The sequence below is a fragment of the Micromonospora sp. AP08 genome (assembly GCF_008085935.1).
Classification (GTDB): Bacteria; Actinomycetota; Actinomycetes; order Mycobacteriales; family Micromonosporaceae; genus Micromonospora; species Micromonospora chersina.
This window is the reverse complement of the sequence record NZ_VSEZ01000007.1, coordinates 170,917-227,797: the sequence shown is the minus strand read 5'-3', so window position 1 is coordinate 227,797 and position 56,881 is coordinate 170,917. Positions and strand designations below refer to the sequence as shown.

Here is a 56,881-nt window from a genome sequence, read left to right as displayed (position 1 = left end):
CCGCCGGCGACGAGGCCACCGGCCTGGCGCTGACCGGCGCCACCATGTGCCTGGTCAGCCCGGTGACCTGGGTGCACCACCTGGTCTGGCTGCTGCCCGGGCTGATCCTGCTGGTCGACAACGGCATGGCGGCGCCCGCCCGCAGCCGGCGGCGCCGCCTGCTGTTGGCCGCCGCGCTCGTCGGGTACGCCTTCCTGACCAGCCGGATCGTCTGGGCCTGGGAGAAGGACTTCACCGGGGTGGACGGCTTCCTGGGCAGCAACACCTACGTCTGGATCAGCCTGGCGCTGCTGCTCGCCCTGCCGGTCCGCCACGGGGCCACGCCGACCGGCGGCGGTCCCGCCGGGCGGGGCGGGCCGGCCGGCTCAGCCGTCGAGCCGGGCGGTGTAGCGCAGCTCGCGGAGCCGGACGGGGTCCCGCCCTCCGTGCAGCGGGACCGCGTAGGTGGACTCCTCCCCATCCGGTGACAACCCGGCCCGCTCGTAGAAGCGGCGGGCCCGGGCGTTGTCGGCGAGCACCCAGAGCCGGTACTCCGTCCACGCCCGCTCCGCCAGCCCGGTCCGGGCCGCCGCGTGCAGCGACCGTGCGAGCCCGGCGCCCCAGTGCGCCGGGTCCAGGTAGAGCGCCAGGACCTCGCCGTACCGCGGGTCCAGGTCGCCCCGGTCCTGGTTGTTCCGGTACGGCCCGAAGGTCGTGAACCCGACGACCACCCCGTCGACCTCGGCGACCAGCGTGGTGAACGGGTGCTCCGGGTCGGCCGTGCCGAGATCCCGGCGGCGCTGCGCCCAGGCGGCCGGGTTCAGCCGGTTCAGCACCTCGTCCGGCATGATCCCGGCGTACCCGGCCTGCCAGCCGCGGATGTGCACCCGGGCGATCGCCTCGGCGTCGTCCGGTTCCTCGCGGCGGATGGTCGGCACCCGTCCGTTCTATGCCGCGGCGGGCGATCGGTCCAGCCGCCGCACCCTGCGACGATTCCAGCTCGGCGCGTCTAGCGCCGCGCCGCGACCTGGAATCGTCGTGTCAGACCGGTGGATTAGGGTCCCCGACGATGGTCGCACCGGAATCGCTCTCCCTCGCGCAGGCCCGCCGGATCGCCCTGGCCGCCCAGGGCTTCGCCGACCCGGCGCCCACCGGCGTGCCCACCCGCCGGCACCTGCGCCGGGTGCTCGACCGGGTCGGGCTCATCCAGATGGACTCGGTCAACGTCCTGCAACGGGCGCACTACCTGCCGCTCTACAGCCGGCTCGGGCCCTACCCGACCACCCTGCTCGACACCGCCGCCTACCGGCGCCCCCGAGAGCTGTTCGAATACTGGGCGCACGAGGCGTCGCTGGTGCCGGTGGGGCTGCACCCGGCGCTGCGCTGGCGGATGGCCAAGGCACACGACGAGGCGTGGGGCGGGATGCGCCGGATCGCCCAGGAGCAGCCCGAGCTGGTCGCCTGGGTGCGCGACGAGGTGGCCGCGCGGGGCCCGCTCACCGCCGCCGAGATCGAGCACGACGCGCCGCGCGAGACCGGCAACTGGGGGTGGAACTGGTCCACCGTCAAGCGGGCGCTGGAGTTCCTCTTCTGGGCCGGCGAGGTGACCGCCGCCGACCGCACCACCTCGTTCGCGCGCCGCTACGACCTGCCCGAACGGGTGCTGCCGGCCGCCGTGCTCGACGCGCCCACCCCGAGCGACGCCGACGCCCACCGCACGCTCGTGGCCATCGCCGCCCGGTCGCTGGGCGTGGCCGCCGAGCCGGAGCTGCGCGACTACTTCCGGCTGCCGGTGGCCGGCGCCCGGCAGGCCATCGCCGAGCTGGTCGAGGCCGGTGAGCTGACCCCGGTCACCGTGTCGGGCTGGCGGCAGCCCGCCTACCTGCACGCCCAGGCCCGGCTGCCCCGCTGGGTCCGCGGCAACACCCTGGTCAGCCCGTTCGACCCGCTGGTGTGGGAGCGGGCCCGCGCGGAGCGGCTCTTCGACTTCACCTACCGCATCGAGATCTACGTGCCCGCGCCGCAGCGGGTCCACGGCTACTACGTGCTGCCCTTCCTCCAGGGCGAGCGGTTCACCGCCCGGGTCGACCTCAAGGCCGACCGGAAGGCCGGGGTGCTGCTGGTGCCGGCCGCCTGGGTCGAGCCCGGCGCCGACCCGGGGGAGACCGCCGTGGCGCTCGCCGCCGAGCTCTACCGGCTCGCCGGCTGGCTCGGCCTGGACGCCGTCGCCCCGCCCGCCGCCGGCGACCTGGCCGCCCCGCTGGCCGCCGCCCTGGTGGGCGTGGCGGGTGTACGGTGAGCGCGTGACGAGCGTTGACCGGCCGGCCGCCGCGCCCGACCCGCACCCGCCCGCCGATCTCCCCGGACCGGCCCCCGCCGGGTCGCCCACCACCGTCACCGGACCGCACGGGGAACACGCCGCCCTGGAGCACGCCGTGCACGCCGCCGGGCCGCACGCGGAGCACCCGCACGTCGCCGGGCCGCACGTCCACCACGGGCCCTATCCCGAGCACGGGGCCGGGGCCTGGCCCGCCGGGGTGGCCTACCCGCCGGTCGAGCCGGACCGGTTCACCCGCCTGGTGCTGCGGCTGCACGCCCGCGCCCCACGCTGGGCGGTGCCCCTCGCGGCGCTCGGCTGCGTCGGCCTGGGCATGGCGTACGCGCTGCTCAGCGACCCCACCCACAGCGACCCGGACGCCCGTCCGACCTGCCTGCTCAAGCTCACCACGGGGCTGGACTGCCCGGGCTGCGGCGGCACCCGCGCCCTCTGGTACGTGCTGCACGCCGACCTCCCGGCCGCCGCCCGCCACCACTTCCTCTTCGTCTTCTCGCTGCCGTTCCTGGCCTGGCTCTTCGTGAGCTGGGCGGGGAACCGGGCGTTCGGCTGGCGGCTGCCGGAGCTGCGGATCAGCCCCAAGGTGATCGGCGGCTTCCTGGCCCTCTGGCTCGCCTTCTCGGTGGCCCGCAACCTGCCCTGGGCCCCGTTCACCTCGCTCTACGTCTGACCGCTGACCGAGGGCTGACCTCCGCTGGTGTGCTGGTTCACGTCCGCGCGTCCGAGTTTCGCCGGGAGCCCAGGGGCCACTACAGTCCCAGGAATGCCGGAGATGGTGCAGCCCCAGGTCAAGCTGATCGCGTGGACCCAGTTCCAGGCCCCGGACGACGTGCCGTGGTCGACCGACGCGGAGGGCGGTCAGGCCCTCGCCGAGTTCGCCGGCCGGGCCTGCTACCAGAGCTGGAAGAAGCCGAACCCGGCCACCGCGACGAACGCCGGCTACCTGGCGCACATCCTGGACGTGGGGCACCTGTCCGTGCTGGAGCACGGCTCGGTGAGCTTCTACTTCAGCGGGGTGTCCCGGTCCTTCACCCACGAGCTGATCCGGCACCGGCACTTCTCCTACTCGCAGCTCTCCCAGCGCTACGTCCCGGAGCGGGACGCGGCCATGGTCGAGCCGGCCGTGATCGCCGAGGACCCGGAGCTGCACAAGAAGTTCATCGAGGCGAGCGAGGCGGCGGTTCGGGCGTACACCGAGCTGCTGGAGGGCCTGGAGGCCCGGTTCACCGACGAGCCCAACCCGACGCTGCGCCGCAAGCAGGCCCGGCAGGCGGCCCGCGCGGTGCTGCCCAACGCCACCGAGACCCGGATCGTGGTGACCGGCAACTACCGGGCGTGGCGGCACTTCATCAAGATGCGCGCCACCGAGCACGCCGACGTGGAGATCCGCGAGCTGGCCGTGGAGTGCCTGCGGCAGCTCCAGGGGGTCGCCCCGAACGTCTTCGCCGACTTCGTGATCTCCACGCTGCCGGACGGCACCGAGGTGGCGGCGTCTCCGCACGCCGAGTGAGTCGTCGCCCTTCGCCGCCGGGGCCCCGGTGGTCGTCCGCTAGGTTGTGAACATGACGCACGACCTCCCTGCCGCCACGAGCCGGGGCGCCTCGCGCCCGTTCGGACGACTCATCACGGCCATGGTGACCCCGTTCACCGCCGACGGGTCGCTCGACCTCGACGGGGCCGTCCGGCTGGCCAGCCACCTCGTCGACGAGCAGGGCAACGACGCGCTGGTGCTCAACGGCACCACGGGCGAGTCGCCGACCACCACCGACGCGGAGCAGGAGGCCCTGATCCGCGCCGTCGCGGAGGCGGTGGGCGACCGCGCCCGGATCGTCGCCGGGGTGGGCACCAACGACACGAGGCACACCATCGAGCTGGCCGCGCAGGCGGAGAAGGCCGGCGCGCACGGCCTGCTGGTGGTCACGCCGTACTACAACAAGCCGCCGCAGAGCGGGCTGCTGCGCCACTTCACCGCGGTCGCCGACGCCACCGGGCTGCCGATCATGCTGTACGACATCCCGCACCGGGCCGGCACCGCGATCGCCACCGACACCCTGGTGAAGCTGGCCGAGCACGGCCGGATCGTCGCGGTCAAGGACGCCAAGGGCGACCTCACCGCCACCTCCTGGGTGCTGGCCCGCAGCGACCTGGCGTTCTACAGCGGCGAGGACGCGCTGACCCTGCCCGCCCTCGCGGTCGGCGCGGTCGGCGTGGTCGGCACCTCCACGCACTTCACCGGCGTGCAGACCAAGCAGATGATCGAGGCGTACGAGGCGGGCGACACCGCCACGGCGCTCGCCCTGCACCGGCGGCTGCTGCCGCTGTTCACCGGCATCTTCCGGACCCAGGGCGTGATCCTGGTGAAGGCGGGCCTGGCGGCCAAGGGCCTGCCGGCCGGCCCCGTGCGACCCCCGCTGGTGGACGCCACCGGCGACGAACTGGCCCAGCTGCGCGCCGACTGCGCCGCGGCGGGCCTGCCCCTACCCGAATGATCGAACGACACGACGGACGCCGCGCGACGGCGTCGCAGAATGAGGTGACGCGTGACCGAGGCGCACATCGAGGGTGAGCTGCCCCCGCCGCTGCCGGAGGGCGGCCTGCGGATCATCCCGCTCGGCGGACTCGGCGCCATCGGCCGGAACATGACGGTCTTCGAGTACGACGGCAAGCTGCTGATCGTCGACTGCGGGGTGCTCTTCCCCGACGTCGAGCAGCCCGGCGTGGACCTGATCCTGCCCGACTTCGGGCCGATCCTGGACCGGCTGGGCGACGTGCAGGCCATCGTGCTCACCCACGGCCACGAGGACCACATCGGCGCGGTGCCGTACCTGCTCGCCCACAAGCCGGACATCCCGCTGGTCGGCTCGCAGTTCACCCTGGCGCTGGTCGAGGCGAAGCTGGCCGAACGGCGGATCCAGCCGTACACGCTGACCGTCGCCGAGGGGCGGCGCGAGCGGCTGGGCCCGTTCGAGTGCGAGTTCTTCGCGGTGAACCACTCGATCCCCGACGCGCTGGCGGTGGCCATCCGCACCGGCGCCGGCCTGGTGCTGCACACCGGCGACTTCAAGATGGACCAGCTCCCGCTGGACGGCCGGATCACCGACCTGGCCGGCTTCGCCCGGCTCGGCGCCGAGGGCGTGGACCTGCTGCTCTCCGACTCCACCAACGCGGAGATCCCCGGCTTCGTCACCCCGGAGCGGGAGATCGGGCCGGTGCTCGACTCGATCTTCGCGAAGGCACGTGGCCGGATCATCGTGGCCTCGTTCGCCTCGCACGTGCACCGGGTGCAGCAGGTCTTCGACTCGGCGGTCGAGCACGGCCGCAAGGTGGCGCTGATCGGCCGGTCGATGGTGCGCAACATGGGCATCGCCCGCGACCTGGGTCTGCTGAACATCCCGCCGGGCCTGGTGGTCGGGCTGGAGGAGGCCACCACGCTGCCGCCCGAGCAGATCGTGCTGATGTCGACCGGCTCGCAGGGCGAGCCGATGAGCGCCCTGGGCCGGATGGCCAGCGGCGACCACCGGCACATCACCATCGCCCCCGGCGACACGGTGGTGCTCGCCTCCTCGCTGGTGCCGGGCAACGAGACCTCGGTCTACCGGGTGATCAACCGGCTCGCCCGGGCCGGCGCCACGGTCATCCACAAGGACGTGGCGAAGGTGCACGTCTCCGGTCACGCCCCCGCCGGCGAGCTGCTCTACCTGCTCAACGTCACCCGCCCGAGCAACCTCATGCCGGTGCACGGCGAGTGGCGGCACCTGCGGGCGCACGCCCGGCTCGGCATCGAGTCCGGCGTCGCGCCGGACCGGGTGGTGCTCTGCGAGGACGGCGACGTGGTCGACCTGGTCGACGGCCGCGCCAGCCTGGTGGGCCACGTGAAGAGCCGCTACGTCTACGTCGACGGCCTCGCCGTCGGGGACGTCAGCGAGTCGCTGCTCACCGAGCGCCGGATCCTCGGCGACGGCGGCTTCATCGCCACCACCGTGGTGGTCGACTCGGTCACCGGCAAGGTGGTCGGCGGGCCGACCCTCTCGGCGAAGGGCTTCTCCGAGGACCCGGAGGCGTTCAACCCGGTCATCCCGCTGGTCACGGAGGCGCTGAACCGGGCCGCCGCGGACGGCATCACCGACCCGCACCAGCTCCAGCAGATCGTCCGGCGCACCGTCGGGCGCTGGGTCAACGACGCGTACCGCCGCCGGCCGATGATCGTGCCGACGGTCGTCGAGGTCTGACAGACGCCGACTCCGCACGCCGGTCCACCGTCCGCGGTGGGCCGGCGTCGTCGCTCTCCGGGTACGCCCGGACACACTCCGCCGATTCCGGCCGCTCGCCTTCAACCGATCGGCGTCCGTCTCCGTATACCGCTCCGGCAGGCGTACCCGCGCCGGCCGGGAGGAGCGTGGCGGATGGACCGCAGACGGATGACAGCCATCGGCGTACTGGTGGCGGCGGCGGGCGCGGCGGCGGCGGTGACCCTGCCGTCGTTCGCCGGCGAGAACCCGACGACCCGGCGGACCGCCCCGGCGGCGTCCGACGGCGTCGCGCCCGAGGTGCTGGACGCGCTGAGCCGCGACCTCTCGCTCACCCGGGACCAGGCGGCCCGGCGGCTGAAGACCGAGCGGTGGGCGTCGGGCGCGGTGGCGAAACTCCGCACCGAACTGGGCGCCGACTACGGCGGTAGCTGGCTCGGCGCCGACGGGAAGACGTTGAACGTGGCGGTGGCCGATCCCGCCCAGGCGGCCCGGGTGACCGCCGCGGGCGCGGTGCCGAAGCCGGTGGACCGCGGGGTCGCCGAGCTCGACGCCGTGAAGACCCGCCTCGACAAGGCCGGCGACGACGCCAGCCCGGACGTCGCCGGCTGGTACGTCGACGTGCAGACCAACTCGGTGGTGGTGGTCGCCCAGCCGGGCGCCGAGGCGGCCGGCCGCCGCTTCGCGGAGGCCAGCGGGGTGCCCGCCGGCGCGGTACGGGTGCGGACCGCCGACGAGGCGCCCCGCCCGCTGTTCGACGTGCGGGGCGGCGACGCGTACTTCATCAACAACGCCGGGCGCTGCTCGGTCGGCTTCTCGGTGGTCGGCGGCTTCGTCACGGCCGGGCACTGCGGCCGGCCGGGGGACCGGACCACCGGCGCGAACCGGGTCGCCCAGGGCACCTTCGCCGCGTCCTCGTTCCCCGGCGACGACTGGGCCGTCGTCGAGGTCAACGGCCAGTGGACGCCGCAGGGCGTGGTGAACGACTTCAACGGCGGCACGGTGCCGGTGAACGGCTCCACCGAGGCCCCGGTGGGCGCCTCGGTGTGCCGCTCCGGCTCGACCACCGGCACCCGCTGCGGGGTGATCCAGGCGAAGAACGCCACGGTGAACTATCCGGAGGGGACGGTCACCGGGCTGACCCGGACGAACGTCTGCGCCGAGCCGGGCGACTCGGGCGGCGCCTGGCTCTCCGGCGACCAGGCGCAGGGCGTGACGTCCGGCGGCTCCGGTGACTGCACGAGCGGCGGGGTGACCTTCTTCCAGCCGGTCAACGAGATCCTCCAGCGCAACAACCTGACCCTGGTCACGGCAGGTGACCAGCCGGCGTCGTCCGCGCCGCCGGCCGGCGGCGGGTCCACCGCGCCGGCGGCGAGCACCGCGCCGGCCACCCCGCCGGACGGTGACGCGGCCGACTGCACCGGGCAGGTCAGCCGGACCGGCCGGATCGCCGCCGGCCAGGCGCAGGTCCAGCCGGACGGCCGCTTCTTCCGGGTGTCCGGCGGCGCCCAGGAGGCGTGCGTGTCCGCGCCGGAGGGCGCCCGGGTGGTGCTGGAGCTGCAACGCTTCACCGGCGCCGGGTTCCGCAGCGTGGCCCGCGCCGACAGCACCGACGGGGTCGCCCGGCTGACCGCCGACACCCCGGCCGGCGCCTACCGCTACCGGGTGGTCGGGCTGGCCGGCGCCGGCGAGTACACCCTGGCGTTCTCCGCCCGCTGAGCCGCCGCCGGGTCGACCCCGGCGGCCCCGGACCGCGGCCCCCGTCCACCACCGCCCGGTGGCCGGGGGCCGCGCCACGTCCCGGTTCCGGGCTCACGGCAGCGCGGCGACCGCCTCGGCGTACGCGGCCCCGGTGCTGACCGCCGACGTGACCAGGACGACGAGCTGCGCCGGGGCCACCCCGTACGCCAGGTCGGTGGTGACGTCGGCGGCCAGCAGCAGCGTCCCGTCGCCCGGATCGTGCACGTACGCCGCCGGCAGCAGCCGGTCGTGGTTCCAGGCGTTGCAGAACGCGTACGCCTCGGCCCGCCGGGCGGCCGGCAGCCGGCGCAGCGCCACGGCCCGGGCGTGCAGCACCTCGCCCTGCTCGCCGAGCCGGCGGAACTGGACCACGGCCTCGCCCCAGCGCCCCACCACGGTGCCGTCCGGCTCCAGCAGGTACGCGTCGCCGCGCGCGTCGAGGGCGGCGGTGAGCAGCCGCAGGCTCAGCGGGGCGACCTCCTCCTCGCCCGGCGCCCCGGGCTCGGCCGGGTCGTCGCCGGGCGCCCCGGCGTCCTCGTCGGGCAGCGGCACCGGTTCGGCGAGCGGCCGCTCGGCCAGCCAGGAGGCGATCCGGCCGGACTGGTGGCCGGTGCCGTTGCGGGCGTCGAAGCTGCCGGCCAACGCGGTGGCGAGGGCCTGGAGCTGGCCGCCGAGCGTCGCCACGTCCACCTCGGCGGCCGGCCGGGGCCCGTGCCCGGGGCGGTGGATCCGTCGCCCGCCGAGACCGGCCTCGGCGGCCAGCCCGCAGAGCAGCGCGCCCGCCGCGGCGAACTCCATCGCGGACAGGTCGTCGGCCGGGTGGTCCAGCCGGGGCAGCTGCTCGGCCAGCACGTCCAACCCGTAAGCGAGGTGCCCGCCCAGCGCGCAGAACCGCAGGTGGGCGGCGAGCTGCGGGAAGGCCGCCCGTTCCCGGCGGTGCCGGCGGTACGCCCGCACGTGCGCCCGGGCGGCGCGCGCCGCCTCGCCGGTCCGCAGCCAGGGCAGCAACCCCGCGGCGAGGGCCCGCTCCGGCTGGTCGGTGCAGCCCGGCTCGCCGTCGAGCGCCGGCTCCAGCGCGGCCAGGGCGGCCGCCGGCTCGCCCCACCCGGCCAGCAGCTCCGCGCGGCGGGCCGGGGCGCAGCCGGCACAGCCGGCCACCGGGTCGGCCCCGTCACCGGCGGACCAGCGGTCGTACTCGCGGCGGGCGGTCGGCTCGTCGCCCAGGTGGTCGGCGAGCCGGCAGCGCAGCTCGGCCACCGGCCCGGCGTCCGGACCCAGCCGGTCGGCGAGATCGTCCAACAGGGAGCGGGCCTGGTCCAGGGCCACCCGGGGGGTGCCGAAGAGCGCCTCCACGGCCTGCCGCTGGTGCCGGCGCAGCCGTTCGGCCACGTCGGGGCCGTCGAGCAGCCCCGGTTGCCGGTCCACCGTGGCCAGGCAGCGGCGCACCGGCTCGACCGTCCGCCACCGCTCGCCCAGGTGCAGGTACGCCTCGACCAGCGCGAACCGCGCCGCCAGCCCGGTGCGTGGGTCGCCCGTGGCGTCGGCCCGGGCGGCGATGCGTTCCAGCTCGGCGCAGCGGGCCTCGCCGTCGGGCAGGTCCCGCGCGTCGGCGAGCGCGTCGGCCAGCCCCCGGTCCCGGAAGGTGGTCACCGGACCGCCCCGCCGGGCAGGTCCGCCACGGCGGCGGCGAGCTGGCAGCCGGTGGTGACGCCGCAGTCGACGAGCTGGTCGAGCTGGTGCGGGGTGACGCCGCGTTCCAGGTCGGTGGTCACCTCGCCGCAGACCTGGGCCAGCCCGTCGTCGGCGACGTGCACGAACGCCTTGGGCCAGAGCCGGTCGTGGTTCCAGGCGTTGCAGAAGGCGTGCAGGTCGGGCACGTGCTCGATGCCGAACCGGTGTGCCGTGACGGTGCGTACCTGGAGCAGCTCACCGGCGCCGCCCCGCCGGGAGAACCAGATGAGGCTCTTGTCCCAGCGGCCCACCAGGTCGCCGTCGTCGTCCCGGGCCACCGCGTACCCCCGGTTGGCCAGCACGGCGGCGATCAGCTCGCCGGTCAGCGGTCGCAGCGCCTGCGGGTGTCCGGCCAGGGGGCCGTCCGGACCGTCCTCGATCTCCGGCGACGCCATGGGGGCATCCCTTCTGAGGCGAATAACACAAACGGCGGCGGATTCGTGCCGCGACGCGCGGACACGACCCGGAAAAGCGGCGATCTGCCGGGTCCCGCCGTTACGGTGACTCTATGGCGGGCCGTACCTCTCAGGCGAGCCGGCGGCGCGGCGCGTCGCCGCGCGGAACCACGAACAGCCGTGCCCGCCAACCGGCCAGGAAGACCACCCGGGCGACCGCCCGCCGGCGGCCCGCGCCCGGGCCGAGCCCGGCGGCGTTCCTCGGCCGCGCGCTGGGCGCCCTGTGGATGGGGCTGGCGCACGCCGTCGGCTGGACGTTCCGGGCCGCCGGGCGGCAGGCCGCCACCACCCGCGAGCTGGACCCGGAGCACCGCCGCGACGGCGCCGGGCTGCTCCTGTTCGGCCTGGCCATCCTCAGTGGGGTGGGCATCTGGTCCGGCGGCGCCGGGCCGGTGGGCCGGCACCTCGCGGACACCGTGCGCCTCTTCGTCGGCGCGATCGCCATCGTGCTGCCGGTGCTGCTCATGGTGGGCGCCTGGCGGCTGATGCGGACACCGGCCGATCCCGCGCACCGCGGGCGGGGCCTGGTCGGCTGGGGTTCCATGCTGCTCGCCACGGCGGCCATGCTGCACATCGGACAGGACCCGGTCGACGAGGTCCAGCGTGACTACGCGGGCGGCCTGCTCGGCGCCGGCGTGGGCGACCTGCTCAAGTCCGCGGTCACCGCCTGGGTGGCCATGCCGCTGCTGATCCTGCTGCTGGTCTTCGGCCTGCTGGTGGTCACCGCGACCCCGATCAACAAGATCCCGGAGCGGCTCGGGCTGCGCGCCGCGCCGGTCCCGCCGTCGGAGACGGAGGAGGAGGCCGAGGCCGAGGCGCCGGCCAAGCCGGCCCGCAAGCGGGCGGCCAAGCGCCTCCCGCCGCCGATGGACCCGCTGGACGCGGACGACGACCTCGACGGCGTCGACCTCCAGGACACTCTCGTGCTGCCGCGCAAGAAGGTGCCGGCGAGCCGCAAGCCGGTCGAGCCGCCGGAGCACTCGCCGCTGCCCACCCGCGCCGAGCAGCTCGCGCTCACCGGGCTGGCCGGCGACTACACCCTGCCGCCGGCCAACATGCTGGGCAGCGGGGCCGCGCCGAAGACCCGCAGCAAGGCCAACGACGAGGTGATCGCCGCGCTGACCGGCGTCTTCGAGCAGTTCGACGTGGACGCCGCGGTCACCGGCTTCACCCGTGGCCCGACGGTCACCCGCTACGAGGTCGAGCTGGGGCCGGGCGTCAAGGTCGAGCGGATCACCCAGCTCTCCCGCAACATCGCGTACGCCGTGAAGTCGCCCGACGTGCGGATCCTCAGCCCGATCCCGGGCAAGAGCGCGGTCGGGGTGGAGATCCCGAACACCGACCCGGAGAACGTGGCGCTCGGCGACGTGCTGCGCTCGCGGGCCGCCACCAGCGACCACCACCCGATGGTGGTGGCGCTCGGCAAGGACATCGAGGGCGGCTACGTGGTGGCCAACCTGGCCAAGATGCCGCACATCCTGATCGCCGGCGCGACCGGCGCGGGCAAGTCGTCCTGCCTGAACTCGCTGCTGGTGTCCATCCTCACCCGGGCCACCCCGGACGAGGTGCGGCTGCTGCTCATCGACCCGAAGCGGGTCGAGATGACCGGCTACGAGGGCATCCCGCACCTGGTCACCCCGATCGTGACCAACCCGAAGAAGGCGGCCGACTCGCTGGAGTGGGTCGTCCGCGAGATGGACATGCGCTACGACGACCTCGCCGCCAACGGGGTCCGGCACATCGACGACTACAACCGCAAGGTGCGCAACGGCGAGATCAAGGCCCCGCCGGGCAGCGAGCGGGAGATCCGGCCGTACCCGTACCTGCTGGTGATCGTGGACGAGCTGGCCGACCTCATGATGGTCGCGCCGCGCGACGTGGAGGACTCGGTCGTCCGGATCACCCAGCTGGCCCGGGCCGCCGGCATCCACCTGGTGCTGGCCACCCAGCGTCCGTCGGTGGACGTGGTCACCGGCCTGATCAAGGCGAACGTGCCGTCCCGGCTCGCCTTCGCCACCTCCTCGCTGGCCGACTCCCGGGTCATCCTCGACCAGCCCGGCGCGGAGAAGCTGCTCGGCCGCGGCGACGGGCTGTTCCTGCCGATGGGCGCGTCGAAGCCGATCCGGATCCAGGGCGCCTGGGTGACCGAGCGCGAGATCCACGACGTGGTCAAGTTCTGCAAGGACCAGCGCGAGCCGGAGTTCCGGTCGGACGTGCTGACCGTCGCGCAGGACAGCAAGAAGAAGATCGACGAGGACATCGGCGACGACCTGGACCTGCTCGTGCAGGCGGTGGAGCTGGTGGTCACCTCGCAGTTCGGCTCGACCTCGATGCTCCAGCGCAAGCTGCGGGTCGGCTTCGCCAAGGCGGGCCGGCTCATGGACCTCATGGAGACGCGGGGCGTGGTCGGCCCGTCCGAGGGGTCCAAGGCCCGCGACGTGCTGGTCAAGCCGGACGAGCTGGAGGAGGTCCTGGCCGGCCTGCGCGGCGGCGAGGACTGACCCCCACCCGGACAGACGTCAGGGCCCGCCGGTGCTCCCGGCGGGCCCTGACGCGTACCAGGTCAGGAGTTGTAGATCGCGTAACCGATGATCATGCCGATGACCGCGCCGACCACGCTGGCGGCGGCGGCGTACCAGCCGAGCGGCTTGTCGCCGAGCACCGCGCCGACGATGCCGAGCACCAGGCCGACCAGGCCGAACAGCGGCGGCAGGAAGAAGATCGCGATGACCGCGAAGACGAACGCGAGAATCGTGCAGACGCGGGCGGCGCTGCTGCGCGGGCGGGCGGTGGCGTGGATGTCGGCCATGGTGTCCTCCGTAAATGGGTCTCCTCGGGTGGGGCGAGGGAGAGATACCCGGATCGGCCCGCCGTCCAAACCGGACGTCCGGGCAGGCCGGAGGTGGTCAGTGGAAGAGCTTGAGGCCGACCACGCCGGCGACCACGAGCAGGAGGCAGGCGATCCGGGGCAGGCTGGCCGACTCGCCCAGCGCCACCATGCCGACCACGGCGGTGCCGACCGCCCCGATGCCGACCCACACCGCGTAGCCGGTGCCGAGCGGGATGTCGCGCAGCGCGTACGCCAGGCCGGCCATGCTGGCCACCAGCGAGACGGCGAAGACGGCGGAGGGGAGCGGCCGGGTGAAGCCGGCGCTGCGGTCGAGGGCGATCGCCCAGGCGGTTTCCAGCAGTCCGGAGAGCACCAGCACGAGCCAGGCCATGGGTCACCTCTGACGGGACGGGCCCGGCCACCGGGCCGGGACGGGCGGTCACACGGGGCGTCTTGGCCTGACCGGGTACGCCCACCACTCGTCCGGGGCGGCGCGGGGCCGCCGAGGCCGACGCTAGCACCGCCGGGGCTGCCCGGCCGGCACGGTGACGAACCCCACCATCGCTGGAGTTCACGCGAACTTCAGGTTGCACCATGGTCGGCATGACCGTGCTCTTCTCCGACGAGGACGTCGCCGCCGCCCTGGACGCCCCGCTCACCGTCGCCGCCATGCGGGACGCGCTGCTGGCCGCGTACGAGGGGCGGCTCATCGCCCCGCCCCGGGCGTCCGCCCCGCTCGGCGGCGGCCGGATGGTGCTCACCGCCGGGCACCTCACCGGCGAGTGGTACGGCTTCCGGTCGTACGACACGTTCGGGCACCCGGAGAGCGGGCAGCTCGTGGTGCTGCACGACGCGGCCACCGGGGCGGTACGCGCCATCGCGGTCGGCGAGGAACTGGGCTCGCGGCGTACCGGGGGGCTGGGCGGGGTGGCCGTGGACGCGCTGGCCCGCCCCGACGCGGCCACCCTCGGCGTGGTCGGCTCCGGCCGCCAGGCGTGGACCCAGGTCTGGGCCGCCGCCGCGGTGCGCCCGCTGCGCGAGGTGACCGTGCACAGCCGCTCGGCGGCCCGCCGGGAGGCGTTCGCCGCCCGGGTCCGGGCCGAGCTGGGCGTGCCGGCCCGCGCCGTCGACTCGGCCGCCGCGGCGGTGCGCGACCGGGATCTCGTGGTGCTCGCCACCACCAGCACCACCCCGGTGCTGGCCGCGGCCGACCTCGCCCCGGGCACCCACGTCAACACCGTCGGCTTCAAGCAGGTCGACCGGCACGAGTTCGGCCCCGACCTGCTGGACGCCGCCGACCTGCTGGTCACCGACTCGCCCGCGCAGGCCGCCGCGTACGCCCCGCCGATGCTCGCCGCCGTCGAGCCGTACGCGGGCCGACTGCGCGACCTGGGCGCGGTGCTGGCCGGGGCGGTCCCGGGACGGACCGGCGCGGACCAGATCTCGGTCTTCTGCTCCACCGGCCTGGCCGGCACGGAGGTCTTCCTGCTCGACCGCCTGGCCCGGGTCGGCGCGGCCGCCCGCTGACCCGCGGCTCGGTGTGAGCCGGTCGATGCCGGCGGCCCGCCGTCGCGGGGTTCCCGCCCCGGCCCGGTACCCTCGGATGGTGTCTGCCACCTCCCCTTACGACGACTCCAGCTCGGCGCGTCTGACGCCGCGCCGCGACCTGGAGCCGTCGTCTTCTGCTGCTGCCGGCGCCGACGGCCGTCGCGTCGCCCTGCTGACCCTGGGCTGCGCCCGTAACGAGGTCGACTCGGAGGAGTTGGCAGCCCGGCTGCACGCCGACGGGTGGCAGGTGACCACCGACGGCGAGGGCGCCGACGTGGTGGTCGTGAACACCTGCGGTTTCGTGGAGAAGGCCAAGCAGGATTCGATCCAGACGCTGCTGGCCGCCGCCGACACCGGCGCCAAGGTGGTCGCCGCCGGTTGCATGGCCGAGCGGTACGGCCGCGAGCTGGCCGACAGCCTCCCCGAGGCGCAGGCGGTGCTCAGCTTCGACGACTACCCGGACATCGCGGCCCGGCTGGACGCCGTGGTGGCCGGCGAGGCGCTGGACGCGCACACCCCGCGCGACCGGCGCGAACTGCTGCCGCTCACCCCCGTCAAGCGGCGGGACGCGGCCGTGTCGCTGCCCGGCCACGGCACCCCGACGCGGGTCGCCGCCGAGGCCGACGAGCACACCCCGGCGCACCTGCGGCAGGTGCTGCGGCACCGGCTCGACACCGGGCCGGTGGCCTCGCTCAAGCTGGCCAGCGGCTGCGACCGGCGCTGCGCGTTCTGTGCCATCCCGGCGTTCCGTGGGGCGTTCGTCTCCCGTACGCCGGACGAGCTGCTCGCCGAGGCGGAGTGGCTGGCCAAGACCGGCGTCCGCGAGCTGGTGCTGGTCAGCGAGAACTCCACCTCCTACGGCAAGGACCTGGGCGACCCCCGCGCGCTGGAGAAGCTGCTGCCGCAGCTCGCCGCCATCGACGGCATCGTGCGGGTGCGCGCCAGCTACCTCCAGCCCGCCGAGACCCGGCCCGGCCTCGTCGAGGTGATCGCCACCACGCCGGGCGTGGCCGCGTACTTCGACCTGTCGTTCCAGCACTCCAGCGAGCCGGTGCTGAGGCGGATGCGCCGGTTCGGCTCCACCGACCGGTTCCTGGAGCTGCTCGCCTCCGCCCGCGCGCTGGCCCCGGAGGCGGGCGCGCGGAGCAACTTCATCGTGGGCTTCCCCGGCGAGACCCGGCAGGACGTGGCCGAGCTGACCCGGTTCCTCACCGAGGCGCGCCTCGACGCCATCGGCGTGTTCGACTACAGCGACGAGGACGGCACCGAGGCCGCCGGTCTGCCCGGCAAGGTCTCCGCCGCCACGATCAAGCGGCGCTACGACAAGCTCGCGGCGCTCGCCGACGAGCTGTGCTCGCAGCGGGCCGAGGAGCGGCTCGGCTCGACCGTCGAGGTGCTTGTCGACTCGGTCGCCGACGGCGTGGTCGAGGGGCGGGCCGCCCACCAGGCGCCCGAGGTCGACGGCTCGACCACCCTGGTCGCACCGGCCGGCGGCGGGGTCGACCTGGCCGCGCTGCGCCCCGGCGATCTGGTCCGGGCCACGGTCACCGCGACCGAGGGTGTCGACCTGGTCGCCGTACCGGATGAGATGATCTCGGCGGCGCCCGGCGCGGCACGGTGACGGCGGGTCCGGACAGAACGGGGAGGCCACGTGGGGCGGTGCCGGACATGACCGGGGCGGAGTCGACGGTGGCGGCCCCCGTGCCCCTGCTCAACGCGGCCAACGTGCTGACCGCGGTGCGGCTCGTCCTGGTCCCGGTGTTCGCGGTCACCGTCGTCGCCTCCGCGATGAGCCACGCCGGCTGGCGGATGGCGGCCTGCCTGATCTTCGTGGTCGCCTCGGCGACCGACCTGGTGGACGGCTGGATCGCCCGCCGGTTCGGGCTGGTCACCTCGCTCGGCAAGGTGGCCGACCCGATCGCCGACAAGGCCCTCACCGGCGCCGCCCTGGTGCTTCTCTCCTGGTACGACCGGCTGCCCTGGTGGGTGACCGTGGTGATCCTCGCGCGCGAACTGGGCATCACCGCCCTGCGCTTCTGGGTGATCCGGCACGGCGTGATCGCGGCCAGCCGCGGCGGCAAGATCAAGACGGCGCTCCAGATCCTGGCGATCACCTGGTACCTCTGGCCCATGCCCGACGCGCTGGCCCCGGTCGGCCCGTGGATCATGGGCGCGGCCGTGGTGGTCACGGTGGTCACCGGCTTCGACTACATCGCCCAGGCCCTCCGCCTGCGCCGCCCCACTCGCTGACCCGGCCGGGGCCGCGCCGGGGATACCCTCATGATCGGCGAATCCGTTCGCCGGATGAGTAGGCGGCGGCTGTGCGGGAAGAGAGGGCCGGCATGGAAACGGATGCGAATCACGAGCGGCCGGCCGGCAGTCCGGCGGCCTCGGTGGTGCACAGCCTGCACGAGCGCAAGGAGACCCTGGCCACCGTCGAGTCGCTGACCGGCGGGCTGCTCTCCGCCGCGATCGTGGAGATCGCCGGGGTGAGCGGGATCTTCCAGGGCGGCCTGGTGGTCTACGCCACCGAGTTGAAGTCGGAGCTGGCCGGCGTGCCGGAGGGCCTGCTGGCCGAGCGGGGGCCGGTCGACCCGGACGTGGCCGCCGCCCTCGCCGAGGGCGGGCGGCGGCGGTGCGGCGCCGACTGGGGTCTGGCCACGACCGGCGTGGCCGGGCCGGAACCCCAGGACGGCAAGCCGGTCGGCCTGGTCTACGTCGCCGCGTCCGGGCCCGACGGCACCGAGGTACGCGAGCTGCGCCTCGACGGTGGCCGGGACCACATCCGCGCGGCCGCGGTGATCGAGGCGCTGCGCCTGCTCGCCGAGCGGATCCACGCCGCGGTCGAGGCCGACGAGGCGGCATCCGCGGGCGAGGCCGACGAGGCGGAATCCGCAGCTGACGCCGACCGGGCGGGGGCCGGCCAGCGGTGAGCCGGGCGCCGACCCGCCCGGTTGCGGGAACACCGGCCCGGGGTCGTGGATCGGTCCGCGCGTCCGGTTCCGCAGGATTGGAGAGGCGGGGTGGGATGTCGGCGGGGCGACCAACGGGTACGGTTGCGGGAAGGCTCCGGCGGGCGACGTCGGCGCCGGGCCGGTCCGCCGCGCCCGGTGCGGCACGCGCGGCCGGAGATGGTGGTCCCGTACAGGGGGAGGTGCGATGGTCCTGCTACGCCGCGTGATCGGTGACGCACTGCGGGCGCGCCGGCAGGGGCAGCACCGCACCCTCCGCGAGGTCTCGTCCGCCGCCAACGTGAGCCTGGGTTACCTCTCCGAGATCGAGCGCGGCCAGAAGGAGCCCTCCAGCGAGCTGCTGGCCGCGATCTGCGACGCGCTCGGCGCCCGCCTCTCCGAGCTGCTCCGCGAGGTCAGCGACACGGTCGCGCTGGCGGAGCAGATGCCCGGGGTGCTGGTCCCGATGGCCGACGAGCCGGTCGAGTCGACGCCGGTCGCGCCGGCGGCCGTGCGCAAGGCGACCAACCGGGGGGTCCGCCAGGTCACCTCCGACGGCTCGGTGGCCGTCCAGGTCCGCCAGGACTCGCCGCTCAAGGCGACGCTGCGCAGCACCCGGGTCCGCCCCGCGGACCGGGACGTGGTCTGCGCCGCCTGATCCCGCCCGCCGCGTCGTGGCCGCCGGTGGCGACCGGATCGTACTGTTGATCAGGGTCGTACGGGTGCCGGTTCGGCGTCCGACTGGGACGATGGAGGCACACCGCGCGACTCGCCGGTCGACCCCGGTCGAGGCGACGCGACGCTACTGAGGGGACAACGCGGAGATGGCGAACCCGTTCGTCAAGGGCTGGAAATACCTGATGGCGCTCTTCGGCGCGAAGATCGACGAGCACGCCGACCCGAAGGTGCAGATCCAGCAGGCCATCGAGGAGGCCCAGCGGCAGCACCAGGCGCTGGTCCAGCAGGCGGCCGCGGTGATCGGCAACCAGCGCCAGCTGGAGATGAAGCTGTCCCGGCAGATGACCGAGGTCGAGCAGCTCCAGGGCAACGCCCGGCAGGCCCTGGTCCTGGCCGACCAGGCCCGGGGCCGCGGCGACGAGGCCGAGGCGGGGCGCTACGAGCAGTCCGCGCAGCTGCTCGCCAGCCAGCTGGTCTCTGCCGAGCAGGCCATGGAGGACCTCAAGACCCTGCACGACCAGGCGCTCGGCGCGGCCGCGCAGGCCCGCAAGGCGGTCGAGAACAACTCGATGATCCTCCAGCAGAAGCTGGCCGAGCGCACCAAGCTGCTCAGCCAGCTCGAACAGGCCAAGATGCAGGAGACCGTGGCCCGCTCGCTGGAGTCGATGTCGGCCCTCACCGCGCCCGGCACCACCCCGTCGCTCAACGAGGTCCGGGACCGGATCGAGCGCCGCTACGCCGACGCCATGGGCCGGGCCGAGCTGGCCGGCAACTCCGTCGAGGGCCGGATGCTGGAGATCCAGAAGGCGACCCTCGACTCGGCCGGATCGGCCAGACTGGAGCAGATTCGGTCGAGCATGGCCGGCGAGCAGCTCGGCGGCCGGCAGGAGCGCCCCGCCGTGGCGCAGCCGGCCGACCCGGCCGCCGCCGCCCGCCTGGACGAGATCCGGTCCACCATGAGCCGGGAGCGCGGCACCGGGGAGAGCACCACGAGCTAGGGGACGGGGGAGACCGATGGTGGACGAGCGGGCGCGGCACTTCCGCCGGCTGCGCAGGCTGCGCCGGTCCGCGCGGCGCTGGAGCGTCCTGGCCGGTGGGCTGGGCGGCGCCGCCGCCGTGCTGACCCCGTACGCCGGGCTGGGCCTGCCGGACGCGGCCTGGGCCGGCGCCGCGGGCAGCGCCATCGCCGTCGCCGCCTGGCGCTGGGTCGACCTGCGCGCCCTCGCCGCCGTGCCGGCCCCGCCGGCCCTCGACCCGGCGGAGGCCGCCGCCCGCTCCCGGGCCCGGCTGGTCGCCGCCGTCGAGCGGCTGCCCGTGGGCCCGGGCGTCCTCGCCGAGGTACGCCGGGTCCGCTCCCGCCTCGCGCTGCGCGGCACCACGGCGGCCGAGGCGTGGGCCCGGCTCGACCGGGCCGCGCTGACCCTGGCCGGGCTGGCCGGCCGGCTCACCGGGCTGGCCGAGCCGGCCGTCCGCGAGGCGGCCGAGGCCGACCGCTCCCTGCGTGACCTGGCCAACCGGGTGGCCGGCGTGGAACGCGCGCTGAAGCTCGCCCCGGCCGAGGCGCGCGGGTCGCTCGCCGAGGCGCACGCCACCCTGGTCGGCCAGCTCGAGAGCGGGGTGGCCGCGTACGAGCGGCTCGTGGTGGCCGCGGCCGGCTACGTGGCCGAGGACGCCCACCCGAGCACCCAGGACCCCTCGGCGGCCCGCCTGACGGAGGCCACCGACCTGCTGCACGGCGTGGCGGGCGCCCTGGCCGAACTCCGCACCACCCAGACCCCCCTCCGCACCCCCTGACCCTCCGCGGGCCCGGCGGTCAGTCGGGGGTCGTCACCTGGGTGGGGGTGGTCCAGGGGGACGTGCCCACCACGTTCGTGGAGCGGATGCGGTAGTGGTAGGTGGTGCCCCGGGTCAGGCCCGTGTTCGTGAAGCCCCTTCCGGTGACGCTGAAGGTGGCCACGTCGTGGGTGAAGCCGGCGTCGGTGGCGCGCTGCACCACGAAGCCGGCGCCCGCCCCGGTCGGCGTGCTGGCCGACCAGCTCAGGATCACCGTGGCGGTGTCCGGGGCGGGCGCGGTGGCGGTGGCGAGCACCCCGGTCGGCAGGCCGGGGCGGGGCGGGGTGGTCACGGTGGCCACCGTCGACCAGGGTGACGCCGCGCCCAGGTAGGTGGTGCGTACCCGGTAGTAGTAGGTGGTGTCCGGGGCGACCGCCGGATCCAGGTGGGCCTCGCCGACGGCGATGGCGGTGGTGCCCGGCCCGCTGGTGAACGTCGGGTTGGTGGCCCGCTGCACGTCCACTCCGGTGGCGAAGGAGCGGTTGGCCCAGCGCAACGCGACCCGCAGCGGCGCGGCCGGCGGCACCACGGCGGCCAGCTTCGCCGGCGCGCCCAGCTGCACCGAGGCGGGGACGCTGTTCGACCAGGCCGAGCAGCTCACCGCGTTCTCGGCCCGGATCCGGTAGTGGTAGGTGACGCCAGGGGTGACGGTCGCATCGGTGTACCGAGTGGCGGCGGCCGCCACGGTGATCTCGGTGAGCCCGGCGGTGAAGGCGGTGTCGGTGGCCCGTTGCAGGCGGTGGCTGGTGGCCGGCGGGCGGCTGCCGTTGCCGGTCCAGGCCAGCGCGATGGCGGGCAGCGCGGTGGCCGAGCCGGGCGCCGGGGTCGCGGTCAGCCCGGTCGGCGCCTTGGGCGCCACCCGCAGCACCAGCGGCCGGCTCATGCCCTGGTCGCGCAGCCCCGCCGAGCGGGTCTGCCAGCGGTACTCCCAGCCCAGGTTCACCAGTTGGTTGACCACCGCGGCGGGCCGCCCGTCGATGGGGCTGACCGGGCTGGCGTCCAGCCGGGCGCCGGCCGGGCGGGTCGGGTCGAGCAGCCGTACGCTGTCGCCGATCTTGAAGGGCAGGGTGGGCGGGACGGGGCGCAGGGCCACGATCGCGTCCTCCCGCGGGTTGACCCGGACGGTGTCCTTCCAGCCCAGCTCGCCCGCGTCCGGAGGGCGGACCGTGCCGTCCCAGCCGACCCGGTTGACCAGTTGCACGTCGCAGCCCTCGATGTGCACGGGGTGGGTGCGGGGCGCGTCGCCGACGATCCGCCACAGCTGGGTGCCGTCGGCCGGCGCGCCCACCGGCACGGTCGGATCGGTCGCGTACAGCACCTCGGTGGCCGGGTCGACCGGCCCGAGCGGCAGGGTGGCCGGGGTGCGCGGCCCGGCGTTCGGGTGGCCGACCCCGAGCCGCCCCACCGCCCGGCCGTGCCGGGGCTCGAAGACCTGCCCGACCGACTTCACGGCCAGCGGCAGGGTGACCGGTGCGACCGCGCCGGCCGGGGTGAAGGTGACCGAGGCGACGCGCGCCGGCACCAGCGTCTCGCCGGGGGTGCGGGTGCCGAAGGCCGCGTCGTAGGCCGGTTGCGGCACGATCGGCGGTCGCTGGCTCTCCGCGTACGCGCGGGGCAGCCGGGCGGCCAGCCGCTCCCGGTCGTACGGGGCGGCCGGGGTGCCGGTGACCCGGAACTGGAGCAGGGTCCGGGTGTTCGGCCCGTAGCCGGGACGGGAGGCGGGGAGGCCGCCGGTGGCGGTGCGGTCCGGGGCGTCGCTGTGGTGGTCGTAGCGGGGGTCGAACCGGGGCAGCGGCGCGGGGCAGTCGTTGTAGAGGATCAGCGTGCTGCCCGGCGGGACGGTCGCGAAGTCCACCACCACGTCGGCCCGCTCGCCGGGGGCGAGCAGCAGGGTGTGCCCGTCCACGTTGAGCACGGTCGGGTCCTGGCGGTCGTACCGGTAGCCGATCGGGCGGTTCGGCCGCACCACGGGGGCGGGCAGCAGGCCGCCCTCGTTGCCGATCTGGATCAGCTCGGGGCCGGCGGCGGCCGGGTCGGGCACCCCGCCCTCGCGCCCGTCGACCGGCCAGTACGCCGGCCGCCCGGCGGCCCGGGCCGCGTCGACCATCGGCACCTCGCCGGCGCGCGGGTCGCCCGGCGCGTCGCTCTCGGTCCACATGGGCCGGTCCGAGGCGGCCCGGTAGAGCTGGAGGTTGAGCGTGCGGTCGGCGCAGGCGTTGAGGATCCGGAACCGGTACGCCCGCGGCGCGACCTCCAGGTACGGGTAGGCGACCCCGTTGACCAGCGGCGTGTCCCCGTACGCCTCGGGCACGGCCGACGGGTGCGGCACGCCCGGGGCGAGGGGTGGCTCGTCCGGCTCGGCGACCGGATCGTGGTGCGGGTTCGGGACCGGGGCGACCCAGGGGCTGGCCCCGCCGTCCGGGTCGTGGGTCCACGGGCCATAGTCCCAGCGGCCGGTCGGGTTCCCGCCGGTGCTCCGGTACGGGTTCTGCCGGGGCTGGTAGACGTGCGGGTGCCAGAGACTGCCCTTGGCGCCCCAGCGGTCCCGGTCCCAGGTGGGATCCTGCGCGGCGAGCTGGGCGTCGTCCGGCACGAACGTCTTGTCCTCGATCACCAGGGGAAGCTGGTCGGCCGGCAGCACCCCCTCGTCGACCAGCCGTTCCTCGGCCGGGTCGGTGAGCAGGTAGAGCGCCAGCTGCCCGGAGTAGACGGTGAGCCGGGACAGACCGAGGGTGTTGTCGTGCAGCCACATGAGCCGGCCGCTCTGCTCGTTGGGGAAGTAGAGCGTGGTGGCGCCCGCGCCCGGCGGCGGCATGTCGGGCACGGGGGTCACCCCCACCCCCGTCGGGTACGGGGTGATCTCGCCGGCCGGGGTCACCCACTGCCAGGGGTTGCCGGCGCTGATCCACGCCGTCTGCGCCCCGGCCAGGTGCGGCACGGCGCGGTTCCCCGGGTACGGCGCCGGCCCGTCCAGCGGCCCGGTCCCGGCCCCGTCGACCGTCTCGTCGACGGGCAGGAAGAGCTCGCCGGCCCGGCCGGTGGGCAGTTGGTTGATGAACTTGATCCGGACCGGCCGGCCGCGCCGGGCGACGATCATCGGGCCGAGGTGCCAGGGCCGGTCCGGCGGGCTCACCGTGTTGTGGCCGGACGCGTCGGTGCCCAGGTTGAGCTGGCGGTAACCCCGCAGCCGGGTGGCCGGCAGGTCGCGGTGCAGGCGTTGCGCGTACTCCTGGAGGCCGATCTCGTAGTAGTCGCAGCCCGGCCAGGTGATCGTGTCGGGGACCGCGACCGGCAGGCGGGCGCCCAGCCCGGCGGTGGTCAGCGGGCCGGGCACCGGCAGCGGGTCGACGAACTTGCGGATGCCGGTGCCGGGCACCGGCCGGCCGTCCCGGTCGAGCGCGGGCAGCGGGCTCGCGGCGAAGTTCGGCACCGGGCCGAAGCAGCGCGGCACGGCGGCCGGGTCGAGGCTGGCCGGGGTCGGACCGGTCTCCTCCTCGGCGGCGCGGGCGGCGGGCACCGTCGGCGCGTGGTCCTCGGTGGTCCGGGCGAACCGGTCCGTCCATCCCGGCCGGAGTCTGCGGAACAGCACCATGGCTCTCCCCGGGGTCGGGGCGCGCCTGCCGTCACCCCGACGTGGCGGGCGTACGCGCTGCTGACGATCGGTGAGCACTCCACCGCAGCATGCGACGCCGAAGGTGCGGAGGGAACTACCCAATCGTCCCTATCTCGGGCGATCTTGGGTGGTTCGTGGAAGTTCCACGCGCCGTCCCGCTCAGTGGTCCGGCTGGCACGCCGGGCACCAGTAGGTCACCCGCTCGCCCAGCTCCTCCTTGCGGATCGCCGTGCCGCAGCGGCGGCACGGCTGCGCCCGGCGGCCGTAGACGTAGCTGGTCTGCCCCCGGTGCAGCGAGCCGGTCGTGCTCTGCGTCCAGCGGCCCCGGTTCGCGGCGAGCAGCCGCTGGGCGAGGCCGACCGTGCCGGCCAGGTCGGGCACCGCCCGCACCGGCGTCCACGGGGAGACCCCGCGCAGGAACAGCACCTCGCACTTGTAGAGGTTGCCCACCCCGGCCAGGTTGCGCTGGTCCAACAGCGCCTCGCCGATCGTCTCGTCCGGGTGGGCGGCCAGCCGGCGGACCGCCTCCTCCGGGTCCCAGTCGGGGCCGAGCAGGTCCGGGCCCAGGTGGCCGACCAGCGACTCCTCCTCGGCGGTCGGGATGAGGGCCAGCTCGTGCAGGTGGTAGCCGACCGCCACCGCGCCGGGGGAGCGGAGCACCACCCGGATCAGGTGCGCGGGCCGGGCCGCCCACCGCTCACCCGGGGCGTACGCCCGCCAGGCACCGTCCATCCGCAGGTGCGAGTGCAGCGTCCAGTCCCGCCCGCTCGCGGCCGCGGCCCGCGTGGCGTCGGCTCGCGTGGTGTCGGGCCGCGTGGCATCGGCTCGCGTGGCATCGGCCTGCGTGGCGTCGGCTCGCGTGGTGTCGGCTCGCGTGACGTCGGCCCCCGCGGTGGCACCTGCCGGGGCGGCGGCGGCGTCGGGCGGTGCGGTGAGGCGGAGCAGCAGGTGCTTGCCCCGGCTGGCCGATTCGCGCACGGTCCAGCCGGTCAGGTCGGTCGCGGCGAGCTGCGGCACGCGGAAGTCGGAGCCGGTGAGCCGGGCGCCGGCCAGGGCGCGCTGGAGGACGCGGGCGGTGTTCCACACGGTGTCGCCTTCGGGCACCCCTCCATCCTCCCTCGCCCGGCGGTCCCCCGCCGCGATCGCTCAGTCGCCCGTCACCGTCACCACCTCGCCGGGCCGCACGCCGAGCAGGTCGACCGCGCGCCCGGTGTTGACCGCCAGGGCCACCAGCCCGGCCGAGTCCACGTACGCGACCAGCCCACCGGCCGGAGCGTCGCCGAACGTGCGTCCGTGCACCGCCGCCCGGCCGGCCACCCGTACCCGCTCCGGCAGCCCGGACAGCAGCTCACCGGGGGCGGCGAGCTGGACGTTGCCGAAGTGGTCGACGGTCAGCACCTCGGCGGTGAAGCCCCTGTCGTCGGCGCGTACCAGCGGCGCGGGCAGCCGGACCAGCGTGGCCGGGTCCACGGCCGGGCCGGCCTCGGCCAGCGGCGCGCCGAGCGCCAACCGCGCGGCGACCGGGGCGAACACGTCCCGCCCGTGGAAGGTGCGGGAGACCGCCGGGGCGAGCCAGGCCGGGTTGGTCAGCTCGACCGCCCCGGTGATCCCACCGAGGGCCTCGGCGGCGTCCAGCAGCAGCCCGTTGTCCGGGCCGACCAGCAGCCCGCCCGGGGTGGCCAGCGCGACACCCCGCCGTGCCGTGCCGACGCCCGGGTCGACCACCGCCACATGCACGCCCACCGGCAGGTACGGCACGGTCTGCGCGAGCACCGCCGCGCCCCGGCGTACGTCGGCCGGCGGCACCAGGTGGGTCACGTCGATCACCCGGGCGGCCGGGGCGAGCCGGGCCAGCACCCCGTGGCAGGCCGCCACGAAACCGTCGGTCAGGCCGTAGTCGGTGGTCAGCGAGATCCAGGGACCGCCGGCGGGGCCGGTCATGCCGGGGCTCCCGGCGCGGTCAGCCGCCGTTCCAGGCGCAGTTCGTCGTGCAGCGGGATGTCGTCCTCGCCCAGGTGCGGGATGCTCGGCTTGACCGCCCGCGCCCGGTCCACCGCGCCAGGGTCCACCGCCACGATCCGCAGTCCCCGGCGCTGATAGAAGCGGAGCGCCCGGAGGTTGTCGTTGGTGGTGACCAGCCAGAGCCGGTCCGCCCCGGCGGCCGTGCCGACCGCCTCGGCGGCGGTCAGCAGGGCGCTGCCGGCGCCGTTGCCCGGGACCGCCGCGGCCAGGCTGACCACCTCCAGCCCGCCGTCGGCGAGCCGGTGCACCAGCGCCCCGGCGAACCCGCCCGCCCCGTCGACCGCCACGAGGGTGGGCAGTTCACGCAGGTCGTAGCGGGTGTCGTGGACCACCACGTACGGGCCGCCCCACTCCCGCCGGTGCAGCGCCGCGACGTCGGCGTGGTCGCTCGCCTCGGCGGGTCGTACCTGGATCGAGGCCATCCGTCCCCCTCGTCGTCCGCGCAGCACACCCTAACGACCACGGCACCCCCGCTCCGCACACTTCCCCCGCCCCGGTGGCGATCCGGCCCCCCGCCGACCTCGACGAGACCGACCCGCCGCCGCTCCTCTCCCGCCACTCAGGAAGCTCGTCCGGATCCCGGGACAGCCACAAGATCTTGGTAGGAAACGGCCCCTATAGGGGCCCTTTCCGTCCAAGATCTCCGCCGCGGGCCGCGGGCCGCGGGCGGGGGCGCGGCGCAAGCTAGCGGGGCGCGAGTGTGGGCGGGACGCGTGCAAGCGAGCGTGGGCGTCACGCAGGCCGGGTGAGGCGCTGCGTGGGGTGCGGGGTTGGATCCCGCCAGCGTGGGCGTGGGGAGCGACCCCGTGGGCATGGGCGGCTGCGTTAGGCGTGCGTTGCGAGATGCGGGCGGGGTGGGGTCAGCCGCGGAGGCGTAGGCCGCGGGGGGTGGCGCGGAAGCCGGCGGCGGTCAGCGCGTCCCGCAGCGGCGAGGAGTGCACGGCCTCGCCGTCGGCGCGTTCCACCGAGATCGCGCCCAGCGCCCCGGAGTGCACCGCGTCGGCGAGCGCCTTGCCGGCCGCGGCAAGGGCGTCGGTGTCGTCGGTGAACGAGAGGATGGTCCGCCCGCCCCGCTCGACGTAGAGCACCAGGTCGCCGCCGACCAGCACGACCAGCGCGCCGGCCTTGCGCCCGGCCCGGTGCCCGGTGGCCGGTGCCGCCCCGTCGCCGGAGTCGACCACCCGGTCGGGCCAGGGCAGCGCCGCGCCGTAGGGGTTGGCCGGGTCGGTGGCGGCGAGCACGACGGTCGGCCCGCCCCGGCCCCGGCTGTCGTCGGCGGGGTCGGCGAGGGCGCGGATCCGGTCCACGGCACCGGGCACGGCGAACTGGGCGGCGCCCAGCCCTTCGACGAAGTAGCCGCGCCGGGCGGCGCCGCGTTCCTCCAGCGCGGAGAGCACCGGGTAGACCGCCGCGAAGCCGCCGGTCACCTGCTCGGCCATCACGGCGCCCCGGGTGACCACGCCGTGCCGTTCGAGCAGCAGGTCGGCGAGGGCGGCGGCCCGCTTGGTGGGGTCGAGGTCGCGGTCGGGCAGCCGGGACCAGCGGCCGGCCACGGTGGGCGGGCCGCCGCGGCTGGGCAGCGCCGCCCGGCCGGGGCGGCGGTAGCGGGTGCGCGGGGCGGTCGGCCGGGACCGGTGCGCGCCGCCGCCACCGAGCGCCGCCCGCAGCGGGGCGAGGGTGTCGTTGGTGAGGTGACCGGCCCAGACCAGATCCCACACCGCCGCCGTCAGGGCGGTGTCGTCGGTGGAGCCGACCCGGTCGGAGAGCGACCGGAAGAAGAGCGCCTGCCCGTCGGCGAGCGCGTCGAGCACCGCCTCGTGCAGCGGGGTGAGGGCCAGCGCCTCGTCCGGCGGGGGCAGCAGCAGCGGCGCGACGTCCGCGTACGCGAGGGTGACCCAGCCGTCGCCCCCGGAGATCGCGCCGGACCCGGCCCAGACCACCTCCCCGCTGGCGCAGAGTTCGTCGAGCTGGGCGGGGGAGTAGTCGGCGACGCGGGCGGGCAGCACGAGGCGTTCCAGCGCGGACGCCGGCACGGCGGCGCCCTGCAACTGCTCGACGGTGGCGGCGACCGCCTCGATGCCCCGGGCCGACGAGCCGACCTGCTGCCAGCGGGGGAGGAACGCGGCGAGCGCGCGGGGCGGCACCGGCTCGATCTCCCGGCGCAGCGCGGCGAGGGACCGGCGGCGCAGCAGCCGCAGCACCTCGGCGTCGCACCACTGGGTGCCGACGCTGTCGGGGGCGAACTCACCGGAGACCACCCGCCCCGTCGCGGCGAGCCGGCGCAGCGCCTGCTCGACGACGAACACCCCGAGCCCGAACCGGGCGGCGCAGGTGGCCGCCGCGAACGGACCGTGGGTGCGGGCGTAGCGGGCGACCAGGTCACCGAGCGGGTCGGCCACCGGTGCCAGGTACGCCTCGGCGATCCCGACGGGCAGCGCCACGCCGAGCGCGTCGCGCAGCCGGGCGGCGTCCTCGACGACCACCCAGCGGTCCTCACCGGCTACGCGGACCCGCAGCACCCGCCGGGCCGCCTCCAGCTCGCCCAGCCACCCGGCCGGTACGCCCCGCTCGGCCAGCTCCGCCTCGCTCAGGTCGCCGACCACCCGGAGCAGCTCGACCACGTCCTCGGCGTCGCGGGGCCGGCGCTGCTCGGTGCGCCAGCGCAGCTGCCGTTCGGTCTCGGCCAGCACCGCGGGGTCGAGCAGTTCCCGCAGGTCGACCCGGCCGAGCAGTTCGCCGAGGAGCCCGGAGTCGAGGGCCAGGGCGGCGGCCCGCCGCTCGGCCAGCGGCGCGTCGCCCTCGTAGAGGAATGCGCCCACGTAGCCGAAAAGCAGCGAGCGGGCGAACGGCGACGGGCGCTCGGACTCCACCTCGACCAGGCGGACCTTGCGGGCGCCCAGGTCGCGCATCAGCCCGGCCAGCGCGGGCTGGTCGAAGACGTCCTGGAGGCACTCCCGGGCGGCCTCCAGGGTGACCGGGAAGTCGGCGTACTCGCGGGCCACGTCGAGGAGCTGCGCGGCGCGCTGGCGCTGCTGCCAGAGCGGCTGCCGGCGGCGCGGGTCGCGGCGGGGCAGCAGCAGGGACCGGGCCGCGCACTCGCGGAACCGCGAGGCGAACAGCGCCGAGGTGCCGACGGACTCCTCGACCAGCTGGGCGATCTCCTCGGGGTCGAAGACCACCACGTCGGCGCCGGGCGGCTCCTCGGCGGTGTCGGGCAGCCGGACCACGATGCCGTCGTCGGACGGCATCACCTGGGCGTCGACCCCGTAGCGCTCGGCGAGCCGGCGGCCGATCGCGAGGGCCCACGGGCCGTTGACCCGGGCGCCGAGCACCGAGTGCACGGCGAGCCGCCAGTCGCCCAGCTCGTCGCGGAACCGCTCGACCACGACGGTGCGGTCGTCGGGCAGCGACCGGGTGGCCTCCTTCTGCTCGCGCAGGTAGGTCATGAGGTTGCCGGCGGCCCAGTCGTCCAACCCGCCGGCGCGCAGCGCGGCGACGGCGTCGGCGTCGGACTGGCGTAGCAGTGCCCGGACCCGGGCGCCGATGGCGCGGCCCAGCTCGACGGGGCGGCCGAGCTGGTCGCCCTTCCAGAACGGCATCCGGGCGGCCTGGCCGGGGGCGGGGGAGACGAGCACGCGGTCGGGGGTGATCTCCTCGATCCGCCAGGACGACGAGCCGAGCAGGAACACGTCGCCGACCCGGGACTCGTAGACCATCTCCTCGTCCAGCTCGCCGACCCGGGCGGCCCGCTCGGCGCCGGCCAGGAAGACCCCGAACAGGCCCCGGTCGGGGATGGTGCCGCCGCTGGTCACGGCGAGCCGCTGCGCGCCGGGCCGGCCGGTGAGCACGTCGGCGGCCCGGTCCCAGACCAGCCGGGGCCGCAGCTCGGCGAAGGCGGTCGACGGGTAGCGCCCGGAGAGCATGTCGAGCACCGCGTGCAGCGCCGAGTCGGGCAGCTCGGCGAAGGGCGCGGCACGGCGGACCAGCACGGCGAGGTCGCCGAGCCGCCACGGCTCCAGGGCCACCATGGCCACGATCTGCTGGGCCAGCACGTCGAGCGGGTTGCGCGGGTAGTGCAGCTCCTCGATCGCGCCCGCGCCCATCCGCTCGGCGACCACGGTGCAGGAGAGCAGGTCGCCGCGGTGCTTCGGGAACACCACGCCCCGGGAGACGGCGCCGACCTGGTGCCCGGCCCGGCCCACCCGTTGCAGGCCGGCGGCGACGCTCGGCGGGGCCTCGATCTGCACGACCAGGTCGACCGCGCCCATGTCGATGCCCAGCTCCAGGCTGGAGGTGGCGACCACGGCCGGGAGCTGCCCGGACTTGAGCGCCTCCTCGATGTGCTTGCGCTCCTCACGGGAGACGCTGCCGTGGTGGGCCCGGGCGATCACCGGTGGCGCGCCGGCCGCCGCCCCGGACTGCGCCATCACCTCGGCCGGCTGCCGGGGCGCCCGCAACGGCCCGCCACCCGCCGGGCCGCCGTCGCCGGCCGGCGGGCCGTCCATCCCCGCCAGCAGCTCGGATACGCCCACCGGCTCGCCGCCCCGGGCCATGCGACCGCCGTCCGGGGTGGTTGCCTCCAGTTCCTCGGCGGCCAGTTCGTTGAGCCGGGCGCAGAGCCGCTCGGCGCTGCGCCGGGAGTTGGTGAAGACGATGGTCGACCGGTGCGACCGGATCAGCGAGAAGACCCGCTCCTCGACGGCCGGCCAGATCGACGCCCGGCGCGGGCCGATCCCGCCCAGCGCGTCCTCCGGCGGCTCCTGCTCGTCGAGGCGGGTCATGTCCTCCACCGGCACCTGGACGCTGACCTCGATGGTCTTGCTGGTGGGCGGCTGCACCACGTCGACCGGGCGGGCCCCGCCGAGGAAGCGGGCGCAGACGTCGATCGGCCGGACGGTGGCGGAGAGCCCGATCCGCTGCGCGGGCGTCTCCAGCAGCGCGTCGAGGCGTTCCAGGGAGAGCGCCAGGTGGGCCCCGCGCTTCGTGCCGGCGACCGCGTGCACCTCGTCGACGATCACCGTGCGGACGCCGCGCAGCGAGTCGCGGGCCGCGGAGGTGAGCAGCAGGAACAGCGACTCGGGCGTGGTGATGAGGATGTCCGGCGGGGTCCGGGCGAAGGCCCGCCGCTCGTCGGCCGGGGTGTCGCCGGTGCGCATGCCGACGGTGATGTCGGGTGGGGTGAGGCCGAGCCGGGTGGCGGCCTGCCGGATGCCGGTGAGCGGGGCGCGCAGGTTGCGTTCGACGTCGACGGCGAGCGCCTTGAGCGGGCTGACGTAGAGGACCCGGCAGCGCTGCCGGGCGTCGGCCGGTGGTGGCTCCTTGGCCAGCCGGTCGAGCGACCAGAGGAACGCCGCGAGGGTCTTGCCGGAGCCGGTCGGTGCGACGACGAGGGCGTTGCGCCCGGCGGCGACCGACCGCCAGGCGCCCTCCTGGGCGGGTGTGGGCGCGGCGAAGGCCGCGGTGAACCACTCCCGGGTCGCCGCGCCGAAATCCGCCAGGACCGCCGCGCCCCGGGTCACCTCGTCCGCCACGCCCTCCATCCTGCCTCGCCGGTGTGACAACCAGTCCCCGCCGGACGCTGATCTGTCCGGGACGGGGGCTTAAGCGACGGATGCGCCCTTGAACGCGTTAAGTCTCACTTAACTGCTTGCTTCTGCCGCGCAACATAAAGTAACTTCACCCGCAACGCAGCATGGGGTGGAGGGCTTGGATGACCGTGCAGGGGCGAGGCGCCGGGTCCGGGACCGACGTGCTCATCCGCAAGGTCGACAGTCATCTCGCCACCCTCCGCACCGGTCTGCACGGCCCCGAGTTGGAGCTGGCCGAGGACCTGGCCCGCTGCCTGCGTGAGCTGGTCGTCGCCACCGCCCACTCCAGCGCCGCCGACCGGGGGCTGGTCCGGGCGGCGGTGCACTACTTCGTCCTGCGCCGCGAGAGCCGCGGCAAGCTGCTGCCGGTGCGCTCCCTCGCCGCCGCCCAGCGCGTCGTCAACAAGGCGGTCCGTCAGCTCGACCGCCCGGACCTGCTGGTCGAGACGCCTCGCCGCGACCGCTCCGCCCCCGACCCCGCCCTGCGTTGAGCGGGAAGGCCCGGGCGCCGGGCGGGTTTCCCGAAAACCGCCCGGTTGGGCGGAGATGTGGCGTGTGATCGGTCCTGGCCGCAGCGCGCCCGGGCGCGCTGTCACCTCGACCGGGAGTGCGCGTGCTCGTCCTGCTGATCCTGCACCTGGTGGCGGCCCTGTCCGCGCCGCTGCTGGTCCGCCGGTGGGGTCCCCGCGCCTGCCTGCTGCTCGCCCTCGCCCCGGCCGCCACCTTCGGCTGGGCGGTGGCGCACACCGGCGCGGTCCGCGACGGCGGCGCGGTCGTCGAGACGTACCCGTGGATCGCGGAGCTCCACCTCGACGTGGCGCTGCGGGTCACCACCCTGTCCTGGCTGATGCTGCTCCTGGTCGGCGGCGTCGGCGCGCTGGTGCTGGTCTACTCGGCCCGCTACTTCCACGCCGGCTCGGCGGGCCTGGCCCGCTTCGCGGCCGTCATGGTCGCCTTCGCCGGGGCGATGCTCGGCCTGGTCGTCTCCGACGACCTGCTGCTGCTCTACGTCTTCTGGGAGCTGACCACGGTCTTCTCCTACCTGCTGATCGGGCACAGCACCGAGCGGCGGTCCAGCCGGTGGGCGGCCGCCCAGGCGCTGACCGTCACCACCCTGGGCGGGCTGGCCATGCTGGTCGGCTTCCTGCTGCTCGGCCACCACGTCGGCAGCTACCGCTGGTCGGTCGTCACGGCCGCGCCGCTGCCCGGCGGCGGCTACCTGGCGGTCGCGGTCCTGCTCGTGCTCACCGGCGCCCTCGCCAAGTCCGCGGTCTTCCCGTTCAACTCCTGGCTGCCGGTGGCGATGGCGGCGCCCACCCCGGTCAGCGCCTACCTGCACGCGGCCGCCATGGTCAAGGCCGGGGTGTTCCTGGTCGGGCTGCTCGGGCCGGCGCTCGCGCCGGCCGGACCGTGGCGGCCGGTCACCGTGGTCGCCGGGCTGGTCACCCTGGTCGCCGGGGGCTGGGCGGCGCTGCGGCAGACCGACCTCAAACTGCTGCTGGCGTACGGGACGGTCAGCCAGCTCGGTCTGCTCACCGTGGTGCTCGGCGCGGGCACCCCGAAGGCCGCCCTCGCCGGCGTCGCCATGCTGCTTGCGCACGCCCTGTTCAAGGCGGCGCTGTTCCTCGTCGTCGGCATCCTCGACCACAGCGCCGGCAGCCGGGACCTGCGCGACCTGTCCGGGGTGGGCCGGACCGCGCCGGTGCTCACCACGGTCGCCGCGCTGGCCGCCGCCTCGATGGCCGGCCTGCCGCCGCTGTTCGGCTTCGTGGCGAAGGAGGCGGTGCTCGGCGCGTTCACCGGGCGGCCGGTGGTGCTCGCCGTGCTGGTGGTGGGGAGCGCGCTGACCGCCGCGTACAGCATCCGGTTCCTCTGGGGGGCGTTCGGCTCGCGGCCGGGCGTCCCGGTGACCGACGTGGAGCGGCCGCCCGCCGCGATGCTCGTACCCCCGGCCGTGCTCGCCGTCGCCGGGCTGGCTGCCGGACCGGCCGCCGGCTGGCTGGGCAGCCTGCTCCGCCCGTACGCCGAGCTGTTCGGCCCGGTCGAGGAGAAACTGGCGCTCTGGCACGGGCCGACGGCGGCGCTCGGCCTCTCCGCCGTGGTGCTCGCCGGCGGGGTGGTGCTGCACCTGGCCCGCGGCCCGCTCGCCCCCGCGTTGACGCGGCTGCGCTCGCCGGTCGGGGGCAACGAGGGGTACGAGTGGGTCACCCACCGGTTCGACCGGTTCGCCATCGAGGTCACCGGCGCCACCCAGCGTGGCGCCCTTCCGCAGTACCTCGGCACCGTGCTCGTCGTCCTCGTGCTGGTGCCGGGCGGCGCGATGCTGGCCACCCGGCCGTGGCGGGCCGAGATCGCGGTCTGGGACAGCCCGACGCAGCTGGTGGTCTGCGTGGTGATCGGGGTGGCCGCGCTGCTCGCCGTGGGCGCCCGGCGCCGGCTCACCGCCATGCTGCTGGTCGGCGTCACCGGCTACGGCACCGCCATGATGTTCGTCCTCTACGGCGCGCCCGACCTGGCCCTCACCCAGTTCCTGGTGGAGACCGCCACCATCGCGGTCTTCGTGCTGGTGCTGCGCCGGCTGCCGGAGCGCTTCTCGGCCCGCCCGCTGCGCCGCAGCCGCTGGGTGCGCCGCGGCATCGGGGTGGCCGCCGGCCTCGTCATGGCGGGCCTGGCGCTGGCCGCGGCGGGCGCCCGGCGTACGCCGTCGATCTCGGCGGCCTTCCCCGACCTGGCCGTGGCGCACGGCTACGGCCGCAACGTGGTCAACGTGACCCTGGTCGACATCCGGGCCTGGGACACCATGGGGGAGATCTCGGTGCTGGTGGTGACCGCGACCGGCGTGGCCAGCCTGATCTTCGAGCGGTCCCGCACCGGGCCCCGGCCGCGCCGACCCGGCCCGGTCCGGTCGCGCCGGGACCGGCGGACGGTCTGGCTGCGGGGCGGGACGATGCTGGCCGAGGGCCGCCGCTCGATCGTCTTCGAGGTCGTCACCCGGCTGATCTTCCACACGGTGCTGCTCTTCTCGCTGTTCCTGCTGTTCTCCGGGCACAACGCACCGGGCGGCGGCTTCTCCGGCGGGCTGGTGGCCAGCCTCGCGCTGACCCTCCGCTACCTGGCCGGCGGCCGGTACGAGCTGGCCGAGGCGGCGCCGGTCGGGGCGGGCACGGTGCTCGGCGCGGGCCTGGCCGTCTCGGTCGGCGGTGGCGTGCTCGGGCTGCTCCTCACCGGCCGGGTGCTGGAGAGCGTGAAGGTCGACCTCTGGCTGCCGCTGGTCGGCCACTTCTACCTGGTCACGTCGCTCTTCTTCGACATCGGCGTCTACCTGATCGTGGTCGGGCTGATGCTGGACATCCTGCGCAGCCTCGGCGCCGAGGTGGACCGGCACGTCGAGGCGGCCGGCGAACCCGCCCGCGGGCTCGCCGTGCAGCGCGAGGGCGAGGCGCCGCGGTGACCCGGGGCGCGGCCGGGCCGACCCTGGTGCTGGTGGCCGCCGTCGGCGTGCTCGTGGCCACCGGGGTCATCCTGCTGCTGCAGCGGAGCCTGACCCGCATCCTGCTCGGCGTCATCCTGCTCGGCAACGGCGTGAACCTGCTGATCCTGCTCGCCGGCCGGTCCGGGGCCGCGCCACTCGTGGGCACCGCGCCGACCGCGGCGATGAGCGACGCGCTGCCGCAGGCCATGGTGCTCACCGCCGTGGTGATCACGTTCGGGCTGACCGCGTTCCTCCTCGCGGTCGCCTACCGGAGCTGGTACCTGACCGGCGACGACGAGGTGCAGGACGACCTGGAGGACCGCCAGATCGTCCGGCTCGCCGAGCGCAACGAGGTGTCCACGGCGGACCTCGGCGGCGAGGGGCCGGACAACGACCCGGAACAGGTGGACCCGGAGCCGGCGCTGCGCCGGCTCCGCCGGCGCGGTGAGGAGCCGTGAGCGCGAGGAGTGAGCCGGGTTTGCGAGCCCCGCAGTCGCGAACGAAGGCCAGCACGTGAGCGCGAGGAGTGAGCCGGGTTTGCGAGCCCCGCAGTCGCGAACGAAGGCCAGCGCATGAGTGCCCTGGTGCCGCTGCCGGTGGTGGTGCCGCTGCTCGGCGCGGCGCTCACCCTGATCCTGACCGGCCGGCCCGGGTTGCAGCGGCTGGTCAGCGTGGTCGGGCTGACCACCACCGTGGTGGTGGCGGTGGCGCTGCTGGTGCAGGCGTACCGGCACGGGCCCGTGGTGGTCCGGGTGGGCGGTTGGCCGGCGCCCGTCGGCATCGTGCTGGTCGCCGACCAGTTGGCCGCGCTCATGCTGGTGGTCTCGTCGGCGGTCACCCTCTGCGTGCTGCTCTACTCGATCGGCCAGGGGCGCGGGGAGATCGGCGAGACGGCGCCCGTGAGCATCTACCACCCCACCTACCTGGTGCTCACGGCCGGCGTGACCAACGCCTTCCTGGCCGGGGACCTGTTCAACCTCTTCGTCGGCTTCGAGATCCTGCTGGCCGCGAGCTTCGTGCTGATCACCCTGGGCGGCACCGAGACGCGGATCCGCACCGGCTCGACGTACGTGGTGGTCAGCATCCTGTCGTCGATGATCTTCCTGGCCGCGGTGGGGCTGGTGTACGCGGCCACCGGCACCCTGAACATGGCGCAGCTCGCCGGCCGGCTGGACGCCCTGTCGCCCGGCGTACGCCTGGCGCTCCAGCTCACGCTGCTGCTGGCCTTCGCCGTCAAGGCGGCGGTCTTCCCGGTCTCCGCGTGGCTGCCGGACAGCTACCCGACCGCGCCCGCCCCGGTCACCGCGGTCTTCGCCGGCCTGCTCACCAAGGTCGGCGTGTACGCGATCATCCGCACCGAGACCCTGCTCTTCCCCGGCGGCCAGGTCTCCGGCCTGCTCATGGTGGTGGCCGGGTTGACCATGGTGGTCGGCATCCTCGGCGCGGCGGCCCAGTCCGACATGAAGCGGCTCTTCTCCTTCACCCTGGTCAGCCACATCGGCTACATGATCTTCGGGGTGGCGCTGAGCAGCGTGGCCGGCCTGGCCGGGGCGATCTTCTACGTGGTGCACCACATCACCATCCAGACCACCCTGTTCCTGGTCGCCGGCCTCGTGGAGGAGCGCGCCGGCAGCACCGACCTGCGCCGGCTCGGCGGGCTGGCCCGGATCGCCCCGCTGCTCGCCGTGCTCTTCTTCGTGCCGGCCATGAACCTGGCCGGCATCCCCCCGTTCTCCGGCTTCCTGGGCAAGCTCGGCCTGCTCCAGGCCGGCGTGGCGGCCGGCGGGACGCTGCCCGCCGTGCTGGTCGGTGCGGGCGCCCTGACCAGCCTGCTCACCCTCTACGCCGCCTCCCGGGTGTGGAACATCGCGTTCTGGCGGGCGCCCCGCCTGGCCACCGCCGGCCCGGCCGTCCGGCTGCCCAGGCTGATGGTCGGGGCCACCGCCGCCCTGGTGGTGCTCGGCCTGGCGCTCACCCTGGCCGCCGGGCCGCTGTTCCGGGTCACCGTGGACGCGGCCACCGACCTGCGCCAGCGCACCCCGTACGTCCGGGCGGTCCTGCCGGTGGACGTGCCGTGACCGACGACCTGCCGGCGGGCCGGGCGGCCGGCGGCGGCGAGCCGGCGGACGGCCCGCCGCCGCCCGGCCCGGCGCCCGACGCCCCCGCGCCCGACGCCCTCGCGCCCGCCGTGGGCCGGGGCGGACGGCGGCGCGACCAGGCCATCGCGCTCGGCTGGCTGGTCGCCATCTGGCTGCTGCTCTGGGGCGACCTGACCTGGGGCAACCTGTTCGCCGGCCTCGTGGTCGGCGCGGCCGTGCTGCTCTTCTTCCCGCTCCCGCCGGTCACCTTCGGCGGGCGGCTGCGCCCGGGCCCGCTGCTGGTCCTCGCGGTCACCTTCGCCGGTGAGCTGGTCAGTGCCAGCCTGCACGTCGCCGCCGTCGCGCTGCGCCCCGGCTACCGCCCGCGCGGGGCCATCATCGCGGTGCCGCTGCGGGTCCGCACCGACCTCAACCTGGCGCTCACCGCCGAGGTGATCTCGCTGGTGCCGGGGACGCTGATCCTCGAGGTGGACCGCGACCACGGGGTGCTCTACGTGCACGTCCTCGACGTCCGCGGGCCGGAGGACCTGACCGGCAGCCGGGAGCGGATCCTCGCCGTCGAACGGCGCATCGTCCGCGCCGTCGGGTCCCCCGCGGAGGTACGCCAGCTCGAACTCGAACCCGTCGATCGGAGGAACCATCCGTGACCGCGCTCCTCGCCGTCGCGCTGACCGTGCTGCTCTCGGTCACCGCGCTGCTCGCCCTGGCCCGGATCTACCGCGGCCCCTCCCTGCTCGACCGGGTCGTCGCCGCCGACCTGCTGCTCGCCACCATGCTGGGCGCGGTGGGCGCGGAGGCGGCGGTCAACCGCCACGCCACCACACTGCCCGTGCTGGTGGTGCTCTCCCTGCTCGGCTTCGTGGGCTCGGTGTCCCTGGTCCGCTTCGCCGTCCGGGAGGAAGCGTGACCGCCCGGCGCCCCCCGAGGAAGGGGTGCACCCCATGATCGGGACGGTCGCGGACTGGCTCGGTGGCCTCTGCCTGCTGGCCGGGGCGCTGCTCAGCCTGGTCGCCGGAATCGGCGTGCTGCGCTTCCCGGACGTGCTGGACCGGATGCACGCCGCCACCAAGCCGCAGGTGCTCGGTGTGCTGCTGCTCCTCGTCGGCCTGGCGCTGCGCCTGCGTACGCCGTCGGACCTGGGCATGATCGCGCTGGTGGCGGTCTTCCAGCTCGCCACCGCGCCGGTCGCCGCGCAGATGATCGGGAGGGCCGCCTACCGTTCGGGGCGGATCGACCGGGACCTGCTGGACGCCGACGAGCTGGCCGGCCGCTGAACCGGACAGCGGGGAGCCTTCCGGCACCCTCAGCGAACGTCCAGCCGCCGCCGATAAAATGGCCACATGATCGACTCCTCTGCCCAGGAGGGCAGCAGTAGCCAGCCGGGTCATGCCCGGCAACCTCTGGACCCGACGGCCCCGGGAGCCCTGAACCTCCCGTGTTGATCCTCGTCGGACTCGTCCTCATCATCGTGCTCACCGCCGCCACCGGTTACTTCGTGGCCCAGGAGTTCGGTTACGTCGCCGTGGACCGGGGCAAGCTCAAGCAGCTCGCCGACGGCGGCGACCGTGCCGCCGCCCGGGCCCTGGAGGTGACCGGCCGGCTCTCGTTCATGCTCTCCGGCGCCCAACTCGGCATCACCGTGACCGCCCTGCTGGTCGGTTACGCCGCCGAGCCGTACCTGGGCGCCGGGCTGGCCGACCTGCTCGGCGTCGCCGGGGTCTCCAGCGGGGTGGCGCTGCCGCTGTCGGTGGTGCTCGCCCTGATCATCGCCACCATCGTGCAGATGGTCCTCGGCGAGCTGGCCCCGAAGAACCTGGCCATCGCCCGCGCCGAGCCGCTCGCCCGGGCGCTCGCCGGGTCCACCCTCATGTACCTGCGGATCGCCGGACCGGTGATCACCCTCTTCGACCGGGCCGCCGTGCGGCTGCTCCGCCGGGTCGGCATCGAGCCGATCGAGGAGCTGCCCAGCGGCGCCACCCCGGAGGACCTCGAACAGATCATCGCCGAGTCCCGGGAGGAGGGGCACCTCGACGCCGAGATGTCCGACCTGCTCGACCGGGGGCTCGACTTCCGGGAGCTGACCGCCGGGGAGGCCATGGTCCCCCGCGTCGACGTGCACACCGTACGGGCCGACGAGCCGGTCAGCCGGGTCGTCGAGCTGCTCGACACGGGCCACTCCCGGTTCCCGGTGCGCGGCGCCGAGGGCGTCGACGACCTCGTCGGCGTGATCGGCATCGCCGACGTCCTCGGGGTGCCGCCGGCCGAGCGCGCGACCACGCCGGTGTCGGCGGTGGCCGTACCCCCGTTGCTGGTGCCGGAGACGCTGCCGCTGCCGACGGTGCTGGACCGGCTCCGGGTCGGGCACCGGCAGCTCGCCTGCGTGGTCGACGAGTACGGCGGCTTCGCCGGCGTGATCACGCTGGAGGACATCGCCGAGGAGCTGGTCGGCCCGATCCGCGACGAGGACGACCCGCCGGAGCGGGCCCCGGCCCGGCAGGACGACGGGTCCTGGGTGGTGCCGGCCCGCTGGCGGATCGACGAGGTCGCCGACAGCACCGGCATCGCCCTGCCCGAGGCGCCCGAGTACGACACCCTCTCCGGCCTGGTCATGCGGGAGCTGGGCCGGGTGCCCGAGGTCGGCGACCGCCTGGAGATCGCCCTCGCCGTCGACGGCGAAGAGCCGGACGCCGAGCCGCGCGCCCTCGTCGAGGTGCTGGCCGTGGACCGGCACGTGGCCGACTCCGTCCGGCTCCGCACCACCGCCGGCGCCCACGGGGAGGAGGCGGCATGAGCCCGGGGTTCGCGCTCTTCTTCTCCGTGGTGCTCCTGGCGCTCAACGGCTTCTTCGTGGCGGCCGAGTTCGCGCTGGTCGCCGCGAAGCGGTACCGCCTGGAACAGACGGCCGCCGGTGGCGGCCGGGCGGCCCGCGCGGCGCTGGACGGCGTCCGCGAGCTGAGCCTCATGCTGGCCGGCGCGCAGCTCGGCATCACCCTGTGCACCCTGGGCCTCGGCGCGCTGGCCGAGCCGGCCATCGAGCACCTGCTCAGCCCGCTGCTGCACGCCGTCGGGCTGCCGGACGCGGTCAGTCACCTGGTCGGGCTGCTGTTCGCCCTGGCCCTGGTGACGTTCCTGCACCTGGTGGTCGGCGAGATGGCCCCGAAGTCGTGGGCGATCACCGACGCGGAGCGCTCGGCCATGCTGCTGGCGCTGCCGTTCCGGGCCTTCGCCCGGGTCGCCCGCCCGGTGCTGTCCGCGCTCAACGCCCTGGCCAACGCCGTGCTGCGGCTGTTCGGCGTCCGCCAGCAGGACCAGCTCGCCCAGGTGCACGGCCCGGACGAGCTGCGGATCCTGCTGGAGCAGTCCCGCGAGCACGGTCTGCTCGGCGCCGAGCAGCACCAGATGCTGACCAGCATGCTGGAGTTGCAGGGCACCAGCGTGGCGCAGGTGATGGAGCCGTTCGAACGGATCGTCACGGTACGCCGGGACGACACCGCCGAGCGGATCGAGCACGTCTCCCGGGACAGCGGCCGGTCCCGGCTGGCCGTGGTCGACGCGAGCGGCGAGGTCTGCGGCCTCGTCCACGTCCGTGAGGCGGTCCGCGCGGTCACCACCGGCCGGCCGGCCACCGCGGAGGAGCTGATGACGCCGGCGTTCACCCTGCCGGGCGAGGCGTCGGTCACCGAGGCGGTGGCCGCCATGCGGGGCCGCCAGGCCCAGTTGGCGCTGGTCAGCAACGGCGGTGGGCCGACCCGGCCGATCGGCTTCGTCGCGCTGGAGGACCTCCTCGAGGAGGTCATCGGCGAGTTCGACGACGAGACCGACCCGGTGCCCCGCGGCCGCCGCATGCGCTGACGCGCTCCGGGTGCGTCTGTTGCCGCCCGAGCGACAACGGACGCACCCGGATCCGGCCCCCGCAGAGGCGGCGAATGGGGGAGCGGGCAGCGGGAATGCCGGCGGCATGCGGTTGACCGGGGTGTCGTCGGAGTCCGTGTGGACCGGGCTGTCGGTGAGCACCACGCTGCCCAACCCGAGCACCCGCCCCGGCCTGCGGCTCCCCGGCCGGGTCACCCTGGCCGCCGGTGGCAACCCCGTCGCCGTCCGGCACATCCGGCTCGGGCTGGTCGCCCAGGTCGAGCCGGAGGATCCGGAGTCGCCCCGCCGGCTGGTCCAGTACCACCAGGTGCCGATCGCCGGCCGGTTCGTGGTGCCGGCGGACCGGCGGCGGGCGGTGGATTTCGCGATCCCGCTGCCGTGGGAGACCCCGGTGACCATCTTCGGCGGGGTGCCGCTGATGAGCCTGCGCACCGGGCTGCGTACCGAGGTGTCGGTCGACCCGGACCTGGACCAGGGCGCCATGGTGCCGGTCTTCGTGCATCCGATTCCCACCCAGCAGCACGTCCTCGCCGCGCTGGAGACCCTCGGCTTCGTCATGCGGCAGGCCGGGCTCCAGCAGGGGCGGCTGCCCGGGGTGGAGCAGGCGCTCCCGTTCCACCAGCGCCTGGGCTACTGGGTGGCCCCGCTCTACGCCGGCCCGATCACCGAGCTGGAGGTGATCTTCGTGACCAACTCGGCGGGGCTGGAGGTGCTGCTCTGGATGGACCGCCGGCTGTCCCTGGCCGGGATCACCCATCAGAGCATCAGCCGGTTCCGGGCCTGGCACGCGGGGGCCGACCGGCGGGACTGGGTGGCCGTCGTGGACGGCTGGCTGCGGCACGCCATCGACCGGCACGCGGCCGCCGCCGCCCATGCCGACTGGTCCGCCAGGCTCAGCGAGTCCGCGCACGTGAGCCGCCCGCCCGACGAGCCGGTCGCCCCCGGCTACGGCCTCGGCGGCACGGCCGGCGGCGCGGGCGTCGGCGGCGGTGGAGGCGACGGCACCTGAGCGGGCCGCCGCGGGTCAGACCGAGGCGGTGGCGAGCTTCAGGCTGAAGCCGAGGAAGAGCACCGCGATGGCCGTGGTGCCGGTCGCCGCGAGCCGCCGCCGGCGGTGGAACTGGGCGGCCAGGAAGGTGCCCGTCAGGATCAGCGCGGTCAGGTAGAGCGCGCTGGTCACCTGGGCGATCAGCCCGAGCAGCAGGAAGGACAGCGCCGGCCAGGCGTAGCCGGGGTCGACGAACTGGATGAAGAAGGAGATGAAGAAGAGGATCGCCTTCGGGTTGAGCAGGCTGATCACCAGCGCCCGCCGGAACGGGCTGCGCACCGCACCCGGCTCCGCCGCGTCGATCAGACGCGGCGTCGCCGGGTCGTTGCGGTCGCGCCAGCGCCGCCACGCGCCGCGCAGCATGGCCAGGCCCAACCACCCGAGGTACGCGGCGCCGGCGTACTTGATCACGAGGAAGAGCGCCGGGTACGCCTTGAGCAGCGACGCCACCCCGGCGGCGGAGAGGACCATCAGCACCGAGTCGCCGACGAACACGCCTCCGGCGGCCCGGTAGCCGGCCGCCACGCCACGGCGCGCCGCCGTGGACAGCACGAAGAGCGAGTTCGGCCCGGGCAGCAGCACGATGGCCACGGTGCCCAGCACGTACGTCCAGATGTCGGTGATCCCCAGCACGCCCGTCATCATGACGCCGCGGGCACCGCCGAGCGAAGCCGTTCCCGCAGCGTGACCTGTGCGTTTGGCCACTCCGAGGCGAGCATCGAGTAGAGGGCGGACTCCCGCCAGGTGCCGTCGGCGCGCCGCCGGTTGGACCGCAGCGTCCCCTCGCGGACCGCGCCGAGCCGCTCGATGGCCCGCTGCGAGCGCTCGTTGAGCGAGCTGGTCTGCCAGGTGACCCGGATGGCGTCCAGCTCCTCGAAGGCGCGGGTGAGCAGCAGCAGCTTCGCCTCGGTGTTGATCCCGGTGCGCCACCAGGGGCGGCCGATCTGGGTGCCGCCGATCTCCACGGTGCGCAGCTCGGCGTCGGGGTGGTAGTACGAGGTGGTGCCGACGACCGCGCCGGTCACCGCGCAGCGCTGCACCCAGGGCATCCGCTCCCCGCGCCGGTGGGCGTCCAACGCGGCGCGGATCAGGGCGGCCGTCTCCTCGACGCGGCCCGGGCGCGGGCTGCCGACGTACCGCCAGACCTCCTCGTCGTCGAGGGCGGCGTACAGCTCCTCGGCGTGGGACTCGTCGAGCGGCTCCAGCACGACGTGGTCGCCGCGCAGCACCACCGGCTCCAGCCAGGGCGACGGGGCCGCCCGCAGGTACGCCGGCACCGGCGCGGTCACCCCGGCGTCCGGTTCGGGAAGTCCCCGGGTGACCCGCAGCGGCACCACGCCGGCCCAGTACGGCAGGTCGTAGTCGGCCGGCTCGTCGCTCACCCCGGCGGCCCGGATCCGGACCGACACCTCGCGCAGCGGCAGCGCCAGCACGGCCGTCTCGGCCAGCTCCCGGCGCGTCGGCGGCCGGCTGTCGGCGCTGCGCCCGGCGCCCAGCTTCTCCACGAGCGCGGTGAGCACCCGGGCCTTCTCCTGCTCGTCGGTGACCAGCCGGGCGGTGCCGTGCGCCACCACGGACCGGTAGTTGGCGCTGTGGTGGAACTGGGAGCGGCCGAAGACCAGGCCGTCGAGGTGGGTGACCGCGACGCAGACCGGGAGCCCGTCGTCGCCGCGGGCGGCGAGCAGCGGCCGGCTGCCGGTGGAGCCGTGCACGTAGAGGGTGTCGTCGACCCGCACGACCAGGGTGGGCAGGACCCGCGGCTCACCGTCCACGGTGAACCCGAGCGCGCAGTGGTACGCCTCGTCGAGCAGGGCGTGGGCGGTCTCCCGGTCGTAGTGCATCCGGTCCCGGGTGCGGCTGGCCGTGGTGCGTTCGGTCGGGGGGTACATGCGACATCCCACCTTCGTTCTAGTACAATCTCCGAACTGTGGCAGCACGTTATCAGATCAGTGGCTCCTCGTCGGCGGCGATTTCGGCGAGCGTGGAAACCGGCATCCGGGCCGGCGCCCTCGCCCCCGGCGACGCCCTGCCCGCCGTCCGCGCCCTCGCCGTCGAGCTGGGCGTCAGCCCGGCCACCGTCGCGAAGGCGTACCAGGAGCTGCGGCAGCGTGGTCTGGTCGTCACCGCCGGCCGGCACGGCACCCGGGTCCGCCCGCGCCCGCCCGTGGCGAGCCGCCGCTCCGCGCTGATGCCCCCGCCGCTGCCCGGCGCCCGCGACGTCTCCGCCGGCAACCCCGACAGCCGGCTGCTGCCGCCGCTCGGCCCGCACCTGGCCGCGCTCGCCGCCGAGTTCGGCGCACCCAGCGGGTACGCGGCTGCCGCCGTCCTGCCCGAGCTGGCCGCCGCCGCCCGGGACCGGCTCGCCGCCGACGGGGTGCCGGCCGACGAGATCACCGTGACCGGTGGCGCGCTCGACGGCATCGAACGGCTGCTCGCCGCCCACCTGCGCCCCGGCGACGCGGTGGCCGTCGAGGACCCCGGCTGGGCCAACCTGCTCGACCTGGTCGCCGCGCTCGGGCTGCGCGCCATCGGGGTGCCCGTGGACGACGAGGGCCTCACCGCGCCGGGGGTCCGCGCCGCGCTGGCCGCCGGCGCCCGGGCGCTGATCGTCACGAGCCGGGCCCAGAACCCCACCGGCGCCGCGGTCTCCGCCGGCCGGGCGGCCGAGCTGCGTGCGCTCCTCGCCGGCCGCGCCGACCTGCTGCTGATCGAGGACGACCACGCCGCCGAGCTGGCCCGCGTACCCCTGCACCCGCTCGCCGGGGCGACCCCCGCGTGGGCCTTCGTCCGGTCGGTGAGCAAGCCCTACGGCCCGGACCTGCGGCTGGCGGTGCTCGCCGGCGACGAGGCCACCGTGGCCCGGGTGGCCGGCCGGGCCCGGGTCGGCGCCGGCTGGGTCTCCACCGTGCTGCAACGCCTGGTCCTGGCGCTCTGGCGCGACCCGGCCACCGCCGGCCTCGTGCGCCGCGCGGCGGAGAGCTACGAGCGGCGGCGCGACGGGCTGGTCGACGCCCTCGCGGCGCGCGGGCTGGCCGCCCACGGCCGGACCGGCATCAACGTCTGGGTGCCGGTGCCCGACGAGACCGTCGCGGTCACCGCCCTGCGGGACGCCGGCTGGTCGGTGGCCCCCGGCGCGCTGAACCGGATCGCCGCCGCGCCCGGCGTGCGGATCACCGTCAGCACGCTCGACGAGGCCGACCTCGGCCCGCTCGCCGACGCGGTGGCCCGCGCGGTCCGGCCCTCGCCCGCCGGCTTCAGCGCCTGAGCCGCGGCATGGCCCGGCCGCCGGCGGGTAACCGCGGCCCGGAGGTGCGAGCCATGGCTTCGAACGGATCCCGGACCGGTCTCTGGATCGGCGTGGCGGTGGTCGTGATCATCCTGGTGATCATCGCGATCGCGCTGGCCTCGCGCGGCGGTGGCGGCGGCTCAGGATACTGACCCCGGCGCATCCGGCGTCGATGCCGAAACCGGTATATAAAGCAGGGATGGCCGAGACCGAGAGCGCCCCCGGAGCCCAGGAGTTCATCCCGCCGCAGGCGGACACCATCGACGAGCTGCGCGCCGCCGCGGCCGGCTGCCGGGGCTGCGAGCTCTACCGGGACGCCTCGCAGACGGTGTTCGGCCGGGGCGACGAGAGCGCCCGGGTGGTCCTCGTCGGCGAACAGCCCGGCGACCTGGAGGACCAGAAGGGGCTGCCGTTCGTCGGCCCGGCCGGCCGGCTGCTGCGCAAGGCGGTGGACGACGCCGGCATCGACACGGGCCAGATCTACCTCACCAACGCCGTCAAGCACTTCCGCTTCGAGCTGCGCGGCAAGCGGCGGATCCACCAGACGCCGGACCGCGTGCACATCACCGCCTGCCGGCCCTGGCTGGTGGCCGAGTTCGCCCGGCTCCACCCGGAGATCGTGGTGGTGCTCGGCGCCACCGCCGCCAAGGCCCTGCTCGGCCCCACCTTCCGGGTGACCAAGCAGCGCGGCGAGCTGATGCCGTGGCCGGCCGCCGCCCAGCACCCGGAGGACTTCGCGCGGGTCCCGGTGGACAGCGCCGGCAAGGTCGCCGACGCCCCGGCGGCCCGACTGCTGGCCACCATCCACCCCTCCGCGGTGCTGCGCGCCGACAACCAGGACGTCGCGTACGACGGGCTCGTCAAGGACCTGAAGGTGGCCGCCCGGGCGCTGCGCTGAGGCCCGGCCGCTCAGTCGCGGCCCTGCCAGGTGCAGAGGCAGACGCGGTTGCCGTCCGGGTCGGCGAGTACCCAGAAGTGCGGTGCCGCCTCGTCGCTGACCAGCGTGCCGCCGGCGGCGACGGCGGCGCTGATGCGCGGCTGCACCTCCGCCGGATCCACCCACACGTCCGGGTGCCAGCGCTGCCGGGGCTCCTCGCGGCCGGACTCCTGGAACCACACGGTGGGCAGCGCGCCGGCCGGGTCGCGCAGCTCGTCGCCGAAACCCGGTCCGGCCAGGTGCTCGGTGGCGAGCACCGCCTGCCAGAACGGCAGCACCGCGGCGAAGTCCGGGCTGTCGAGGGCGAGTTCGAGGCGGGAGACGCCGGCGTGCGCCAGGGTCCCCCCGGCGTCGGCGGCGATCGCCGAGATGGCCCGGGCCAGCCGGACGTCCCGGTGGGTGACCCCGCGTGCGTCGTGCGACCAGAGCCGCACGTCGACGTGGGTGTAGCGCAGGTCCAGGTCCGGGTGGTGGTCCATCCGCTCGGCCTCGGCGCCGATCGCGTCCACGATCGACAGCCCGACCGCGAAGTTCGGCGTACGGATCCGGGTCTGCAGGCCGCCCAGCAGGTAGGTCCAGCCGTCCAGTCGCTCGTCGGCGATCTGTTGTCCGGTCAGCGTGGTCATCCCGCCATGCTGGCGTACCTCGCCGGAACGGACCAGCCCGACGGCGGCGAAATGGACCTGCACGATGCCGGCCGCCGGCCCTGGCGTCGGGGGCGGCGGGCGGTCAGAGGCGGCCGCCGCTGGCCGTGTCGGAGAGCCGCTGGGCCAGGTAGATCGGCACCACCGAGGCGACGATGAGCACGGCGGCCACCACGTTGATGACCGGCGCCTGGTTCGGCCGGAACAGGTTGCTGAAGATCCAGATCGGCAGGGTCTGCACCCCCGGACCGGCGGTGAACGTGGTGACGATGATCTCGTCGAAGGAGAGGCCGAACGCCAGCAGCGCGCCGGCCAGCAGCGCCGAGCGCAGCACCGGGAACGTCACGTACCGGAAGGTCTGCCAGCCGTCGGCGCCCAGGTCGGCCGACGCCTCCTGAAGGTTGCCGCCGGACCGGCGCAGCCGGGCCAGCACGTTGTTGTAGACGACGACCACGCAGAACGTCGCGTGCCCGACGATGACCGAGAAGAGCCCCTTGCCGATGCCGAGCGGCGCCAGCACCGAGCGGAACGCGGTGTCCAGGGCGATGCCGGTGACGATGCCGGGCAGCGCGATCGGCAGCACGACCAGCAGCGACACGGTCTCCCGACCGAAGAACCGGTACCGCTGCACGGCGAAGGCGACCAGGGAGCCGAGCAGCAGCGCGACGCCGGTCGCACCCAACCCGGCCTGGACCGACGTCCACAGCGCCTCCCGGGCGCCCGCGTTCTCCCAGGCGCGTACCCACCACTCGGTGGTCCAGCGGGGCGGGGGCCAGGCGAACGTGCGGTCGGCGTTGAACGAGTTGATCAGCACGATGGAGAGCGGCAGGTAGATGAAGGCCAGGCCGAGCGCCATCGCGCCGCGCAGCAGCCAGCGCGCCGACCGGGAGAGCGTCACAACTCCTCCAGGGCCCCGGACCGCCGTACGGCGACCAGGTAGACGACCATGATCAGGACCGGGATGGTGGCCAGCGCGGCGGCGAACGGCAGGTTGTTCGCCGCCCCGATGTTGACGTAGACGAGGTTGCCGATGAGCTGCGTCTTGCCGCCCACGATCTGCACGGTGATGTAGTCACCCAGCGACAGCGAGAAGGTGAAGATCGAGCCGGCGATCACCGACGGGACCACCACCGGCAGCACCACGGCGCGGAACGTCCGGCCCGCCCGGGCGCCCAGGTCGGCCGACGCCTCCAGCAGCGAGTCGGGCAGCCGCTCCAGGCCCGCGTAGATCGGCAGGATCATGTACGGCAGCCAGAGATAGGCCAGCACCAGTACGGTCGCCCCCAGCCCGTACCCGGGGCCGCTGCCCGGCCCGCCGAACAGCCAGTCCAGAGGCCCGCCGTTGGCCAGCAGCACCCGCCAGGCGTACGCCTTGACCAGGTAGCTGGCCCAGAGCGGGGTGAGGATGGCGACCACCAGCCAGCGCCGGTGGCGGGGCTTGGCGACCTTCGCCATGTAGAAGGCCATCGGCAGGGCGATCAGGGTGTCGATCACGGTCACCCCGGCGGCCACGCCGACGCTGCGCAGGGCGACCGTCCGGTAGACCTCGTCGGTGACGATGGTGCGGAAGTTGTCCAGCGTGGGCTGGCGGACGACCTCGCCGGTGAACCCGTTGACCGTCCAGAGTGCCGAGACGAACAGCACGGCCAGCGAACCCAGGTAGGCGACCACCAGCCAGAACAGCGGCGCGGTGAGCAGGGCGGCGAGGCGTACCCCGGCGTGCCGGTGCAGCCAGGCCGAGAGCCGGCGGACCGGCCCGCGGAGGGCGGTGGTGCCGCCCGCGGGCCGGTCGAGCGTGGAGGTGGCCACCTCAGCCCTTGATCGTCGTCCAGGCCTGGGTCCAGGCCGCGTAGTCCTTGCACTTCACGTCGGTACGCCCGTCCAGGCACTGCTGCACCGGGGTGTTCCAGAACCAGACCTTCTCGAAGTAGGACTCGTCCTCGGCGTGGTACGTCGCGCAGTGGTTCTTGTCGGCGGTCTCGGCGCAGGCCAGCTTGTTGGACGGCGCCTCACCGAACCACTCGGCGACCGCCGCGTTGGCCTTCGGCGAGATGATGTGGTCCATCCAGCGGTACGCGCAGTTCGGGTGCTTCGCCTTGGCGGAGACCATCCAGGTGTCGGACCAGCCGGTCGCCCCCTCCTCGGGCAGGATCGCCTCGACCGGGGCCTTGTCGGCGGTGGCCAGGTTGGCGATGACCTGCCACGTGGTGCCGAGCACCGAGTTGCCGGCCTTGAAGGCCTGCACCTCCTTGGTGTAGTCCGCCCAGTACTCGCCGATCAGCTCGTTCTGCTTCTTCAGCAGGTCGACGGCCGCGGCGAACTGCTTGTCGTCCAGCGCGTACGGGTTCTTGATGCCCAGTTCGGGCTGGTGCTTCATCAGGTACAGCGCCGCGTCGGCGAGGTAGATCGGCGAGTCGTACGCGGTGATCTTCCCCTTGTAGGGCGAGTTGGCGTCGAACACCGCGCCCCAGGAGGTCGGGGCGGGCTTGACCACGTCGGTGCGGTACATCAGCAGGTTCGCGCCGCGCCCGTGCGGGACGCCGTAGGCCACCCCGTCGACGGAGTTCCACTGCTTGAGCTTGAGCCCGTCGAAGACGTCCTTGTAGTTGCTGATCAGGTCGGTGTTCACCGGGGCGACGTCGCCCCCGTAGATCAGCCGCAGCGAGGCGTCCCCGGAGGCGGAGACCACGTCGTACTCGCCGGTCTTCATCAGGGTCACCATCTCGTCGGAGGTGCCGGCGACCTTGACGTTGACCTGGCAGCCCGTCTGCTTCTCGAAGTCGGTGACCCAGTCCACCTTCGGATCGGTGGAGCCGTCCTCGACGTACCCGGCCCAGGCGACGACGTTGACCTGTCCCTCGCCGGCGCCCAGCGCCGCGAGCTTGTCGATCCTGGGTGGCTTGATGCCGCCCGGGCCGGAGCCGCCGGTGGTCGTGCCGCCGTCGCCGCAGCCGGTCAGGGCGAGCAGGCCGACCGCGGCGAGCGCGGTGAAAGTTCTACCGGTACGCATGAGCGCTCTCCTTCGCAAGGGGGGTCGGTACGGCGGGGACAGGTACGGCCACGGCGTGCTCGGTGCGCCAGGCCAGGCGGACCGGGGTGCCGCGCAGTGCCGCCACGTCGGCCGAGGAGGTGGTCAGGTTCTGTTGCGTCACGACCAACCGGGCGCCGGCGTCGAGGTCGACGACGAACCGGGTGCTCGCCCCGGCGTAGACGACCTCGGCCACCCTGCCGGTGGCCGACGTCTCCTCGTCGGTCGCGGGCTGGCCCACGAGCCGGATCTTCTCCGGCCGGATGGAGAAGGTGCCGTCGCGGCCGAGCACCGTGCGGGCCGCGTCGCCACTGAGCAGGTTGGACGTGCCGACGAAGCCGGCGACGAACGGGGTGGCGGGCCGCTCGTAGACCTCGGCGGGCGTGCCCACCTGGGCGATCCGGCCGTTCTCGAAGACCGCCACCCGGTCGCTCATGGTGAGCGCCTCCTCCTGGTCGTGGGTGACGAAGACGAAGGTGATGCCCACCTCCCTCTGGAGCGCCTTCAACTCCACCTGCATCTGCTCGCGCAGCTTCAGGTCCAGCGCGCCGAGCGGTTCGTCGAGCAGGAGCACCTTCGGCCGGACGACCAGCGCGCGGGCCAGGGCCACCCGCTGCCGTTGCCCGCCGGAGAGCGCGGCCGGTCGCCGGTCAGCCAGACCGTCGAGCCGTACGCCCCGCAGCGCCTCCGTGGCCCGGGCCCGGCGCTCGGCGCGGCCCACCTTGCGCACCCGCAGCCCGTACTCGACGTTCTGCCGCACGGTCATGTGCGGGAACAGCGCGTAGTCCTGGAAGACGGTGTTGACGTCCCGCTCGAACGGGGCCAGCCGGGTGACGTCACGCCCGCCGAGCAGCACGCTCCCGGCGGTCGGCGGCTCGAACCCGGCGATCATGCGGAGCACTGTCGTCTTGCCCGAGCCGGACGGCCCGAGCATCGAGAAGAACTCGCCGTCGGCGATGTCCAGATCGACGCCGGCCACCGCCTCCACCGCCCCGAACGACTTGCGCAGTTCGCGGAGGGAGACGGCGGGGGTGGCAGGCCCGGCAGACATGGGTGCTCCTCAGTCCTACGGTTAACGTTGCGCCAGCGAACTGGGGTCCACGGAAATCGTGCCGTGAGAATAGAGCCGCAACGGATAGCGTCGTCAAGAGCTGATGGCGGTTTGCCTTGCCGGGCGGCCTTCCCGCCGGCCGCCCCGGCGGGGCACACTCGTCGCCATGGAGCAGCATCTCTACGAGCCCGTCCATCAGGAGTTCCGGGACCTGTGCCGTCAGTTCCTCGCCCGGGAGGCCGTGCCGCACCACGACCGCTGGGAGGCGGACGGAATCGTCGACCGCGAGGTGTGGCGCACGGCGGGCGCGGCCGGGCTCCTCGGCATGGACGTGGACCCCGAGCACGGCGGCGGCGGGCAGCGGGACTTCCGGTTCAACGCGGTGCTCGACGAGGAGATCATCGCGGCCGGCTGCACCGGGCTGGGCTTCGGGCTGCACAACGACGTGGTGGCCCCGTACCTGACCGAGCTGACCACCGACGACCAGCGCAAGCGCTGGCTGCCGGGCTTCTGCTCCGGCGACCTGGTCACCGCCATCGCGATGAGCGAGCCCGGTGCGGGCAGCGACCTGGCCGGCATCCGCACGAGCGCGGTCCGCGACGGCGACAGCTGGGTGCTCAACGGGCAGAAGACGTTCATCACCAACGGCGAGCTGGCCGACCTCGTGGTGGTGGTCGCCAAGACCGCCCCCGACCAGGGCGCGCACGGCGTGAGCCTGATCGTGGTGGAGACCGGCACGCCGGGCTTCGGCCGGGGCCGGCGGCTGGCCAAGGTCGGCCTCAAGGCCAACGACACCGCCGAGCTGTTCTTCGACGACTGCCGGGTGGCGGCGGAGAACCTCATCGGCACCGAGAACCACGGCTTCTACCACCTGATGGCCAACCTGCCCCGCGAGCGGCTGAGCATCGCGGTGGCCGCGGTGGCGGCGGCCGAGAAGCTGCTCGCGCTCACCCTCGACTACGCCCGCTCGCGGGAGGCGTTCGGCCGGCCGATCGGGCGGTTCCAGCACAACCGGTTCCTCCTGGCCGAGCTGGACACCGAGGTCACCATCGCGCGGACCTTCGTCAACCACTGCGTGGCCGAGTTCAACGCCGGCCGGCTCTCGGTGACCGACGCGGCGAAGGCCAAGTGGTGGACCACCGAGCTGCAGAACAAGGTGGCCGACCGCTGTGTACAGCTGCACGGCGGCTACGGCTTCATGCTGGAGTACCCGGTCGCGAAGGCCTGGCTGGACAGCCGGGTGCAGACGATCTACGGCGGCACCACCGAGATCATGAAGGAGATCATCGGCCGGGGGCTCGGCCTCTAGGAAACCGGGTGCCGGTGGACCGGTCGGGTGCGGGAGGATGGGTCACCCCTTACCCGAGGAGCACCCGTCATGGCCACCGACCTGACCACGCCGGCCCCGAGCCGGCTCGACGTCGCCCCGATCCAGCGGCGCACCGTCCGGCTGCTCTTCCTCACCCAGATCATCGGCGGCATCGGCGTCACCATCGGCATCTCGGTCGGCGCGCTGCTCGCCGCCCGGGTCGCCGGCACCGCGCTGGCCGGGGTGGCGCAGAGCGCCGGGGTGGTCGGCGCCGCGCTGCTCGCCGTGCCGGTCACCCGGATCATGGCGGCCCGGGGGCGGCGGCCGGGGCTGGTCACCGCGTACCTGGTCGGGGCGGTCGGTGGCGTGCTCGTGGTGGTCTCCACCGTGCTGCACCTCGTGCCGCTGCTCTTCCTCGGCATGCTGCTCTTCGGCGGCGGGACGGCGGCCAACCTCCAGGCCCGCTACACGGCCGTGGACCTGGCCGAGCCGGCCCGCCGGGGGCGCCAGCTCTCGCTGGTGGTCTGGGCCACCACCATCGGCGCCGTGGCCGCGCCGAACTTCGCCGCGCTCGCCGACGCCACCACCCGCGGGTGGGGCCTGCCGGCGCTGGCCGGCCCGTTCGCCTTCAGCGCCGCGGCGTTCGTGCTGGCCGCCGTCGTGCTGGCGGTGCTGCTCCGGCCGGACCCGCTGCTCACCGCGCGCCGGCTGGCGGCGGCCGAGAGTCCGGCCGACCCGGGCGCCGCACCGGGCTCGTCGGCCCGGCGCCGCGCGGGCATGGTCGCGGCCTGGCGCACGGTACGCGACCGGCCCGCCGCCCGCCTCGGCATCGCCGCCGTGGCCGTGGGCCACCTCGTGATGGTCGCCGTGATGTCGATGACCCCGGTACGCCTCGGCGAGTCGCACTCCGACGCGGACGTGCTGCGCGTGGTCGGCATCGTGCTGAGTCTGCACATCGCCGGCATGTACGCGCTCTCCCCGCTGGTCGGCTGGCTCACCGACCGGCTGGGCCGGCGTCCGGTGATCCTCGGCGGGGTGGCCCTGCTGCTGGCCGCCTGCGCGGTCGCCGGCACCGCCGGGCACCACACGCCGCTGCTCTCGGTGGGTCTGGCCCTGCTCGGGCTGGGCTGGTCGGGCACCATGGTGGCCGGCTCGACGCTGCTGTCCGAGTCGGTGCCCACCGCCGACCGGCCCGGCGTGCAGGGCCTGTCCGACCTGGTCATGGGGCTGGCCGGGGCGGGCGCGGCGGCGGCGAGCGGGTTTGTCATGCGGGCCGTGGGTTATCCGACCCTGACCCTGCTGGCGGCGATCGCGGTGGTGCCGCTCGTGGCGCTAGCGTTGCGTCCGGCGCCCGTCGGGGCGGCGGACGAACTCGGGCGTCCCGCGGACGAGGTGCCCGACGAGGAGGAGTGACACGTGCGGCTGACCGACTTCTGGGCACGGCTGGCGGAGGCGTTCGGGCCGGGCTACGCGGCCAGCATCGCCAGCGACCAGGTGCTGTCCCAGCTCGGTGGGCGGACCATCGAGCAGGCCCTGGCGGCGGGGGTGGAGACACACGTGGTGTGGCGCGCGGTCGTCGCCGCATATCCCGACCGGGTGCCCGCGCGACTACGCTGAGCAGCTATTTCGCCGGTTCCGCGTGTCGCTTGTCGAGTCGTACACCTGTTCGGCTATTGTCCACAGCGGGGTGCTCGTCCACAGCTCGCGGCCCGTCGGCTGGTTTTCTGTCGGACCCAGCGCCTAGCGTGTCCGCGTGACGCGAAGCTCAGGAAAGACGCCGGCGAAGGCAGGGGTGGCAACGATGGCGGCAGGGCCGGACCGGGAGAAGGCACTCGACCTTGCTCTCGCTCAGATCGACAAGCAGTTCGGCAAGGGTTCGGTGATGCGGCTGGGGGAGCGGCCCGTCGTGCAGACGGCGGTCATCCCGACCAGCTCCATCGCGCTCGACGTGGCGCTCGGCGTGGGCGGCCTGCCCCGCGGCCGGGTCGTCGAGATCTACGGCCCGGAGTCCAGCGGTAAGACCACGGTCGCCCTGCACGCGGTGGCCAACGCCCAGCGGGCCGGCGGCATCGCCGCCTTCATCGACGCCGAGCACGCGCTCGACCCGGAGTACGCGAAGGCCCTCGGTGTCGACACCGACGCCCTGCTGGTCTCCCAGCCGGACACCGGCGAGCAGGCGCTGGAGATCGCCGACATGCTGGTCCGCTCCGGCGCCATCGACATCATCGTGATCGACTCGGTGGCCGCCCTGGTGCCGCGCGCCGAGATCGAGGGCGAGATGGGCGACAGCCACGTGGGTCTCCAGGCCCGGCTCATGAGCCAGGCGCTCCGGAAGATCACCGGCGTGCTCAACAACACCGGCACCACGGCGATCTTCATCAACCAGCTCCGCGAGAAGATCGGCGTGATGTTCGGCAGCCCGGAGACCACCACCGGTGGTCGGGCGCTGAAGTTCTACGCCTCGGTCCGGCTCGACGTGCGCCGCATCGAGAGCCTCAAGGACGGCACCGACGTGGTCGGTAACCGCACCCGGGTCAAGGTCGTGAAGAACAAGGTCGCCGCGCCGTTCAAGCAGGCCGAGTTCGACATCATGTACGGCAAGGGCATCTCCCGCGAGGGCTCGCTGATCGACGTCGGCGTGGAGCAGGCGATCATCCGCAAGTCCGGCGCCTGGTACACCTACGACGGCGACCAGCTCGGCCAGGGCAAGGAGAAGGCCCGCGAGTTCCTCCGGGAGAACCCGGACGTGGCGGCCGAGATCGAGAAGAAGATCCTGGAGAAGCTCGGCGTCGGCACCGGCGCGGGCGACGCCGCCGGCGGGCCGGACCTGCCGCCGGTCGACTTCTGATCCGCTGACCCGTGGCAGGACGACGCGCTCGTGCGGGGCGGGGCTGGGACGCCAGCCCGCCCCGCACGGGTGACGCCACCACTCCACCCCGGCCCCGTCGTGGTCGCCGGGGCCGGGCCGAGGAGCCCGACACCGAGGCGACACCCGCGCCGCCCCGCGACGAGGCCGAGGTGGCCCGGGAGATCTGCCTCCGGCAGCTCGCGGTCCGGCCGCGCACCCGCGCGGAGCTGGCCGCCGCCCTGGCGAAGCGGGGCATCTCCGAGGAGGTCGCCGACCAGGTCCTCGACCGCTACGACGAGGTCGGCATCGTGGACGACGCCGCCTTCGCCCGGGCCTGGGTGAGCAGCCGGCACACCGGCCGCGGGCTGGCCCGCCGGGCGCTCGCCAACGAGCTGCGCCAGCGCGGCGTCGACGGCGAGGTGGCCGGCGAGGCCCTCGACGAGATCGACGAGGAGACCGAGGCGGAGACCGCCCGGGCCCTGGTGGACCGGAAGCTGCGCACCGCCCGGGGCGAGCCCGACGCGATCTTCCGTCGCCTGGTCGGCATGCTGGCCCGCAAGGGCTACCCGGCCGGCGTGGCCATCCGGGCGGTCAAGGACGCGCTGGCCGCGCAGAGCGCCGAGGCGGCCGAGTTCGCCGAGCACATCGACGCCGACGCCCTCGCCGACGCCGAGAACGACCTCGACCCGGCCTCCCGCGCCCTCGACTGATCCCGACACTGGGAGGTGTGCGGCCGTGTTGAAGGCGTGTCTGAACGGGGGGCGGCGGAGGGCCGAGCACCCCGCCGTGCCGGTGACGCCGGACGAGGTGGCGGCCGAGGCGGTCCGGTGCGCGGCGGCCGGGGTGGCGGCAGTGCACGTGCACCCGCGTGACGCGGGCGGCGCCGAGTCCCTCGACCCGGCCGTGATCGGCGCGGCGGTCACCGCCATCCGGGCCGCCCGGCCCGGCCTGCCCGTCGGGGTGAGCACCGGCGCCTGGATCGCCCCCGAGCCCGCCGACCGGGTCGCCGCCGTACGCGCCTGGACGGTGCTCCCCGACTTCGCCTCGGTCAACGCCCACGAGCCCGGTGCGGCGGCCGTCGCGGCCGCCCTGCACGAGCGCGGCGTCATGGTCGAGGCCGGCCTCTGGACGGTGGCGGCGGTCGACGCCTGGCGCCGCTGGCCGGTGCCGACCGGGCGGGTTCTCGTCGAGTGCCTGGCCGAACAGGTCGACGTGGCCCTCGCCGACGCCGCCGCCATCCTCGCCGCCCTGCCCACCGACCGCCCGCCGGTGCTGCTGCACGGCGAGGGCCCGGCGGCGTGGCCGGTGCTCGCCGAGGCGGTCCGCCGTGGCCTGGACACCCGGATCGGCCTGGAGGACACCCTCGTCCTGCCGGACGCCAGCGTCGCCCCGGACAACCCGGCCCTGGTGAGCGCGGCCCGCACCCTCGGCGCCCGCTGAGCGGGGCGCCGCACCTCCGGGCCCGTCGGAACCCGGTGCAACGTGAGTCACGCTTACGCGGAAAGTTGCCGGCCTGCCGACCGCGGTGCCAGGTCACCCCGAGCGGCGGCCGGAGACGGTCGCGTCGCGGCTCTGAGCAGGTCGGGAACGTGACCGAGGCGGCCGGACCGGGCGAATTTTGTCCGGCCGTGTCCGGCATCTGGACACCTCTGCGTGACGCCACAACTTCTCTCCGTCCGGGTGGTTTGATCATGAGTTCTTGACCGAACGGCCCCCGGAGACCTAGCCTCGCCATA

General features: G+C 74.9%; 50 protein-coding genes and 1 riboswitch (1 of these 51 cut by a window edge). Of the genes, 33 read left to right on the top strand and 17 right to left on the bottom strand.

Translation table 11 applies throughout. The features are described 5' to 3' along the window. A protein-coding gene (locus FXF50_RS14715) for a glycosyltransferase family 87 protein (protein WP_148428154.1) crosses the window boundary here: on the top strand, positions 1–467 show its 3' end. Its footprint begins 844 nt before the window's first position; only the last 467 of its 1,311 coding nucleotides appear in the window; its start codon lies beyond the left edge, outside the window; its stop codon occupies positions 465–467. Here FXF50_RS14715 and FXF50_RS14710 read toward each other — a convergent pair. Further along, entirely contained in the window at positions 366–917 is a 552-nt protein-coding gene (locus FXF50_RS14710; RefSeq protein WP_148428152.1) for a GNAT family N-acetyltransferase, read from the bottom strand. The genes FXF50_RS14715 and FXF50_RS14710 overlap by 102 nt on opposite strands. Positions 918–1,048: 131 nt before the next feature. On the opposite strand from FXF50_RS14710, the gene FXF50_RS14705 reads away from it, so the two are divergent. The 6 genes from FXF50_RS14705 (at position 1,049) to FXF50_RS14680 (ending at position 8,280) form a co-directional block, all read left to right on the top strand. Further along, a complete protein-coding gene (locus FXF50_RS14705; protein ID WP_148428150.1) occupies positions 1,049–2,278 on the top strand; it encodes a winged helix-turn-helix domain-containing protein in 1,230 nt (409 codons plus the stop codon). Between the two features lie 124 nt (positions 2,279–2,402). Then, complete coding sequence (locus FXF50_RS14700; RefSeq protein ID WP_148428337.1) at positions 2,403–2,984, top strand: DUF2752 domain-containing protein; 582 nt, start codon at positions 2,403–2,405, stop codon at positions 2,982–2,984. Positions 2,985–3,086: 102 nt separating this feature from the next. Beyond that, positions 3,087–3,824 (top strand): FAD-dependent thymidylate synthase, encoded by a 738-nt coding sequence (thyX, locus tag FXF50_RS14695; protein WP_148428336.1) that lies wholly within the window; start codon positions 3,087–3,089, stop codon positions 3,822–3,824. Positions 3,825–3,876: 52 nt separating this feature from the next. Then, entirely contained in the window at positions 3,877–4,803 is a 927-nt protein-coding gene (gene dapA, locus FXF50_RS14690; RefSeq protein ID WP_148428148.1) for a 4-hydroxy-tetrahydrodipicolinate synthase, read from the top strand. A gap of 51 nt (positions 4,804–4,854) precedes the next feature. After that, positions 4,855–6,543: a ribonuclease J gene (locus FXF50_RS14685; protein ID WP_107076936.1), complete on the top strand. Its 1,689-nt coding sequence runs from the start codon at positions 4,855–4,857 to the stop codon at positions 6,541–6,543. A 174-nt stretch (positions 6,544–6,717) separates the two neighbouring features. Further along, entirely contained in the window at positions 6,718–8,280 is a 1,563-nt protein-coding gene (locus FXF50_RS14680; protein ID WP_148428146.1) for a S1 family peptidase, read from the top strand. Between the two features lie 93 nt (positions 8,281–8,373). On the opposite strand, the gene FXF50_RS14675 is transcribed toward FXF50_RS14680, so the two are convergent. Next, on the bottom strand, positions 8,374–9,951 hold the full coding sequence (locus FXF50_RS14675; protein ID WP_148428144.1) for a YbjN domain-containing protein: 1,578 nt from the start codon (positions 9,949–9,951) through the stop codon (positions 8,374–8,376). Continuing rightward, a complete protein-coding gene (locus FXF50_RS14670; protein ID WP_148428142.1) occupies positions 9,948–10,427 on the bottom strand; it encodes a YbjN domain-containing protein in 480 nt (159 codons plus the stop codon). Before FXF50_RS14670 ends, FXF50_RS14675 begins: the two co-directional genes overlap by 4 nt. A gap of 113 nt (positions 10,428–10,540) precedes the next feature. Here FXF50_RS14670 and FXF50_RS14665 point away from each other — a divergent pair, with 113 nt between their 5' ends. Beyond that, positions 10,541–12,988 carry a DNA translocase FtsK gene (locus FXF50_RS14665; protein ID WP_148428141.1) on the top strand — a complete coding sequence of 816 codons (2,448 nt, stop codon included), beginning with the start codon at positions 10,541–10,543 and terminating at the stop codon, positions 12,986–12,988. A 62-nt stretch (positions 12,989–13,050) separates the two neighbouring features. Here FXF50_RS14665 and FXF50_RS14660 read toward each other — a convergent pair whose 3' ends face one another. Both FXF50_RS14660 and FXF50_RS14655 read right to left on the bottom strand, forming a co-directional pair. Continuing rightward, positions 13,051–13,296, bottom strand: coding sequence for a hypothetical protein (locus tag FXF50_RS14660; RefSeq protein WP_091312087.1), 246 nt, complete (start codon positions 13,294–13,296; stop codon positions 13,051–13,053). A gap of 97 nt (positions 13,297–13,393) precedes the next feature. After that, a complete protein-coding gene (locus FXF50_RS14655) occupies positions 13,394–13,708 on the bottom strand; it encodes a multidrug efflux SMR transporter (protein ID WP_148428139.1) in 315 nt (104 codons plus the stop codon). Positions 13,709–13,760: 52 nt separating this feature from the next. Next, a riboswitch (guanidine-III (ykkC-III) riboswitch) is annotated at positions 13,761–13,824 on the bottom strand. Between the two features lie 96 nt (positions 13,825–13,920). Here FXF50_RS14655 and FXF50_RS14650 point away from each other — a divergent pair. From FXF50_RS14650 to FXF50_RS14620, 7 genes are all read left to right on the top strand, one after another. Beyond that, positions 13,921–14,844, top strand: a complete 924-nt coding sequence (locus FXF50_RS14650) for an ornithine cyclodeaminase family protein (RefSeq protein WP_187399674.1) — start codon at positions 13,921–13,923, stop codon at positions 14,842–14,844. Between the two features lie 76 nt (positions 14,845–14,920). Beyond that, a complete protein-coding gene (gene rimO / locus FXF50_RS14645; protein WP_370464096.1) occupies positions 14,921–16,486 on the top strand; it encodes a 30S ribosomal protein S12 methylthiotransferase RimO in 1,566 nt (521 codons plus the stop codon). 47 nt (positions 16,487–16,533) lie between these two features. Further along, complete coding sequence (gene pgsA, locus FXF50_RS14640) at positions 16,534–17,115, top strand: CDP-diacylglycerol--glycerol-3-phosphate 3-phosphatidyltransferase (RefSeq protein WP_148428135.1); 582 nt, start codon at positions 16,534–16,536, stop codon at positions 17,113–17,115. Positions 17,116–17,207: 92 nt separating this feature from the next. Further along, positions 17,208–17,798, top strand: coding sequence for a CinA family protein (locus tag FXF50_RS14635; protein WP_148428133.1), 591 nt, complete (start codon positions 17,208–17,210; stop codon positions 17,796–17,798). A gap of 226 nt (positions 17,799–18,024) precedes the next feature. Continuing rightward, positions 18,025–18,474, top strand: coding sequence for a helix-turn-helix domain-containing protein (locus FXF50_RS14630; RefSeq protein ID WP_091312071.1), 450 nt, complete (start codon positions 18,025–18,027; stop codon positions 18,472–18,474). A 166-nt stretch (positions 18,475–18,640) separates the two neighbouring features. Further along, positions 18,641–19,492 carry a PspA/IM30 family protein gene (locus FXF50_RS14625; protein ID WP_148428131.1) on the top strand — a complete coding sequence of 284 codons (852 nt, stop codon included), beginning with the start codon at positions 18,641–18,643 and terminating at the stop codon, positions 19,490–19,492. A 16-nt stretch (positions 19,493–19,508) separates the two neighbouring features. Then, on the top strand, positions 19,509–20,288 hold the full coding sequence (locus FXF50_RS14620) for a hypothetical protein (protein ID WP_148428129.1): 780 nt from the start codon (positions 19,509–19,511) through the stop codon (positions 20,286–20,288). A 19-nt stretch (positions 20,289–20,307) separates the two neighbouring features. Here FXF50_RS14620 and FXF50_RS14615 read toward each other — a convergent pair whose 3' ends face one another. The 5 genes from FXF50_RS14615 to FXF50_RS14595 form a co-directional block, all read right to left on the bottom strand. Beyond that, complete coding sequence (locus FXF50_RS14615; RefSeq protein ID WP_148428127.1) at positions 20,308–23,919, bottom strand: multicopper oxidase domain-containing protein; 3,612 nt, start codon at positions 23,917–23,919, stop codon at positions 20,308–20,310. Between the two features lie 180 nt (positions 23,920–24,099). Beyond that, positions 24,100–25,044: a zinc finger domain-containing protein gene (locus FXF50_RS14610; RefSeq protein WP_148428125.1), complete on the bottom strand. Its 945-nt coding sequence runs from the start codon at positions 25,042–25,044 to the stop codon at positions 24,100–24,102. A 42-nt stretch (positions 25,045–25,086) separates the two neighbouring features. Then, complete coding sequence (locus tag FXF50_RS14605; protein WP_148428123.1) at positions 25,087–25,881, bottom strand: S-adenosyl-l-methionine hydroxide adenosyltransferase family protein; 795 nt, start codon at positions 25,879–25,881, stop codon at positions 25,087–25,089. Continuing rightward, positions 25,878–26,384 (bottom strand): GNAT family N-acetyltransferase, encoded by a 507-nt coding sequence (locus FXF50_RS14600; protein WP_148428121.1) that lies wholly within the window; start codon positions 26,382–26,384, stop codon positions 25,878–25,880. Before FXF50_RS14600 ends, FXF50_RS14605 begins: the two co-directional genes overlap by 4 nt. 438 nt (positions 26,385–26,822) lie before the next feature. After that, a complete protein-coding gene (locus FXF50_RS14595) occupies positions 26,823–31,502 on the bottom strand; it encodes a DEAD/DEAH box helicase (protein WP_148428119.1) in 4,680 nt (1,559 codons plus the stop codon). A gap of 170 nt (positions 31,503–31,672) precedes the next feature. Here FXF50_RS14595 and FXF50_RS14590 point away from each other — a divergent pair, with 170 nt between their 5' ends. The 10 genes from FXF50_RS14590 to FXF50_RS14545 all read left to right on the top strand — a co-directional run bounded on the left by FXF50_RS14590 (position 31,673) and on the right by FXF50_RS14545 (position 42,003). Beyond that, entirely contained in the window at positions 31,673–32,041 is a 369-nt protein-coding gene (locus FXF50_RS14590; protein ID WP_187399673.1) for a hypothetical protein, read from the top strand. 122 nt (positions 32,042–32,163) lie between these two features. Further along, positions 32,164–35,001: a Na+/H+ antiporter subunit A gene (locus FXF50_RS14585; RefSeq protein ID WP_148428115.1), complete on the top strand. Its 2,838-nt coding sequence runs from the start codon at positions 32,164–32,166 to the stop codon at positions 34,999–35,001. Beyond that, complete coding sequence (locus FXF50_RS14580; RefSeq protein ID WP_148428113.1) at positions 34,998–35,480, top strand: Na(+)/H(+) antiporter subunit C; 483 nt, start codon at positions 34,998–35,000, stop codon at positions 35,478–35,480. The genes FXF50_RS14585 and FXF50_RS14580 overlap by 4 nt, the downstream gene beginning before the upstream one ends. A 114-nt stretch (positions 35,481–35,594) precedes the next feature. Further along, positions 35,595–37,100 carry a Na+/H+ antiporter subunit D gene (locus FXF50_RS14575; RefSeq protein ID WP_148428111.1) on the top strand — a complete coding sequence of 502 codons (1,506 nt, stop codon included), beginning with the start codon at positions 35,595–35,597 and terminating at the stop codon, positions 37,098–37,100. Further along, on the top strand, positions 37,097–37,768 hold the full coding sequence (locus FXF50_RS14570; protein ID WP_148428109.1) for a Na+/H+ antiporter subunit E: 672 nt from the start codon (positions 37,097–37,099) through the stop codon (positions 37,766–37,768). The genes FXF50_RS14575 and FXF50_RS14570 overlap by 4 nt, the downstream gene beginning before the upstream one ends. Continuing rightward, positions 37,765–38,028, top strand: a complete 264-nt coding sequence (locus FXF50_RS14565; RefSeq protein WP_107079252.1) for a monovalent cation/H+ antiporter complex subunit F — start codon at positions 37,765–37,767, stop codon at positions 38,026–38,028. Before FXF50_RS14570 ends, FXF50_RS14565 begins: the two co-directional genes overlap by 4 nt. 34 nt (positions 38,029–38,062) lie before the next feature. Beyond that, positions 38,063–38,395 carry a monovalent cation/H(+) antiporter subunit G gene (gene mnhG / locus FXF50_RS14560; protein ID WP_187399672.1) on the top strand — a complete coding sequence of 111 codons (333 nt, stop codon included), beginning with the start codon at positions 38,063–38,065 and terminating at the stop codon, positions 38,393–38,395. Positions 38,396–38,556: 161 nt separating this feature from the next. Further along, a complete protein-coding gene (locus tag FXF50_RS14555; RefSeq protein WP_148428107.1) occupies positions 38,557–39,912 on the top strand; it encodes a hemolysin family protein in 1,356 nt (451 codons plus the stop codon). Then, complete coding sequence (locus FXF50_RS14550) at positions 39,909–40,973, top strand: hemolysin family protein (protein WP_148428105.1); 1,065 nt, start codon at positions 39,909–39,911, stop codon at positions 40,971–40,973. Before FXF50_RS14555 ends, FXF50_RS14550 begins: the two co-directional genes overlap by 4 nt. A gap of 106 nt (positions 40,974–41,079) precedes the next feature. Then, positions 41,080–42,003, top strand: coding sequence for a sporulation protein (locus FXF50_RS14545; protein WP_148428103.1), 924 nt, complete (start codon positions 41,080–41,082; stop codon positions 42,001–42,003). 15 nt (positions 42,004–42,018) lie between these two features. On the opposite strand, the gene leuE is transcribed toward FXF50_RS14545, so the two are convergent. Both leuE and FXF50_RS14535 read right to left on the bottom strand, forming a co-directional pair. Beyond that, the gene (leuE, locus tag FXF50_RS14540; RefSeq protein WP_148428101.1) at positions 42,019–42,687 is read right to left on the bottom strand and encodes a leucine efflux protein LeuE; all 669 of its coding nucleotides are present in this window, start codon (positions 42,685–42,687) and stop codon (positions 42,019–42,021) included. After that, a complete protein-coding gene (locus FXF50_RS14535) occupies positions 42,684–43,931 on the bottom strand; it encodes a bifunctional pyridoxamine 5'-phosphate oxidase family protein/GNAT family N-acetyltransferase (protein ID WP_148428099.1) in 1,248 nt (415 codons plus the stop codon). Before FXF50_RS14535 ends, leuE begins: the two co-directional genes overlap by 4 nt. Positions 43,932–43,969: 38 nt before the next feature. Between FXF50_RS14535 and FXF50_RS14530 the strand changes: the two genes are divergently transcribed. Beyond that, the gene (locus FXF50_RS14530) at positions 43,970–45,307 is read left to right on the top strand and encodes an aminotransferase class I/II-fold pyridoxal phosphate-dependent enzyme (RefSeq protein WP_148428097.1); all 1,338 of its coding nucleotides are present in this window, start codon (positions 43,970–43,972) and stop codon (positions 45,305–45,307) included. 220 nt (positions 45,308–45,527) lie between these two features. Further along, a complete protein-coding gene (locus FXF50_RS14525; RefSeq protein WP_148428095.1) occupies positions 45,528–46,226 on the top strand; it encodes a UdgX family uracil-DNA binding protein in 699 nt (232 codons plus the stop codon). Between the two features lie 11 nt (positions 46,227–46,237). Here FXF50_RS14525 and FXF50_RS14520 read toward each other — a convergent pair whose 3' ends face one another. The 5 genes from FXF50_RS14520 to FXF50_RS14500 form a co-directional block, all read right to left on the bottom strand. Continuing rightward, the gene (locus FXF50_RS14520; protein ID WP_148428093.1) at positions 46,238–46,891 is read right to left on the bottom strand and encodes a 4a-hydroxytetrahydrobiopterin dehydratase; all 654 of its coding nucleotides are present in this window, start codon (positions 46,889–46,891) and stop codon (positions 46,238–46,240) included. Between the two features lie 103 nt (positions 46,892–46,994). Continuing rightward, on the bottom strand, positions 46,995–47,807 hold the full coding sequence (locus tag FXF50_RS14515; RefSeq protein WP_148428091.1) for an ABC transporter permease: 813 nt from the start codon (positions 47,805–47,807) through the stop codon (positions 46,995–46,997). Continuing rightward, entirely contained in the window at positions 47,804–48,718 is a 915-nt protein-coding gene (locus FXF50_RS14510) for an ABC transporter permease (protein WP_148428089.1), read from the bottom strand. Before FXF50_RS14510 ends, FXF50_RS14515 begins: the two co-directional genes overlap by 4 nt. A gap of 1 nt (position 48,719) precedes the next feature. Further along, complete coding sequence (locus FXF50_RS14505; RefSeq protein WP_148428087.1) at positions 48,720–49,919, bottom strand: ABC transporter substrate-binding protein; 1,200 nt, start codon at positions 49,917–49,919, stop codon at positions 48,720–48,722. Beyond that, a complete protein-coding gene (locus FXF50_RS14500; RefSeq protein ID WP_148428085.1) occupies positions 49,906–50,988 on the bottom strand; it encodes an ABC transporter ATP-binding protein in 1,083 nt (360 codons plus the stop codon). The genes FXF50_RS14505 and FXF50_RS14500 overlap by 14 nt, the downstream gene beginning before the upstream one ends. Positions 50,989–51,154: 166 nt before the next feature. On the opposite strand from FXF50_RS14500, the gene FXF50_RS14495 reads away from it, so the two are divergent. From FXF50_RS14495 to FXF50_RS14470, 6 genes are all read left to right on the top strand, one after another. Further along, complete coding sequence (locus tag FXF50_RS14495; protein ID WP_148428083.1) at positions 51,155–52,297, top strand: acyl-CoA dehydrogenase family protein; 1,143 nt, start codon at positions 51,155–51,157, stop codon at positions 52,295–52,297. A gap of 69 nt (positions 52,298–52,366) precedes the next feature. After that, a complete protein-coding gene (locus tag FXF50_RS14490; RefSeq protein ID WP_148428081.1) occupies positions 52,367–53,710 on the top strand; it encodes an MFS transporter in 1,344 nt (447 codons plus the stop codon). A 3-nt stretch (positions 53,711–53,713) separates the two neighbouring features. After that, positions 53,714–53,914, top strand: a complete 201-nt coding sequence (locus FXF50_RS14485) for a DUF3046 domain-containing protein (RefSeq protein WP_148428079.1) — start codon at positions 53,714–53,716, stop codon at positions 53,912–53,914. Positions 53,915–54,098: 184 nt separating this feature from the next. Beyond that, positions 54,099–55,145: a recombinase RecA gene (recA, locus tag FXF50_RS14480; RefSeq protein ID WP_091311980.1), complete on the top strand. Its 1,047-nt coding sequence runs from the start codon at positions 54,099–54,101 to the stop codon at positions 55,143–55,145. 11 nt (positions 55,146–55,156) lie between these two features. Then, entirely contained in the window at positions 55,157–55,855 is a 699-nt protein-coding gene (locus tag FXF50_RS14475) for a regulatory protein RecX (RefSeq protein WP_148428077.1), read from the top strand. A gap of 25 nt (positions 55,856–55,880) precedes the next feature. Further along, on the top strand, positions 55,881–56,585 hold the full coding sequence (locus FXF50_RS14470) for a 3-keto-5-aminohexanoate cleavage protein (protein ID WP_148428075.1): 705 nt from the start codon (positions 55,881–55,883) through the stop codon (positions 56,583–56,585). Positions 56,586–56,881: the final 296 nt, after the last annotated feature.

Excerpts from the sequence above, each read along its gene's own strand:
- FXF50_RS14705 (WP_148428150.1), top strand. The coding sequence starts at position 1,049 with ATGGTCGCACCGGAATCGCTCTCCCTCGCGCAGGCCCGCCGGATCGCC.
- thyX (WP_148428336.1), top strand. The coding sequence starts at position 3,087 with ATGGTGCAGCCCCAGGTCAAGCTGATCGCGTGGACCCAGTTCCAGGCC.
- dapA (WP_148428148.1), top strand. The coding sequence starts at position 3,877 with ATGACGCACGACCTCCCTGCCGCCACGAGCCGGGGCGCCTCGCGCCCG.
- FXF50_RS14680 (WP_148428146.1), top strand. The coding sequence starts at position 6,718 with ATGGACCGCAGACGGATGACAGCCATCGGCGTACTGGTGGCGGCGGCG.
- FXF50_RS14670 (WP_148428142.1), bottom strand. The coding sequence starts at position 10,427 with ATGGCGTCGCCGGAGATCGAGGACGGTCCGGACGGCCCCCTGGCCGGA.
- FXF50_RS14665 (WP_148428141.1), top strand. The coding sequence starts at position 10,541 with ATGGCGGGCCGTACCTCTCAGGCGAGCCGGCGGCGCGGCGCGTCGCCG.
- FXF50_RS14660 (WP_091312087.1), bottom strand. The coding sequence starts at position 13,296 with ATGGCCGACATCCACGCCACCGCCCGCCCGCGCAGCAGCGCCGCCCGC.
- FXF50_RS14655 (WP_148428139.1), bottom strand. The coding sequence starts at position 13,708 with ATGGCCTGGCTCGTGCTGGTGCTCTCCGGACTGCTGGAAACCGCCTGG.
- FXF50_RS14650 (WP_187399674.1), top strand. The coding sequence starts at position 13,921 with ATGACCGTGCTCTTCTCCGACGAGGACGTCGCCGCCGCCCTGGACGCC.
- rimO (WP_370464096.1), top strand. The coding sequence starts at position 14,921 with ATGGTGTCTGCCACCTCCCCTTACGACGACTCCAGCTCGGCGCGTCTG.
- pgsA (WP_148428135.1), top strand. The coding sequence starts at position 16,534 with ATGACCGGGGCGGAGTCGACGGTGGCGGCCCCCGTGCCCCTGCTCAAC.
- FXF50_RS14635 (WP_148428133.1), top strand. The coding sequence starts at position 17,208 with ATGGAAACGGATGCGAATCACGAGCGGCCGGCCGGCAGTCCGGCGGCC.
- FXF50_RS14630 (WP_091312071.1), top strand. The coding sequence starts at position 18,025 with ATGGTCCTGCTACGCCGCGTGATCGGTGACGCACTGCGGGCGCGCCGG.
- FXF50_RS14625 (WP_148428131.1), top strand. The coding sequence starts at position 18,641 with ATGGCGAACCCGTTCGTCAAGGGCTGGAAATACCTGATGGCGCTCTTC.
- FXF50_RS14620 (WP_148428129.1), top strand. The coding sequence starts at position 19,509 with ATGGTGGACGAGCGGGCGCGGCACTTCCGCCGGCTGCGCAGGCTGCGC.
- FXF50_RS14615 (WP_148428127.1), bottom strand. The coding sequence starts at position 23,919 with ATGGTGCTGTTCCGCAGACTCCGGCCGGGATGGACGGACCGGTTCGCC.
- FXF50_RS14605 (WP_148428123.1), bottom strand. The coding sequence starts at position 25,881 with ATGACCGGCCCCGCCGGCGGTCCCTGGATCTCGCTGACCACCGACTAC.
- FXF50_RS14600 (WP_148428121.1), bottom strand. The coding sequence starts at position 26,384 with ATGGCCTCGATCCAGGTACGACCCGCCGAGGCGAGCGACCACGCCGAC.
- FXF50_RS14595 (WP_148428119.1), bottom strand. The coding sequence starts at position 31,502 with ATGGAGGGCGTGGCGGACGAGGTGACCCGGGGCGCGGCGGTCCTGGCG.
- FXF50_RS14590 (WP_187399673.1), top strand. The coding sequence starts at position 31,673 with ATGACCGTGCAGGGGCGAGGCGCCGGGTCCGGGACCGACGTGCTCATC.
- FXF50_RS14575 (WP_148428111.1), top strand. The coding sequence starts at position 35,595 with ATGAGTGCCCTGGTGCCGCTGCCGGTGGTGGTGCCGCTGCTCGGCGCG.
- mnhG (WP_187399672.1), top strand. The coding sequence starts at position 38,063 with ATGATCGGGACGGTCGCGGACTGGCTCGGTGGCCTCTGCCTGCTGGCC.
- FXF50_RS14550 (WP_148428105.1), top strand. The coding sequence starts at position 39,909 with ATGAGCCCGGGGTTCGCGCTCTTCTTCTCCGTGGTGCTCCTGGCGCTC.
- FXF50_RS14545 (WP_148428103.1), top strand. The coding sequence starts at position 41,080 with ATGCGGTTGACCGGGGTGTCGTCGGAGTCCGTGTGGACCGGGCTGTCG.
- leuE (WP_148428101.1), bottom strand. The coding sequence starts at position 42,687 with ATGATGACGGGCGTGCTGGGGATCACCGACATCTGGACGTACGTGCTG.
- FXF50_RS14535 (WP_148428099.1), bottom strand. The coding sequence starts at position 43,931 with ATGTACCCCCCGACCGAACGCACCACGGCCAGCCGCACCCGGGACCGG.
- FXF50_RS14525 (WP_148428095.1), top strand. The coding sequence starts at position 45,528 with ATGGCCGAGACCGAGAGCGCCCCCGGAGCCCAGGAGTTCATCCCGCCG.
- FXF50_RS14520 (WP_148428093.1), bottom strand. The coding sequence starts at position 46,891 with ATGACCACGCTGACCGGACAACAGATCGCCGACGAGCGACTGGACGGC.
- FXF50_RS14505 (WP_148428087.1), bottom strand. The coding sequence starts at position 49,919 with ATGCGTACCGGTAGAACTTTCACCGCGCTCGCCGCGGTCGGCCTGCTC.
- FXF50_RS14500 (WP_148428085.1), bottom strand. The coding sequence starts at position 50,988 with ATGTCTGCCGGGCCTGCCACCCCCGCCGTCTCCCTCCGCGAACTGCGC.
- FXF50_RS14495 (WP_148428083.1), top strand. The coding sequence starts at position 51,155 with ATGGAGCAGCATCTCTACGAGCCCGTCCATCAGGAGTTCCGGGACCTG.
- FXF50_RS14490 (WP_148428081.1), top strand. The coding sequence starts at position 52,367 with ATGGCCACCGACCTGACCACGCCGGCCCCGAGCCGGCTCGACGTCGCC.
- recA (WP_091311980.1), top strand. The coding sequence starts at position 54,099 with ATGGCGGCAGGGCCGGACCGGGAGAAGGCACTCGACCTTGCTCTCGCT.